Below are 55,822 nucleotides of genomic sequence, written 5' to 3'. Positions count from 1 at the left end.
GCGCCTCCTGCTGCGTCTGCGTCTCTGTACAGTCTGCATCTGTATATACAGTGCGATCCAAGGGCAGGACTGCAAAATGCGCCCGGCCTGTCAACTTGGAAAGACGTACCGCAGCCGGGCTAGACTCGCACGCCGGGGGACGGGGCAGGCGTTCTGCGGCTGCCCAGCCAGGCCGCCCAAGGCGGCAAAACCACTCCAGGAATGGACACCGTGAAACATCTTGCCCGCCCGCTGTACGCCGCCGCCCTCTTTGCCGTAGTGGCACTTAGTGCCTGCTCCGGGCCTGCCTCCGGCAGTGCGCCGTCGGCGTCTGGACCGTCCACGACGGCGGCCGGCAGCGCCGCTCCCACCGCATCCGCCAGCGCGGCGTCCGGTCCCTTTGGCGGCTATGCCTCGGCGGCTGAGGCCTGTGATGCCATCTCCACGCAGGCCACGGGGGCGTCCCTGCTGCCTCTCTCCGCCGCGAAGGGCAAGACGGCGGAACTGGAACAGAAAAAGGCGGAACTGGCCGAGACGGCCCAGCGGGTGCCGGAGGCGCTGAAGGCGGACTTCGCGCGGCTGAACGAGGTGGCCCTGGCCGGGCTCTCCGACCAGAGCGTGTACTCCAACGGCAAGTTCGAAGCAGCCATGGCCCCCGTGACAAGCTGGCTGTCCGCGAACTGCCACTAACCCGCCGGACGCCGCATGGCTCCGCGGGGACGCGGTGCCGCGGGCCCCTGACGTTGTCGTACCTAAGGGATAGGGTTGTGTTCAACAGAAGGGGAGTGCTGATGGAATACCAGAATCCACAATCCGCCGCCGTTCGAGCGGACCCTGCCCTGGTGCCGGCCGCAGCCGGGGGACGGACCGTGATCTCCGAGACGGCCGTGGCCAAAGTCGCCGGGATTGCGGCCCGGGCCGTGCCCGGTGTGTACTCCCTGGGGACCGGCTCCTCCCGTGCGCTCGGAGCCATCAGGGACGCGGTGGGCAGCTCCGATCATGCCGCTGGCGTGCACGCCGAGGTGGGCGAAACCCAGGTGGCAGTCGATATAACCCTGGTGGCGGTCTACGGCGCTCCGCTGCATGCCCTGGCCAACCAGGTGAGGGCCAGCGTTTACTCGGCCGTCGAGAAGCTGGTGGGTCTGCAGGTCATTGAGGTGAACGTCGAGATCAACGATGTCTACATTGCACCCCCGGTGAAGCCGACGGGCGCGCCCGCCGTCGCTGAGCGGGAGGCGGTCCTGTGAGCCCCACTGTCGTCGGAATCGCCGTCGGCGCCTTCGTGGCGTTCATGTCACTACAGTTCGGCCTCTGGGGCTTCCTGATCTCCCTGCTGTTCATGGGAATCGGTGCGCTCCTGGGCCGCGCCGCAGAAGGGAAACTGGACCTGCGCAGCGTCATCGATGCCATCACCGGCCGGCGCTCATCCTCATGAACGGGCAGCCGACATGAGCCAGGCGGCCGAACCAGCGACACCCAGCCGCCAGTACAGTGGCCACAACAGGATCAGCACCCAGGCGCTCACGAGCCTGGCAAAGGCTGCCGCTGCCGACGCCCTGGGCATTCATGCCCATGACGTGCGCGCTGACTGGACGGACGACGGCGGCCTGCTGGCTTTGTCACTCGTGGCCCCTATCCGGATCCCCAGCCTGACCGCCGTACTCCGTGACCCGGGACGCGTCCAGTTATTGGGCGGCTCCATCTGGGACAGGACCGTGCACGCCAAGACCGACATTCTGACCAAGGTCACCGAACTCAGCGGTGCGAGCCTGAGCAGGGTGGATATCCGCATCAGCGGTGCCCACGTCACGGAAGCGGGGAGGGTGCGGTGAGTTCCGTTGTCGAACAGCAGCATGAGGCCGGCGGGGAGCCGGCGCAGGGCGGCCCCGGTGCGGCGCACGCCGCCGGCATCGACATGCGCCGCGTCCTGCACCGCGAGACCCACTCCTCCCGTGCCGTGGCAGCTGTCATCGCCGGTTCCCTCGTCATCGTGCTCTGTCTGTATGCCCTCCTGGAATCCGCGGTGCGCGCCATTGGCCAGCCGCCCTGGCTTATCGATCCGCAGACGGCGGCCGAACGGATGGTGGCACTCCCGTCGGGCGTACCGCCGCTGCTGCTGGGTGCTGCCGGAGCAGTGACCGCCGCAGTAGGTCTCTTCTTTTTCCTGAGCGCGGTCCTGCCCGGGCGCCGGGCCAGGCATCTGCTTGCTGACCGGCGGATCGCCGTGGTGGTCGATGATGAGGTCATCGCCGCGGCACTTGCCCGGAGCGCGCGGCTGGCGGCCAATGTCACGCAGGAACAGGTCATGGTGGTGGTTTCCCGGCGCCAGGTGGTGGTCAATGTCCGCCCCACATCCGGTGTGCCCGTCAGCGAAAACGCCATCCGGCAGGCGGTGGAGGACGAACTGCAGGCCATGGGACCGTCGCCCATGCCCGAGGTGACCATCAATCTGTCGACCTCGGGGGTGGTGGGCGCATGAACGGCACACCCAGGCTTCTCAACCGCATCATTCTCGGCATTCTTGGCTTCAAGCTGCTGGTGATCGGTGTTCTGCTGGTACTGCTGGCGGCTGTCCCTGCCGTCGCGGCGTGGTGGCACTCCTGGTCCAAAAGCGTGTCGGACAACGCCGCAGCAGCCTTTGAGGGCACGCAGTTCCCCGGCCGGCAGGGGAGCTGGCTGTGGATCGTCCTGGTCCTCGCCGTGGTGCTGCTGATCGGCCTCATGGTTGCGTGGATCGCCCAGCAGGGCAAGGGCCGCACCGACCTCCTGCTGGCAGCAGAGGACCCCGGCGGCGTTCCCGGCGACATCCGGATCGGCGGGGGAGTGGCCGAGCAGGCGCTGAAGAACGCCCTGGCCGACCGTCCCGACCTCGCCGGAGCCAGCGTCTCGATCTACGACCTCAAGGGCCAGCCCGCGCTGAAGCTCCGGCTGCACCCGCGGGCGGGTGTGCCGCCGCAGGCCGTCGCCGCCGAAGCGGCCGACCTCGTCGATGCCCTGAGCGCCGTGGTGGGCCAGCGGACGCCTGTCCTGGTGCATATCGCAGCCGGCGCGCGGACCCGGTTCAGCCGCGCTGAGCGGGTCCGCTAGCTCCGCTATTTGGCACTCTGACAGCTGGAACCGGGTCAGTGAGAAGCCGCCACAGAAGCCGCCGGGCTGTTTATCCGGCCACCAGGTAAGCAGCGCTGTTGGGCCCAACCACGGCTTCGTCAGCGCCTGGTTCTTCAGCGCTGGACAGTGCCACCCGGTAGCCGTCGGGGACCGGCGTCGGCTCCGCCCCCGTGTTGGCGACCACGAGGACGTCACGGTTGTGGAAGGCCAGGACGCCCAGTTCGGGATCGTGGTTGTCCGCCCAGCAGAATGTCCCGGATCCCAGCCCGTGGCTCCGGCGTGCGGTGAGCGCGGAGCGGTACAGCTCCAGTGTGGAGCCCTTGACGCCGTCCTGCCGGTCGGCGGCCAAAGCTTCGAAGGATTCGGGCTGGGGCAGCCAGGGCGCGGCCGGGTCCTGCGCAGTGGATGCCGCCGCAAAGCCATACCCCGGCGCTTCGGATTTCCACGGCAGCGGCACCCGGCAGCCGTCGCGCCCGCGCTCGATGCCGTTGGTCCGGAAGAACGTGGGGTCCTGCCGGGCTTCTGCGGGCAGCGTGGTGTGCTCTGGGAGGCCAAGTTCCTCGCCCTGGTAAATGTAGGCGGAACCGGGGAGGGCCAGGGACACCAGCGTGGCGGCCCGGGCACGGGCCAGGCCCAGGGCGGCATCGGGCTGTTCGTCCTCCGCGGCGATGCCCTTCGGGAAGGTGGTGGGGTCCTGCAGGCCGAAGCGGCTCGGGTGGCGCACGGTGTCGTGGTTGCTCAGCACCCACGTGGACGGCGCCCCTACGGATGCGGCCGCTTGGAGGGAGTCCTCGATGGCCACGGCCATCCGCTGGGCATTCCAGCCGGCCAGCAGGAAATCGAAGTTGAAGGCCTGCTGCATCTCGTCCGGGCGGATGTACCGGGCGAGCCGTTCCGCGGGTTCAACCCACGCCTCGGCCACCAGCATGCGGTCGCCGCCGTATCCGGCCAGGACCCGGTTCCAGTCGCGGTAGATGTCATGGACGCCGTCCTGGTCGAAGAACGGCGACGGCGGATACAGCGGCGATACGGGCTCGTGTTCCGTGCCCACGGCGGCACCCAGGCCGGCCCCCTTCTCGGCGGCGCCCGGGCCGGCACCGGCCGGAGAAGCGTGCGCCGTATGGGGCTCAGCGGACTCTCCGTGGGCACCCGGGGGATCCGTCATGTGGGTGGCTTCGGCGGATCCTTCCACCATGGCAGCCACACCTTCCCAGTCCGGAAGTCCGGCCTCCTTCACCATCCCGTGGGCCACATCCACCCGGAAGCCGTCCACGCCCCGGTCCAGCCAGAAGCGGAGCACGGAACGCATCTCCTCCCAGACCTCGGGGTTTTCCCAATTGAGGTCCGGCTGCTTCGTGTCGAACAGGTGCAAGTACCAGTCGCCAGGGGATCCGTCCGCATTCGTGGTCCGCGTCCAGGCCGGTCCGCCGAAGATGGATTTCCAGTTGTTGGGCGCGATGTTGCCGTCGCCGGAGCCGGGAACCTCGTCCTTCCCGGGGCGGAACATGTAGCGCTCCCTGGCGGCCGAGCCGGGTTCCGCAGCAAGGGCCTCCTGGAACCACACATGTTCATCGGACGTGTGGTTGGGCACCAGGTCGACGATCACCTTCAGTCCGCGGCTGTGCGCCTCGTCCAGCATGGCGTCGAAGTCGGCCAGCGTACCGAACGCCGGGTCCACCTGCCGGTAATCGGCGACGTCGTAGCCGCCGTCCGCCTGCGGGGAACGGTAGAACGGCGAGAGCCAGACAGCGTCGACGCCGAGCTGCTGCAGGTAGGGCAGGCGCGCCGTGACGCCGGGCAGGTCACCCATGCCGTCACCGTTCCCATCAGAAAAAGAACGCGGATAAATCTGGTACACGGCCGCGTGGGCCCACCACGCCGCTGTCTCGGATGCCGGCGTGCTGATCGGGCGGTGACTCATAGTTGCCTCTCCGGTAACAATTAGGTGTAAACGCTTGCATATCTTCGGGCAACGTTACTAGTGTGACAGTCACCACATCAACCGCACGATTGATTTCCATGTCACTCAGCGAGGAGTCTCCAGCCAATGAAAACCCCTAAGTTCTTACTCCCGGTTGCCACTGCCGGCGTGCTCGCTCTGACCCTGTCTGCCTGTGGCGGCGGCGGCGGGGGCGGCACCACAGGCGGCGGTGCCGGGGGAGGCGACGCCGCGAACAACCTGGACGGCCGCGGTCCCATCACGTACGTTCAGGGCAAGGACAACAGCAACGTTGTCCGCCCGCTGGTCGCCAAGTGGAACGCCGCCCACCCGAACGAGAAGGTGACGTTCAAGGAGCAGACGGACCAGGCGGACCAGCAGCACGACGACATCGTGCAGCACTTCCAGGCCAAGGATGCCAGCTACGACGTCGTGGACGTTGACGTCGTGTGGACCGCTGAGTTCGCGGCCAAGGGATGGCTCCAGCCGCTGAAGGACAAGATGGCCTTCGACACCAGCGCCATGCTGAAGCCAACCGTGGACAGTGCCACGTACAAGGGAACGCTGTACGCGGCGCCGCAGACCTCCGACGGGGCCCTGCTGTACTACCGCAAGGACCTGGTCCCCACCCCGCCGAAGACGTGGGACGAGATGATGGGCATGTGCTCCATCGCCAAGCAGAACAACATTGGCTGCTACGCCGGGCAGTTCAGCAAGTATGAGGGCCTGACCGTCAACGCTTCGGAGGCCATCAACTCCGCCGGAGGCGCCGTCCTGGATGCCGACGGCAAGCCCAGCCTGAACACCGACCAGGCCAAGGCTGGCCTGGAGAACCTGGCCAAGGCCTACGCGGACGGCAACATCCCGAAGGAAGGCATCACCTTCCAGGAGGAGCAGAGCCGCCAGGCGTTCCAGAGCGGAAAGCTCCTCTTTCTGCGCAACTGGCCTTACGTCTACAACCTGGCGACCACTGAAGGTTCGTCGGCGGTGAAGGACAAGCTGGGCATCGCCCCGATCCCGGGCAAGGACGGCCCTGGTGCCTCCTCGCTGGGCGGCCACAGCATGGCTGTCAGCGTCTACTCAAAGAACAAGGCGACTGCCCTGGACTTCCTGAAGTTCATGACGTCCGAGGAGACCGAGAAGTTCTACGCGACCCAGGGTTCACTGGCTCCGGTGCTGGGCAGCCTCTACACGGACGCCGCCCTAGTGAAGAAGCTCCCGTACCTGCCCGTCCTGAAGACCTCCATCGAGAACGCCAAGCCGCGCCCGGTCACCCCGTTCTACCCGGCGGTTACCAAGGCGATCCAGGAGAACGCGTATTCGGCCATCAAGGGCGAGAAGCCCGTGGACACTGCACTGTCTGACATGCAGAAGTCCATCGAGTCCGCCGGTGCAGGATCGTAGTTCTGCCATGGCAACCGAAGTAGGCCCGACGCCGGTCAAGGCACCGGCGTCGGGCGGCACCCCGATCCACCACGGCCCCAAGGGCGTGGGTGAGGATAACAAGATTCTCAGTCAGGGCAGGTGGGCCTCGTGGCTCCTTGCCCCGACCATCATCGCCCTTGCGATTGTGATCGTGTACCCGATCGTCAGCGCAATCGTGATGTCCTTCCAGAAGGACGCTGGCCTTGACCCTGCCACTGGCCTCTTTACGGCAGGCGGGCCCGCCGGCGTTCAGAACTACGTCAACTGGATAGCCCAGCAGTGCTCGGCCCCGGCCGGCGGAACGGTCGCGTGCCCGCCGGGCACCCTCGGGTCCCAGTTCTGGTCGGCCACGGCAACTACGTTCTTCTTTACCGTGGTCACCGTAGCCTTCGAGACCGTCCTGGGTTTCTGGATGGCAATGATCATGGCCCGCACCTTCAAGGGCCGGAGCATGGTCCGCGCTGCGGTGCTGGTGCCGTGGGCCATCCCCACCGCCGTGACCGCGAAGCTCTGGTTCTTCATCTTCGCCTTCGAAGGCATCGCCAACAAGCTGTTCAACACCTCGATCCTGTGGACCGGCAGCGAATGGCCGGCGAAGTGGGCTGTGGTCATCGCGGATGTCTGGAAGACCACTCCGTTCATGGCCCTGCTGATCCTCGCCGGACTCCAAATGATCCCGGCCGAGGTTTACGAGGCCGCCAAGGTCGACGGCGCCACCGCCTGGCAGCGCTTCCGGCTGATTACGCTGCCGCTGGTGAAGCCGGCCCTGATGGTGGCCATCCTGTTCCGTACCCTGGACGCGCTGCGCATGTTCGACCTCCCGTACATCCTGACCGGCGGCGCGAACAACACCACCACGCTGTCCATCCTGGTGATCAACCAAATCAGACAAGGGTTCAATGCCGCCGCGGCGTTGTCGACCATCACCTTCATCATCATCTTTCTTGTCGCGTTCATCTTTGTCCGGTTCCTCGGCGCAAATGTTGTTGAACAAAGCGGCGCCACTGGTAAGGGGAAGAAATGACCGCCGCGATATCCTCCGCCACAAGCCTGCGCGCGGAGCAGGACCGAGGCCGCCGCAAGGCCCAGAACAGGGAGAAGTGGGCGCAGGGCAGGACCTACATCAGCGCCGCGGTCATCCTGATCTGGTGCCTCGCACCGGCGTACTGGATGGTGGTGACAGCGTTCCGGGAGGTGGGCTTCACCTACGACACCTCGATCCTTCCCACCCATGTCACGCTGGACAACTTCAACACCGCGTTCGACACCTCGTTCGGCAACCGCTTCGGCCAGGCGCTGCTCAACAGCGTCTTCATCGGCGGCGTGGTCACGCTGGTGTCGCTGGTCATCGGTGTTTTCGCGGCGTACGCGCTGGCGCGGCTGAACTTCCGGTTCAAGTACATGGTGCTCGGCTTCATCCTGGGCGCATCCATGTTCCCGGGCGTTGCCCTGATCACCCCGCTGTTCCAGCTGTTCACCAACATCGGCTGGATGGGGAGCTACCAGGCGCTGATCATCCCGAACATTTCGTTCGTCCTGCCGCTGACGGTGTACACCATGACCTCCTTCTTCCGGGAGATGCCATGGGAACTGGAGGAGTCGGCCCGGGTGGACGGATGCACGCAGGGACAGGCCTTCCGCAAGGTCATCATGCCCCTCGCCGCACCGGCCATCTTCACCACGGCGATCCTGGCGTTCATCTCCTCGTGGAATGAATTCCTGATCGCCAGCCAGCTGTCCAGCGATGCAACCCAGCCGGTAACGGTGGCCATCGCCAACTTCGCCGGGGCCCAGCCGAACCAGGTCCCGTACACGGCCATCATGGCTGCCGGCACCATTGTCACCATCCCGCTGGTCATCCTGGTGCTGGTGTTCCAGCGCAAGATTGTGGCCGGCCTGACGGCGGGCGCTGTCAAGTGACGCACGGAGCAGCACCACAGGGCAGGAAACCGGAACCGATCGCGCCCAAGCGCGTCCGCTCCGGCGAGGACTTCGACATCATCATCGGATTCCTTGGCTTCTGGGCCGTGGTGCTGCTCGTCGCCACGGTCTGGATGGAACTGACGGCGCAGCCCGCCGTCTTCTGGGCGCTGGGGCTGCTGGCCACACTGCTGGCACTGTACGGCATGGTGAGGCTGCGCAAGCGACTCCCCGCACGCACGGCCACGCGCCGCAAGTGAGGACAGCGGGACTAAAATGGACACTTGCCGCCGGGAGAACGGCGCGGCGGAAATCTGCATGAGGGCTTAGAGAGGACATCGTGGCGCGCACTACTGAAAGGGCACAGCGCGGTGGCCACTCGGGAGTCAGTATCGAAGACGTGGCCGCGGCCGCGGGTGTTTCCACCGCCACCGTGTCCCGCGCGGTGCGCGGCCTGCCCCGCGTCTCCCCGGCCACCCGGGAAAAAATCCTTGAGGTGGCCGCGGCGCTGGGCTACGTTGCCTCATCCTCGGCGTCCGGCCTTGCCACCGGACGCACCAAGACCATCGGAGTGCTGGCTCCCTTTGTGAGCCGGTGGTTTTTCTCGAAGGCCATTGAGGGCGCGGACCGCGAACTGCACGCCCGGCAGTACAACCTTTCCCTCTTCAACCTCGGTGGCCACGGCAGCCACCGCGAGCGGCTCTTCAGCAAGACCATGGTTTACAAGCAGATCGATGCCCTCCTGGTCCTGTGTATGGCGCTGACCAGGGACGAGCTGGAGCATCTGCAGAAGATCGACATTCCGCTGGTGGTGGTGGGCGGCCACGTGGAGGAATGTGCCTACATCGGCATCGACGACTACGCGGCAGCCTCCACCGCCGTCAAACACCTGATCGAGCTTGGCCACCGGGACATTGCGCTGCTGCACGGCGACGACGAAACGGACCTCAACTTCGATGTTCCCCGCGTCCGCATCCTGGCTTTCCAGGACGTCATGTCAGCCGCGGGCCTGGAAGTCCGTCCCGAGTGGGACGAATGGGGCGACTTTACCGTCCGCAGCGGCCAGGAGGCATTCCGGCGGCTGTGGGCCCAGCCCGGCGCCAAACCCACCGCCATCTTCTGCGCTTCAGATGAAATGGCCATGGGAGTCATCTTCGAAGCGAACCGGGTCGGCGTACGGGTGCCCGAGGAACTGTCCGTCATCGGCATCGACGACCACGATTTTTCCGACGCCATCGGCCTCACCACTGTGGGGCAGCGGCCGGACGAGCAGGCGGAACTTGGCACCAAGATGCTGCTCGACGAACTCCTGGGGATCACCGGTTCGGTGCGGTCCTCCGTCGCACCCCACCGCCTGATTGTCAGACGCACGACGGCGCCGCCCCGGTCCTCCTGACAGCGCACCTGACCTTTGCACAAAGACAGCGTGCAGGGCTGGGGATCAGCCCTGGTTACGAGGCCCGGGCCAGCTGGCGGATCGGGATCCAGCGCGAGGCAAGCCGGCGGTAGGCGGCAGCCGCGCCGGTCATGTCACCCTCGGCGAGGCACTCGATGCCCAGCCGCACGTCCATGGGGGAGTCATCCGGGTAGACCTTGTCCGCCACCGCGCCGTAGTCCAGTTCCACCATGGAGTCCGCGTGGAAGAGCTCCAGCCATTCGGTGAGCTGCGTGAGGTCGTCCAGCATGTCCAGGTCCGGCGCGGCGAGGGCAAGGTTTGCGACGGCGTACCGCACCCGGTCGAGGGCGTCGGAGATCGGCGTCCACACCCGCACGGTGAGGATCCTGCCGCCCGCCTCCACTACATCCTGCGGGTCGGACTCGAGGAACAGCGAGAACCAGCTGAAGGGGATGCCCCAGGTGGAAGCCCGGGTGTGCACCCGGGTGATGCCGTCGCGGGCATTGACCAGGTCGATGCGTTCCTGGTGCCTGTCCCGCTGTTCCTCGGGGATCAGCAGCTCGGCCAGGGGCCCGTGGATGCCTTCGATCAGGGCGTTTGCCGCCAACCCGGCCCGAAGCACCAGCTGGCTGGGGCAGTAAAGCAGCGCGACGCCGTCGGCCGTTTCCTCCTCGGAGCTTTCCTTGCCGGCATCCTCCACGGGGACACCCGGGGCGCGGGTGACGCGCACCAGGTCGGTTCGGCCGGTGGGGAACGGATCGCCGCCGGGCCGGGTGATCCTCCCCAGGGAAGCCAGCAGCTCGGCGTTTTCGACCGCGGCGCGGGACGCCGCCCGTTCGCCGGCTGACTTGATGGCGGGGCGCTGCTCCTCCGGAAACGCCTCCAGCGGCTCATAAACGCGCAGCGTGGAGGAAAACGGGAGCCCGGCCTGGCCCCGGTAGAGGTTGCCCGTCATGAATGCCTGCCTGTCATCAGCCGTCAGCCTCCATCAGTCGGTCAGTTCCACAATCACCGGTGCGTGATCGGACGCGCCCTTGCCTTTGCGTTCCTCACGGTCGATCGACGCGCCGGAGACCCGCGAGGCGAGGGCAGGAGAGGCCAGCACGAAGTCGATCCGCATGCCCTCCTTCTTGGGGAAGCGCAGCTGGGTGTAGTCCCAGTACGTGTAGACGCCCGGGCCCGGGGTGTGGGGGCGCACCACGTCGGAGTAGCCCACGGACTCGAAGGCCCGGAATGCGGCGCGCTCCGGTTCGCTGACGTGGGTGTAGCGCTGGGTGAGGAACAGATCGATGTCCCAGACGTCGTCGTCCGTGGGGGCGATGTTCCAGTCGCCCATCAGCGCGACCTGCGCGGACGGGTCCTCGGAGATCCAGCCTGCCGCGTGGTTCTTCAGGGAATCAAGCCACTTGAGCTTGTAGGGCATGTGCTCGTCATCGAGGGAGCGGCCGTTGGGGACGTAGAGGCTCCAGACCCGGACTCCGCCGCAGGTAGCGGCCATGGCGCGGGCTTCCTGGACCGGGTCCTTGCCCGCCTTGCCGAAGTGCGGCTGGTCCGTGAAGCCGCGTTCGACGTCGTCCAGGCCCACGCGCGAGGCGATGGCAACACCGTTCCACTGGTTGACGCCGAAGTGCGCCACCTCGTAGCCCATGCGTTCGAAGAGCTCCCACGGAAAGTTCTCGTCCTTGCACTTGGTTTCCTGGATGGCCAGGACGTCGCAGTCGGAGCGCTGCAGCCACGCCTCCACACGGTCGGCACGGGCACGCAGCGAGTTCACATTCCAGGTAGCTATCTTCACAGTCCTAACTTACCGAACTTGGACACCGCTGCTGCCGAAACGGGGGTATTCCGCCGTCCAAAACGGGGCACTTTGGCGCGGACGAACCGGGGTTAAGCGCCTGGCACTCCGGTTTGCGCCTCAAAGTGCCCCACGACGGCGGCAGCCCGCCACCGCTGCCAGCCGCGCCTTAGGGACTCTGGAATTTAGTAGGAAGTCCGAGTAGATTCAGCAGCAGAGATGACCGGGGTCATGCAAAGGAGCATCCATGGTTCGCGAACTTTCCCACTACATTGGCGGCCGTCGGGTAGACGGCACGTCCGGCCGATACGGCGATGTCTTTGATCCCTGCACCGGGGAGGTCCAGGCCAAGGTGCCGTTGGCGGGCGCGGAGGAAGTCCGTAACGCCGTCGCGAACGCCGAGAAGGCCCAGCCTGAGTGGGGCGCCATGAACGCGCAGCGGCGCGGCCGCATCCTGCTCAAATTCGTGGACCTCGTGAACCAGAACATGGACGAGCTCGCCGCCCTTCTGTCCTCCGAACACGGGAAGACTCTCGCCGATGCCCGGGGAGACATCCGGCGCGGCATCGAGGTGGTGGAGTTTGCCGCGGGCGCCCCGCACCTGCTTAAGGGCGAGTTCTCCGACGACGCCGGCGCGGGAATCGATGTGCACTCCATGCGCCAGCCGCTGGGCGTGGTTGCTGGCATCACGCCCTTCAACTTCCCGGCCATGATCCCGCTATGGAAGTCCGGCCCCGCACTCGCGGCAGGCAACGCGTTCATCCTCAAGCCATCCGAACGCGATCCTTCCGTAGCGCTGCGGCTGGCCGAGCTTTACTCCGAAGCGGGGGTGCCGGATGGCGTGTTCAACGTGGTCAACGGCGACAAGGAAGCCGTGGACGCGCTGCTCGAGGATGGGCGCGTGCAGGCGATTGGATTCGTGGGTTCCACTCCGATCGCCCAGTACATCTATGCCACGGCGGCGGCCCACGGCAAGCGGGCGCAGTGCTTCGGCGGCGCCAAGAACCACATGGTGATCATGCCGGACGCAGACTTGGACATGGCCGCCGATGCCCTGATCGGGGCCGGCTACGGCTCGGCCGGTGAACGCTGCATGGCAGTTTCCGTGGCCGTCCCTGTGGGGGAGGAGACCGCGAACAGTCTTGTGGCACGGCTGCAGGAACGGATCAAGTCCCTGAAGGTTGGCCACAGCCTGGCCAAGGACTCCGACTTCGGACCGGTGGTAACGCCAGCCGCCAAGGAGCGGATCGAGGGATACATCAGGTCCGGCGAGGAGGAAGGCGCCTCGCTCCTGGTGGACGGCCGCGGCCTGGCCGTGGACGGCTATGACGGCGGGTTCTGGGTTGGCCCCACGCTGTTCGACCACGTCACCAAGGACATGAAGATTTACCGCGAGGAGATCTTCGGCCCTGTGCTCAGCGTCCTCCGCGCGTCCGACTACGACGAGGCGCTCCGGCTCTGCAGCGAGAACGAGTTCGGGAACGGCGTGGCCATCTTCACCCGCGACGGGGACGCGGCCCGGGACTTCGCCAGCCGGGTGCAGGTGGGCATGGTGGGCATCAATGTCCCCATTCCGGTGCCCATTGCCTACTACACTTTCGGCGGCTGGAAGGCGTCCGGATTCGGTGACCTCAACCAGCACGGTGCCGACGCCTTCCGCTTCTACACCAAGACCAAGACCGTGACCTCACGCTGGCCCTCCGGTATCCGGCAGGGCGCCAGCTTCGTCATGCCGGAAGGAAGCTGATGACTGAACCTGCCCCGAACGGGACGCCGGAAAACCCGGCCGAGCTGCCTGTTGAACAAGACGTGCGCCCTGAACAAGAGGTGCTGTTCGAACAACGGGGCAAGCTGGGGGTGGTCACGCTCAACCGGCCCAAGGCGGTCAACGCGCTCACAGCCGGCATGGTCACCGCCGTCCTGGAGCAGCTCACCGTCTGGGCGGACGACGACACCGTGGCCACAGTGCTGGTCCAGGGAGCCGGGGACCGCGGCCTGTGCGCGGGCGGGGACATCGTGGCCATTTACCGGGACATCCTCGCTGGCGGTGATGAAACGGCCGGCTTCTGGGCTGACGAATACCGGCTGAACTCGCTCATCGAGCGGTTCCCCAAGCCGTATGTGGCGTTCATGGACGGCCTGGTGCTGGGCGGCGGCGTGGGCATCTCCGCGCACGGCTCCCTGCGCATCGTCACCGAACGGAGCCGGACAGGGATGCCGGAGACCACCATTGGGTTCGTGCCCGACGTCGGCGGCACCCTCCTGCTGTCACGCTCACCGGGGGAGGCGGGTACTCATGCCGCCCTCACCGGCGCCCACCTCAGCGGGGCGGATGCGCTTTTCCTGGGACTCGCAGATTACTTTGTCCCGTCCGGAAGCCTCGCGGACCTCGCGGCGGCGCTGGAAAACGAAAGCGCGGAAGCCGCCGTCGTACGCTTTGCCGAAAAGGCGCCCCCCTCGGCGCTGGCGGCACAGCGGGACTGGATCGACGACTGCTATTCGGCGGACGACGCCGAGGAGATCGTCCGGCGGCTGCGTGCCGCCGGAGGGGAGGCCGCGGTGGCCGCCGACACCATCGAGGCGAAGTCGCCCACCGCCGTCAAGGTGACCCTCGCCTCGCTCCGCAGGTCGCGCGGGCTGACGCTCGACCAGGCGCTGGCCGAGGAATACCGTGTGGGACTGCGGTGCCTCGCCGGACCGGACTTCCGGGAGGGGATCCGGGCGCAGGTGGTGGACAAGGACCGCAACCCCCGGTGGCAGCCGGCCACGCTGCAGGAGGTGCACGCAGACGACGTCGAGCGGTACTTTGCGCCGTTGGGGGACCGGGAACTGGTGCTGTGGGAAAAGGAGTCGGACCATGCCTGAAGAAGCAACCCAACCTGATGCAGCGAAACCGCGTGTAGCCTTCCTGGGACTGGGCCACATGGGCGGCCCCATGGCGGTCAACCTGGTCAAGGCAGGCTACGAAGTGATCGGCTTCGACGTGGTGCCCGCCGCGCTGGATGCCGCGCGCGGGCACGGCATCCCGGTCGCTGCGAGTGCCGCGGAAACCATCCCCGGAGCGGACGTCGTGCTCACGATGTTCCCGAGCGGGCAGCATGTGCTGGACGCTTACCGCGGCGGGGACGGGCAGCCCGGATTGCTGGAGGCAGCTGCGCCGAACACCATGTTCCTGGACTGCTCCACCATCAACGTGGACGAGGCGCGGGAAGCCGCCCGGCTGGCCCTCGACGCCGGGCACCGCTCCGTGGACGCGCCGGTCTCCGGCGGTGTGGTGGGGGCGGAGGCCGGCACGCTGACGTTCATGGTGGGCGCGCTGCCGGAGGACTTCGAGACCGTGCGGCCCCTGTTCGACGTCATGGGCAAACGCGCGGTGCTGTGCGGAGAGCACGGCGCCGGCCAGGCCGCCAAGGTCTGCAACAACCTCATCCTGGGCGTCTCGATGATCGCCGTCAGCGAGGCATTCGTGCTCGGAGAGAAGCTGGGCCTGACGCACCAGGCCCTGTTCGACGTCGCGTCCGCGGCGTCAGGACAGTGCTGGGCCCTCACCACCAACTGCCCCGTCCCGGGGCCGGTGCCCACCAGCCCGGCCAACCGCGACTATCAGCCCGGGTTCGCCGGAGCACTGATGGCCAAGGACCTCCGGCTGGCACTGAACGCCCTTCAGTCCACCGGCGTCGCCGCCCGGATGGGCCCGCTGGCCTCCGAGATTTACGACGCCTTCGCCGCGGAAGGCGGGGCCGGCCGGGATTTTTCCGGCATCATCACCGACATCCGGGACAAGTCAGGACAGTAGGCTTAGTTTCAGGATGTACCAACCACGTGAGAGGCATGGATGACGCACGACGGGAACATTCTGGTGGAGCGCCGCGGACGCGTCGGCCTCGTCACCCTGAACAGGCCCGAGGCGCTGAACGCCCTGGACAGGACCACCCTGGAAGAACTCGTGGCGGCGGTGTCGGCCATGGACGCGGATCCCGGCGTGGGCGCAGTCGTGATCACCGGCTCGGGCAAGGCCTTCGCCGCGGGCGCCGACATCAAGGAGATGGCGGACAAGGGCTACCTGGAGATGTACGACGCCGACTGGTTCCGCGGGTGGGAGGACCTCACCCGGCTGCGCATTCCGCTGATCGCGGCCGTGTCCGGATTCGCGCTGGGCGGCGGCTGCGAGCTGGCCATGATGTGCGACTTCATCATTGCCGGGGACAACGCCAAATTCGGCCAGCCCGAGATCAACCTTGGCGTTGTGCCGGGCATGGGCGGGTCGCAGCGGCTCACCCGCGCCGTGGGCAAGGCCAAAGCGATGGACATGATCCTCACTGGCCGGTTCATCGACGCGGACGAGGCAGAACGCTCCGGCCTGGTGGCCCGCGTGGTGCCGGCAGCGGACACGGTGGAGGAGGCGCTGAAGGCCGCGGAGGTCATCGCGTCCAAGTCGAAGCCGGTTGCCATGCTGGCCAAAGAAGCCGTTAACGCGGCCTTTGAGACGGGGCTGGCACAGGGCGTGCTGTTTGAACGGCGGCTGTTCCATTCGCTCTTCGCCTCTGAGGACCAGAAGGAAGGCATGGCTGCTTTCGCGGAGAAGCGCCAGCCGGAGTTCAGGCACCGGTGAGCACCGGGCTGACGGGGGAGCGCACGGTGAAGGGGACTTCCCTGCGCGTTGTCCCGGCAGCCATGGTCTCGCTGGCGGGCTTTGTCCTGTTCGGGCTGGACCAGAGCCTGCCGGGCTATGCCCTGCTCGCCGCAGCGCTCGTGGTCGCGGCCCTGGTGGACCGGCTGCTGTTCCGCGACCTCGCGCTGATTGCAGCCGGAGTGGCCATCATCAGTGCCGTACCGATCACCACCGACGTCAGCACCTCCCACATGCTCGTCATGGGCTCGGCCATGATCGCGGCCGTGGCAATCCCCTACGCCGTGTCGCGCTTCGTTACCAAGGAGCACACGGTGGTGTTTCCGGTCCGGACCGGGCAGAAATGGACGCGTGCGGAGAAGTGGTACCTGCCCGCCGTCGTGGTGATCGGCTACGCCCTGCTGCCCGTGTACATGATCCGGACCGGGGTCTACACGAACTGGCCCGCAGTGCACGACCCCGAGGGCATCGCGCGGCTTTTCGTCGGCACCAACGCCCTGGGCATCTGGGATGAGCTGTTCTTCATCTGCACCTGCTTCGCGCTGCTGCGGCGCCACCTGCCTGACTGGCAGGCCAACCTGCTGCAGGCCGTCCTGTTCACCTCCTTCCTGTGGGAACTGGGGTTCAGGTCCTGGGCACCGTTCTTCATCTACCCGTTCGCGCTGCTGCAGGCCCGCATCTTCACCTGGACCAAGTCGCTGTCGTACATCGTGAGCGTGCACCTGCTCTTCGACTTCGTGCTGTTCCTGGTGCTGCTCCACGCGCACAACCGGACGTGGATCGACATCTTCCTGTACTGACCCGTGTTCGTGTACTGACCCGTGCAATTCCTTAGGCGGCCAGTGGAGTTTTTGTACAGATATCGGCCTCAAAAGGCACTTTTACTCGCGATATCTGTACAAAAACTCCACAGCACCCGTCCGCTAATGGCCTCCGGGATTTCACCCGCAGTTAATCGCGATGCCCTAGCCTTGCACTTCAGGCAAACGTGTTTATTTCAGGCAAACGTCCGAAAAGGGGAACGATCGTGGCCGACATCGCTGCTGTACTGGGACGGCTCACCGCGGCCGAGCTTGAAGAAATCCACGCCACAGGCCCGCAGGGGCACCTGAGCCGCAGGATCGTGGACGCGCTGGACCGGGCTGCCGGCGGTCCCGGCGGAGGCCGCGGCTACTATGTTCCAGCCGGTAGTGTCAGCGGAACCGGCAGCCCGCACCTTGTGCTGCGGAGCGACGTCGCAGCCTGGCTTTTCGGGCATTCCGCACCTGCCACCGTCGCCGACCCCGCCTAAAAGCCGGGCCAGCCCAAAAGCCGGCCCCGCCTAGCCTGCGGCCTGTGCTGCCGGCGTGAGGGCGGGGGCTGGCGTCGCGCCGGGGGCCGCGTCAGAACCGTCTTGCTGCCGCAGTCCGCCACCGTCGCGGATGGTGCCCAGCAGGCCACGGGCCGCTTCGAGGACTTCGCGTACCTCGGGAGACGTCAGTTCGTAGAACAGCCGGCCGTCCTTTCGGGACGGAACAATCAGCCGCTGGCGCCGCAGGATGCCGAGGTGCTGGGAGAGATTGGAGGCTTCAAGGCCGGTGCAGTCCCGCAGGTTGCTCACGGTCACCGGACCGCTGACCAGCATCTCCAGGACCAGGATGCGTGCAGGGTGGCCCATGGACTTGAACAGGTCCGCCTTGACCTCGGTGTGAATCACGCCGTCGGGCATGTCTCCCATGATGGAGTCCTTCCACTGTTCCTTGCCAGATGTTGCTAGCCAGGTGTTGCTCGGCCCGCCAAACTGGTGCCCCCAAGGCGTATAGACCCAAGTATAGGGACAGAACGGTCTGTCTCCGACGAACGGGGCGAACTTTTGTTGGGTAGTCCGTCCTGCAGGGGCACGAAGGCCCGGGAGCGGCCGTGGACAGGCCTTGCCAAGATCCCGTAACTGGTTCACAATTTCATAAATTCCTCAATTGCCGCCCCGGCTCACCCGCGGGAGCGGCAAGGAAGAAAATCTCAGCTGCTTCCGGCGACGACGGCGTCCCGGACGCCGTGTTCCCGGATCCAGGAGGGCTAAATGGCTGGCATGTTCGAACTCTTCATTGATGCAGAGGCTTCATTCAGGTTCCAGCTCACCGCCCCGGACGGTACCGTGATGGCCGTGTCCCGCCCTTTTCCGAGCAAGGCCGCCGCGGTTGAAGGCATTGCTGCCGTTCGAGAGTACGCCGGAATGGGGCATGTGAGGGAGCTTGCCACGGCTCCGATGGACCGCTTCCTCGCGTCCCGCCCCCGCACTGTCGTTCGCCCACTTTCCCAGCGCGTCCCCGCCCAGTGCCAGGGGATGGCCGGGTAGGGCGGCAGGGAGCCGCGATGAGCCTTCCGAAAACCGTGCGGGCGTACTCGAGCGCACTCGGGTCGGCAGATTGTGTGGCCGGCACGTTCCACTACGATGCCGTCTCAGGACGGCTCGAATGGTCAGATGAGCTGTATACGCTCCACGGCTACCGCCGCGGCGACATCGTCCCCAGTGTGGAGCTGCTGTATGCGCACAAGCATCCGGACGACAGGGAGCGATGCCATGACATCTTCATGGCGGCCTGCGAAGCGGGCGGCTTCTTCTGCAGCTATCACCGCATCATCGACGCGCGGCTCCGGGAACACCGTGTGCTCACCGCCGGAGAAGCGCTCATGGAGGACGGCAGGCTCCGCGCTGTTGAGGGATTCATCGTTGACCTGACCAGCACGCTGCACTGGGAAACCGAAAGGGCAGCACGCGAGGCAGTTGCAGGGGCCCTGGGCACGCGAAGCACGATCGAACAGGCGAAGGGCATCCTGATGGGGATCCTGCGGATTGGTTCCGAGGACGCTTTCGATCTGCTGTCCACGTACAGCCAGGAGACGAATATCAAGGTGGCGAGCACGGCTGCCGACCTCGTGCAGCTTGCCAACAGCCCGCAGCAGGCGGCATTGCTTGACACGTTCGTCCAGGAGCTACGGCGCCCGTCGGAAAACCAAGTTGAAAGCCAAACGGACAGCTCTGCGGAGAAGGACGGCGTGCCCAGCGGCTAGCTGCCTTGCCTGGCATTAGCCCGTAAAGCCGGTCAGTCCGTGAAGTCCCCGGCGCCGCGGCGGAAGTCGCCCAGGATCCGGATCAGCTGGTTTACGTCCTCTTCGCCGAAACCGGACTGGCCGAAAATTTCGGCGTTGAGCACCGCCGTCGCCTGCTTTGCCAGAGTGCGGCCCTCGGCTGTGAGCTCGATCAGGGTGGTGCGCCCGTCGGTGGGATGCGGCGACCGGACTACCAGCCCCGCGGTCTGGAGGCGGTCGACGGCGTTGGTCACCGAGGTGGGATGGACCTGGAGCAGGGCGCTCGCCTTGTTCATGGGCAGGGCGCCGCTCCTGGCGAAGCTGAGCAGCGCCAGCAGCTCGTAGCGGGCGAAGGTCAGTCCGAAGGGCTTCAGCGCCCCCTCGATGCGTGCCATCAGGATCTGTTGAGTGCGCATGATGGCCGTGATGGCGGCCATCGGGGCGGCGACGTCACCCCAGCCGTGGCTCTCCCAGTTGCGCTGTGCGTCGGCAATGGGGTCACGGGGCAACGGGGGGCTCACGGCTCAGCCCTGGCTTTTCAGGCCCGGGAAATCCGTTTCGGAGTATTCAGTGCCCAGGCCGGGGGGAACGCTCGCCTGTGTGCCGTCCGCGTGGCGGAGCTCCTCGCTGTGCCGCAGCTCGACCCGGCGGATCTTGCCGGAGATGGTCTTGGGCAGCTCGGCGAACTCCAGACGGCGGATGCGCTTGAATGGCGCCAGGTGGTCGCGGCAGTAACGCAGGATCTCCTCGGCGAGCTCCGGCCCCGGTTGGTGGCCGGCCGCCAGCACCACGAATGCCTTGGGGACGGACAGCTTCAGCGGATCGGGGGAGGGGACGACGGCGGCCTCCGCCACCGCCGGGTGTTCTATGAGCACGCTCTCCAGCTCGAACGGGGACAGCCGGTAGTCGGAGGACTTGAAGACGTCGTCGTCCCGGCCCACGTAGGTGATGACGCCGTGCTCGTCCCGGCTGGCCATATCGCCGGTGTGGTAGTAGCCGCCGCGGAAGGCCTCGGCCGTCTTCTCCGGGTCACCGTAGTACGACTTCATTAGCCCGGCGGGGCGGGGATCCAGGCGCAGGCACAGCTCGCCGTCGTCGGCCTCTTCTCCCGAGAACGGATCGACGAGGACCACGTCGTAGCCCGGCAGGGGCTGGCCCATGGCACCAATCTTGACCGGCTGGCCGGGGGTGTTGGCCACCTGCACCGTGGTCTCGGTCTGGCCGAAGCCGTCGCGGATGGTCTGGCCCCAGGCATGCTGGACCTGGCCGATGACCTCTGCGTTCAGAGGCTCACCGGCCGAAACAACCTTGGTGGGCGGATTCTTGAGGAGGCTGAGGTCGGCCTGGATGAGCATCCGCCAGACAGTGGGCGGGGCGCAGAAGCTGGTGACCTTCTCCCGGTCCATCTGCTCCATGAGAGCCTTGGCATCGAAGCGTTCGTAGTTGTAGACGAACACGCAGGCCTCGGCAATCCACGGGGCGAACAGGTTGGACCAGGCGTGTTTCGCCCAGCCCGGGGAGGCAACGTTGAGGTGCACGTCGCCCGGCTCCAGGCCGATCCAGTACATCGTGGACAGGTGTCCTACCGGATACGAGGTGTGCGTGTGTTCCACGAGCTTGGCCTTGGAGGTGGTGCCCGAGGTGAAGTAGAGGAGCAGGGTTTCGTCTGCCAGGGTGGGTGCCTCAGGCGTAAAGCCAGCGGGTGACGCTGCCGAATCCGCGTACTGCAGCGCCTCGCCGGCGCCGCTGATGCTGGCGCCCTTCTCGCCGGCGCCCTTCTCGGCGGCGCCCGCGGCATCGGGGATGTCGATGAGCCGGTAGCGGCCGGGCACCTCGGCAAACTTGCCGATGTTGGAACGGCCGACGGCGGCCCAGCCCGCTTCCCCGCGCTCCACCCTGTCCTTCAGGTCCGCGGGACCCATGAGCGTGGTGGTGGGGATCAGTACGATGCCAAGCTTGATGCCGGCCAGCACGAGTTCCCACAGTTCCACCTGGTTGCCCAGCATGATGATCATGCGGTCGCCGCGCTTCACGCCCTGGCTGCGGAGCCAGTTGGCCACCTGGTTGGACCGGGTCGACAGTTCGGCGAAGCTGCGGCGGGTGGCCGAGCCGTCCTGTTCCACTATCACCAGTGCCGGGTTCCCGCCGCGGTCAGGATCGGCCGCGATGGCGTCAAACCAGTCGAGTGCGAAATTGAACTCCGCGGGCCGCGGCCATTCGAAGCTGGTTCTCGCCTGCCGGTAGTCCCGGCGCAGAGCGAGCAGCTGGTCCCGCGCGGCACGGAAGTCGTCGGTGACTGTCATGGGGCACCTTTCGCCGGGGATTCACGTCCTAGTGATCCACATCACTGTGCAATATACTAGGACATCCAAGGGTTTGGAAGAGCGAAGGGATCTATGCCCGTGCAGCCACAAGGACGTGACAACGGACAGCCCGCAGAGGTTACACCCGGGAATGCCACAGCGGGGGAACCGGGGGTTACGGCACCCCCGTTTGCCGACGCGGATCTCATGTATGTTGCGGACCTGCTTCCGCCAGCGGAGCGGAAACGCTACCTCGAGATCAGGGACTTCCTGCAGTCCAGGGTCCGGGCCCAGTCCATCGAATACTGGAACCGCGAGGAGTTCCCGTTCGGGCTTCTCGCGGAGCTGGGAAAGCACGGGCTTGGTGGGCTGCAGACGGACGGGACATCCACGCTCTTCAAGGGCCTGATGTACGTTGAGGTGGCCCGGGCCGACGTCTCCCTGTCAGCCCTGGTGGGCATCCACAACGAGCTGATCGTCGGCATGATCGACGCCCTGGGCTCGGATGAGCAGAAGCAGCGGTGGCTGCCGGGACTGACCGCTTTCACGCAGCTGGGGGCCTTTGCGCTGACCGAGCCGGAGCACGGCTCGGACATTGCCGGCGGGCTGGCCACCACGGCCCGGCTGGAGGACGGCGAATGGGTCATCGACGGCGCCAAGCGGTGGATAGGCGCCGGAACCATCGCCGATTTCGCCCTCGTGTGGGCCAGGGACACGGCAGACCATCACATCAAGGGCTTCATTGTCGAGACGGACCGTCCCGGCTACACGGCGACCAAGATCAGCAACAAGATCGGGCTGCGGATCATGCAGAACGCCGACATCCGGCTGGACGGCGTCCGTATTCCGGAAGCGAACATGCTCCCCGGCGCCACGGATTTCACCAAAGCCAACGAGCTGCTGAGGGATTCGCGGGCGTGGGTGGGCTGGCAGGCTGCCGGGATTCAGCTGGCGGCCTTTGACGTTGCCCGCTCCTATTCGCTGCAGCGCCGCCAGTTCGGCAAGGAGCTGGCGCGCTTCCAGCTCATCCAGCAGCAGCTTGCCGAGATTCTGGGCAACGCTTCGGCCTCGCTGGCCCTGATGGCGCAGCTGGCCCGGATACAGGAGGACGGCCGGCTGGAAATGGCACAGGCGGCGATGGCCAAGGCCACCACCACCCGGCTGGCCCGCGCCTCCGTGGCCATGGGCAGGTCGCTGCTGGGCGGCAACGGCATCAGCAGCGACTTCGAGATGGGAAAGCTCTTCGGCGACGCCGAGATCCTGTACACGTACGAGGGCAGCTACGAGATCAATTCCCTGATTGTGGCCCGTGCGGTGACAGGAAAATCAGCCTTCGTGTAGGACGTCCCGGCCGGTGGGGGGCGTCACCCGGCCAGAGCTTTTACGTGGCCAGGGTGGCGGCTTTCCGCGCTGCGGCCTCCAGTTGCTCCACGTAGGCGGCCTGCTTCGCGGCGTCCCGGTGAGGAAGGTTGGGGTCGTTGGGGCCCTGTCCGGCGGAGCCGTCAATGAGTTCCCTGATGATGTCGGCATGCCCCAGGTGCTGCGCCGTCTCGGCACACATGTGCACCAGCATCTGGTGCAGGGTCACATGCCTGCGTTCTTCCCGCCACCAGGGCACAAGCCCGGAAGCGTCCAAGGACAGCGCCTCGATGGTGGCATCGGTGTGCGCCGCTGAGAAGTGGTGCAGCTCCACGATCTCGGCACGGGTCTGCTCCGGGGTGGCCCACATGTCCGCGTCCGCCTCGGCCCCGTCGGCGAACCAGGGCAGCTCCCGGTCGCTGGGCCGCCCGAACACCTCGCTGAAATAGCCCAGTTCCACGCTGGCCACATGCTTGACCAGGCCCAGGAGATTGGTGCCGGTGGGCGTCATCGGCCGGCGGACGTCATACTCACCCAGGCCGTCGATCTTGGCCAGGAGCTGGTCTCGCCGTGTCCGCAGGTAATGGTGCAGGGTCGCTTTTTCATCCATGGCGGCACTCTACCGGGCGGGGAGTACCAAAAGCTGCGGGCACCAAAAACTCCCCCGTGCGTGCCAGGCACGGACAGGGGAGTCTTTGGTAAGCCGTTACAGCGGGCGAATGTTCTCTGCCTGCGGACCCTTGGGGCCCTGGGTCACTTCGAATTCGACCTTCTGGTTTTCATCCAGGGAGCGGTAGCCGCTGGAGGCAATTGCCGAGTAGTGGGCGAATACATCTGCCGATCCGTCATCCGGAGCGATGAAGCCGAAGCCCTTTTCGGCGTTGAACCATTTAACTGTGCCTGTTGCCATTGCTACTTCCTTTGTAACCCTTATTCTGGTCCTGCTCCGACAGCAGGCAGAGGCGGAATCTGTTGTCCGCTGTCTCCAACCTATGGGCCATCCGCCGGGCGTGCAATAGCTACCGTCATCAGGAGTCCCACCTGTAACGCGAGATTCTGTCCAAAATCGCTAATTAAAGACGCCGTTTCCTGGGCTAGGCGGTGCTGTCCGGCTCCTGTCCGGTGTCCTCCCAGAGCACATCGAGATTACGGAATACCGGGGGACCGTCACACAGAGCCGCCATCTTCGCGGCAAAGTCGGAGGTCTCCGGCCGGTTGGAGTTCTCCATCGCCGACTCGTAGGAGTCGAACTCTACGATCGTGAAGTATGTCCCGGGACGGTCCCGGTCCGCAGTGGCGATGATGCGGCGAAATGTCGGCGCGGTGGTTCCCTCGGTTCTTGACGGGCGGCCCAGCGCTTCGACCTCCTCGATGCGTGAGGTCTGGAATTCGATGATCTGCACAAACCCGGCCATGACGGCTCCTCAACGGCGGTGGTCTCTGATGCGGATCACGGTAGACCCCGTGCCGGGCCCGCGCAACCGTGCTACGGCGTCAGGAGCACCTTGATGGCCCGGCGCTCGTCCATCGCCTTATAGGCCTCGGGGGCCTCCTCCAAGGGCATCTCGACGTCGAACACCCGCCCGGGATTGATGGCGCCGGAGAGCACGTCCTTGAGCAGCTCGGGAATGTAGGTGCGGGCCGGAGCCATTCCGCCGGACACGGTGATGTTCTTGTCGAACAGATAGCGCAGCGGGATCTCCGCACCGCCCGTGGGGACCCCGACGAAGCCCAGGGCGCCGCCGGGCCGGACGGAATGCAGCGCCTGTTCCATGGACTCCTTGGTTCCCACGCACTCGAGCACAGAGTCGGCCAGCACTCCGCCGAGCAGGTCACGGACCCTGACGACGCCGTCGTCCCCGCGCTCCTCCACAACGTCCGTGGCACCGAACTCGCGGGCGATGGCCTGACGGTCGGCGTGGCGGGACATCGCGATGATCCGTTCGGCGCCGAGCCTCTTTGCCGCAAGGACGCCGCACAGGCCTACGGCGCCGTCGCCCACCACCACGACGGTCCGGCCCGGGCCCACCTGGGCGCTGACGGCGGCGTGGTGCCCGGTGGCCATGACGTCCGAAAGGGTCAGCAGGCTGTTGCGCAGCTTTGCATCCGGCTCGCTGACATCCGGTACCTTGACGAGCGTCGATTCGGCGAGCGGGACGCGCACGGCCTGGCCCTGGCCGCCGTCGACAGCCAATCCGGCGTCGTCCTTTCCTCCCCAACCGGCGAGGTGGTCACAGGCGACGGTGATGCCGTTCAGGCACTGCGGGCACTGCCCGCAGCTGATCACGAAGGGGGCGATCACAAAGTCGCCCGCCTGGAGTGTGGACACGTCGGCACCTGTGCTTTCCACGACGCCGACGAATTCATGGCCGATGGCGGAGGCATGGCGGACCGGCTTCACGCCGCGATACGGCCACAGGTCCGAGCCGCAGACGCAGGCGGCAGTCACGCGGACCACGGCGTCCGTGGGGAGCTGGACGGCCGGGTAGTCGCGGTCCTCAACCCTGATGTCTCCGGGTCCGTGGATGATGGTGGCACGCATGGCTGCTCCTCTCGAAAGGGCGGGGCTGGACGTGACCGAGTCTAGCCCCGCTGCCGGGACGCGCGGGTCCGGCGGCTGCTACCGCATCCCCTCGCGGCGGATGGCGGTGGCGATGGCCGCGGCCCTGGTCTCGACGCCCAGCTTGGCATAGATGTGGGCGAGGTGGGTCTTGACGGTGGCCTCGGAGATGAACAGCCGCTGCCCCAGTTCCTTGTTGCTGAGCCCTTCGGTGAGGAGGCTCAGCAGCTCGGCCTCCCGCGGGGTCAGGACGTCGTCAGGGTTGCGCAGCTGCTGGAACAGGCGGGAGGCTACCGGTGGGCTCATGACGCTTTTGCCCTGCACGGCGCCCCGGACGGCGGCGAAGATCTCCTCGGGCGCGGCGTCTTTGAGGAGGTATCCCATGGCGCCGGCATCCACGGCACGGACAATGTCGGCGTCGGAATCGTAGGTGGTGAAGACCAGCACGGCCTGCCTGCGGTTGCGTTCGCGGAGCTTCCTGATGGCCTCGATCCCGTCCATGCCCGGGCCCATGGCCAGGTCCATCACCACGACGTCGGGGGAGTGCCCTTCGACGGCGGCCATGGCCTCCTCGCCGGAGGACGCCTCCGCCACCACCTCGATGTCCGGCTGTGTGCCCAGCAATGCCTTCAGTCCGCTGCGGACCACGAGGTGGTCGTCCACGAGGAGCACGGTAATGACGCTCATTCTTCCCCCTTTACCGGCAGCTGCGCCGCCACAACAGTTCCCTCGCCCGTGGCGCTTTCCACGGAGAAGGCGCCGCCCAGCTGCTCCACGCGCTGCCGCATGGCCCGCAGTCCGTATCCTCCGGCGTCCGACGGCGGTGCTACCGCCGCCGGATCGAAGCCCGTACCGTCGTCGTAAATGTCCAGGGTGACCGCATCCGGCAGGAAGCCAAGGGTGATGGTTGTGTTGTCCGCGGAGGCGTGCAGCTTGATGTTCGCGGCGGCGCTTTGCACCACCCGGAGGAGTGTGTGCCGGACTTCCGCCGGGACTGCCCGGGGTTCGCCGGTGACCAGCAGCCTGGCGTCCGGCACGTACTGGGCGGCGGCTTGCAGCAGGGCGTCCGGCAGCGGTGAGGAGTCGAGGCCGGGAGAGGCCAGTTCGTGGACCAGGCTGCGGGTGTCGGACAGGTTTCGGCGCAGCAGCTCACTGGCCTGCCGGACATCCCGCCGGGACGCTGGCTCCGGCCAGGCGCGGTTTGCGGCTTCGAGCAGGAGCAGGCTGCTGGCGAGGCCCTGGGTCACGGTGTCGTGGATCTCCCGGGAGACCCGCTCACGCTCCGCGATGGTGCCCGCGCGGCGCTCGCTGGCGGCCAGCTGCCCCTGGGCGAGGGACACTTCGTGATGCAGTCGCCGCTGCTCGGCGGCGTCGTGCTCAATGCGGTCGTAGATCAGCGTCAGCAGGACGCCGACGGCGAGCGGGCCCAGGAGCATGGCAAGATCGCTGCCGTCGCTGAGCCGGAACAGCCCGGCGGCGGTGGCCGCAGCCGTCGCCCCCGCCGCCGCGTAGGCGACCGCCCCGGTGAAGGCGATGCGGCACAGGAAGAACAGCGCAAACGAACACCAGGCGAAGCTGGGCGCGGAGACCACCAGCACGGCCCAGACGGCCACGAGGACGAACATCCACAGGGCCCAGGGGCGCCGGCGCTGGGCGAGCACCGCGATGACCGCGTACAGGGCGCACGCGGCGGCTGCCAGCGCGAGGACCAGCAGGTTGTCCTGCGCACTGTGCCGCATCACGTAGCGCACCACCGAGGCGACCATGAGCACGGCGAAACCCAGGTGGACCGCGGCGTCGATCCGTCCCAGCCGGCTGCCCGGAGCAGGGCCGGTCCGCGCGGGAGGAAGTTCCGGTGCGGCGGTGGGGGCTGGGGAGGGCATGGCGGGTCCGGTTCCGGTGGGTGACGTGCTACGAACCATGCTATTGCCCGCGCCGTTGCTGGTCTCTCAGCCTTTTGGCTGATAACGCCAGCCGAAAGGACCAGCCAGCCCCACCTGATGGCCTGATGCATCCGCTCCGAGGCACGTCCACCATGGAAATGCAGCCGTTTCGCTGCGTCTCACCGAAGGAGAACCACCGTGAAGAAGTCCCAGAAGATTTTTGCCGCCGCAGCAGCCGGAGCGCTCGTCATCACCGCCGGTGCCACCGCCGCCGCCAATGCCGGATCCGGGTCTTCCCCCGCGGCCGCTTCGGTCCAGCCTGCGGCAGCCGTGCCCGCAGCCGTTCCCGCCGCAGATGTCCAGCCGGGTGCAGACAACGTCGTCGCCCAGAACCGGATCACCGTTGGCGCCTCTGCGAAGGCGGTGGGCGCTGCGCTCGCCAAGTGCCAGGCCGACAAGCTGCCGTTCGTGACAGTGGCCCTCGTTGACCGGTTCGGCACCGTGCAGGCACTTCTGCGTGGAGACAACGCCGCCGAACACACCATCGAGTCGGCCAAACAGAAGGCCTACACCGCAGCCGCGTTCGGCAGCCCCACCAGCGAACTCGCCAAGCGCATCAGTGGTAACGGGCCAAGCATCGCCGACCTTCCCGGTACCCTGTTCCTCCCGGGCGGCGTCCCGCTGAAGGTGAACGGCGTCTCCGTGGCGGGCATCGGCGTCGGTGGCGCCCCGGACGGCAGGCTCGATGAAGCCTGCGCCGAGGCCGGCGCCGCCGCAATCGCCGCCAAGTAGGTTGCGGGCTCTGATGGGGGACGAATCCGACGGCCCGCGCTGGCGCAAGCCTGGGGACGGATACGACGGCGGCCGGCCGGCCGTTGTTCTTCCGCTCGCGGGCCGGGCGGTACTGGTAGCGTCCCTGCTGGCCGGGTGCGCTTCCGGCCCGGCCCCAGCCAGTTCGGCCCCAGCCAGTTCAGCGCAGGGCAGTCCCCTAAGCCCGACGGCGGAGGGCGGTTCCGGAGCGAGCGGCACTGCGCGGCCGCCGTCGTCCGGTCCCGCCGCTTCAGCCCCCTCCCTGTCCCCGGGAGAGCAGCAGAAGCTGGACCAGCGCCTGGTCCTGGCCGCGAAGGCCAACGACACGGCGCTCGTGGCGCAGCTGATCCGGGATGGCGGGAACGTGAACGCCAAGGATTCCATCCAGGACTCGGCCTTCCTGTACGCCGGTGCCGAGGGCTTCAACGAGGTTCTGCGGCTGACCCTGGCCCACGGTGCGGACGTCAGGAGCACCAACCGTTTCGGCGGCACCGCCCTGATCCCGGCCAGTGAGCATGGGCATGTGGAGACAGTACGGATCCTCATCGCCGCCGGTGTCCCCGTCAATCACGTGAACAAGCTCGGCTGGACCGCGATGCAGGAAGCCATCCTCCTGAACAACGGAGGCCCGAGGCAGCAGGACGTGGTCCGGCAGTTGCTCGGTGCCGGCGCCGACCCCAACATCCGGGACACGGAGGGCAGGACGGCTTTGGAGAACGCCGAGCGGCTGGGCCTTGCCGAGATCGCCCGGCTGATCCGGGCCCGGGGCTGAGGGCCAGCCGGGCTGCGGGTCAGGGCCGCAGGGTCAATGCCGGGCCGGTTCGGCGAGCTCCGCCGCAACCGTAAACGCCGCCGCCGTCTTCTCCCGGATTTCCTCCATGGTGACGCCGGGTGCGAGGCGGGTGAGCGTGAGCTGCCGGCCGCCGTCGTCCTTCTTGTGGAGGTCGAAGACGGCGAGGTCGCTGATGATCCGGTCCACGACGCTCAGGCCGGTGAGCGGCAGGGTGCACTCTTTGACGATCTTGGCGGTGCCGTCCTTGGCGTTGTGTTCGGTGAGGACCACGACGCGCGGTGTGCCGGCGACGAGGTCCATGGCGCCGCCCATGCCCTTGACCATTTTGCCGGGGATGGTCCAGTTGGCGAGGTCGCCGTTGCCGGAGACCTGCATCGCGCCGAGGATGGCGACCTTGACGTGCCCGCCGCGGATCATGCCGAAGGAGGTGGCGGAGTCGAAGATGGACCCGCCGGGCAGGACGGTGACGGTCTGCTTGCCGGCGTTGATGAGGTCGGCGTCCTCCTCGCCCTCGTAGGGGAAGGGGCCCATGCCGAGCAGCCCGTTTTCGCTCTGCAGGACCACGCGGACGCCGTCGGGCAGGTTGTTGGCCACGAGTGTGGGGATGCCGATGCCGAGGTTGACGTAGTCGCCGTCGTTCAGTTCCTCGGCCGCAATAGCGGCCATTTCATTCCGGGTCCAGGCCACGGGGTTCTCCTTCTTAGTTGTTGACGAGTTCGGTGCGCGGGCGGACGGTGCGCTGTTCGATGTCCTTGATCCTGTTGCCGGCCTGGATGAGGTGCTGGACGTAGACGCCGGGTGTGACGATGTGGTTCGGGTCCAGGGCGCCCGGTTCGACGATGACCTCAGCCTCGGCGACGGTGACGGCCCCCGCGGTGGCGACCACCGGGTTGAAGTTCCGGGCGGTGTAGCGGTAGATCAGGTTGCCGTCCGTGTCGGCGGTGTGGGCGTGGACCAGTGCGACGTCGGCGAGGATGGCGCGCTCCCGGACGTACGTTTCGCCGTCGAACACCTCGTGCGGTTTGCCCTCGGCCACCAGGGTTCCCACCCCGGTTTTGGTGTAGAACGCGGGGATGCCGGCGCCGCCGGCGCGCAGCCGCTCGGCCAGGGTGCCCTGCGGGGTGAACTCCACCTCCAGGTCCCCGGCGAGGTACTGCTCGGCGAACAGCTTGTTCTCACCGACGTAGGACGCGATCACCTTGCGGACCTGGCCCGCCTCGATCAGGATGCCCAGGCCCTTGCCGTCAACGCCCATGTTGTTGGACACCACGGTCAGATCCTTCACGCCGGACTTACGCACGGCCTCGATCAGGTCGGCCGGAATGCCGCTGAGCCCGAACCCGCCCACGGCAAGGGTGATGCCGTCCCGGAGGACATCGTTCAGGGCCTCTGCGGCGCTGGATTTCAGTTTGGACATCGCATCTCCTCGTTGAGCTCTGCTGCAGTCCACTTTGTGGACGCTCGTTCTGACTGTGGAGCGTATGTGTGCCCCTGCGGCAGTGTCAAGGTTCTTCCGCCCCACGCCGGTCGCGCTTTTACACTGTGGACGATAGGCTGATAAGTGTCCACAATATGGAATCTGAGAGGGAAGCCGTGAACCAGACCCCGGTCCAGGGCGCGCAGGTCGTCAGCCGCATTGCAGCGCTGCTGCGCATCGCCGGACGCAAGCCGGAAGGCAGCCCGCTCGTGGAGCTGGTGCGGGACTCGGGGCTGACCCGTCCGACAGTGCACCGCCTGCTCACATCACTCGCGGCCGAGGGCCTCCTCGACCACGACCCCCTGAGCGGGAACTGGGTGCTCGGCCCGGAGGCCCTGCTGATGGGCTCGGTGGCGGCCGCGCGCTTTCCGTTGGAGGACCTGGCCAGGCCCAGCCTGCGACGGCTTGCCGAGGAGACCGGTGAGAGCGCCTTCTTCTCGATCCGGCGGGGTGCCGAGACCGTATGCCTGCTGCGGGAGGAGGGCAGCTTCCCCGTCCGCTCCTTCGTGCTTCACGAGGGTGTCCGTTTTCCGCTGGGCGTGGCATCGGCAGGAACGGCGATCATGGCGTTCCTGCCCGAGGCAGAGCAGGAACAGATCCTGGGGGACTGGGCTACCCACGCCGGAAAATACGCCAATGGGCATCCGGACGACGTGGTCCGGGACAACCTGCGCCAGACCCGCCGGCGCGGCTACTCGGTGAACCCGGGCCTGGTACTGGAAGGCAGTTGGGGGATGGGTGCGGCGGTCTTCGACCAGGCCGGCCGACCGTCATGGGCGCTGTCCCTGACCGGGATCGAACCTCGTTTCCGTGGGGACCGGCGCGAACTGCTGGGGCGGCTCCTGCTGGAGGAGGCCCACCGGCTCACCGTCCGGCTTGGTGCGGGTGGCCAGCACAGGCGACAGAACTAGCGGCAGCACAGCGCCCTGACGCAGCGGTCAGGCCCGCGTAGCGATCAGCCCCGGTTGCCGCGCCCGTCGGCCCGGGAACCGGTGCAAACTGTTGTGGTGCCTGCCGGGCGTGCCTACCCTTGCAGAAGAGTCGTTCCCATCGCAGAAGCCTGGACAGCACCGAAGGAGCCAGAGCCATGAGCACACGGGTCTACTTTGAGGAATACGGCGACCCGCGGGTCCTGAAGGTGGGTACGGAGAAGCTGGCCGAACCGGGTGACGGCCTGGTGCGGGTGGAATTCCGGGCGGTAAGCGTCAACCCGGTTGACTGGAAGCTCGTGGCCGGCTACCTGAAAAAGTGGGTTCCGCTGGACTTTCCGGCGGTGCCCGGCACCGAGGCGGCCGGCGTCGTGACCGCCGTCGGGCCCGCATTCGAGGGGTTTGCCGTGGGTGACGAGGTCATCTGGAACGGACTGCTGGGCGGCTACCGGACGGAAGCCGTGGTGCCGGCGGACCAGCTGACTCCCCTGCCGGCGGGCGTGGACTTCGAGCAGGCTGCGTGCATCCCCGTGGCAGGAGGCACGGCGTATTCTGCCCTGAAGCAGCTCGCTGTGGGAGCGGGGGACACGGTGCTGATCCATGGGGCCGCAGGCGGGGTTGGCTCGGCCGCGGTCCAGATGGCGCTGGCCTTCGGCGCGAGGGTGATCGGCACCGCGTCGGAGGTCAACCAGGAGTACCTCAGCGAACTGGGCGCCGAACCCGTGACGTACGGCCCCGGTCTTGCCGACCGGGTCCGGGCGCTGGCCGATGACGCCGGCACAGTCACGGCAGTCCTGGACACTGTGGGGAGCGAGGACGCGCTGGCAGCAACAGCCGAGCTGGTCCGGGGGGCCGGCCGGGCGGTGACCACCGTCCCGGGCGAGCAGTCATCAGTGGCCGGGCTGGCCGCCGTCCAGCAGCTGGAAGGCCGGGTGGCGGAAGCGGGGACGCTCGCCGCCGATGGACAGATCACCTTCACGATCGCGCACCGGATGCCGCTGATCGAAGCCGCCGACGCACTCGAAATCAGTCGCGGCGGCCACGGCCGCGGGAAGATCCTGCTGCTGCCCTAGGACCGGCCGTCCAGCTAAACGGCTTATAGTCCTGCCCTGGCCTCTTCCGGCCCCTCGTGCTTCCACCAGGTGTCGAAGATGCTGACCGGAACGGTGCGCTTGTGCCGGGTCCGCAGGTACTTCTGTTCGATCAGCTCGGCTGCGCTGTCGCCCACGTCGCGGCCCTCGAGGTAGTCGTCGATCTGGTCGTAGCTCAGGCCCAGTTCGTCCTCGTCAGTGCGGCCGGGCCTGTCGTCCAGGAGGTCGGCCGTAGGCACCTTCTTCCACACCCGCTCCGGGGCGCCCAGGTGCTCCAGCAGGGCCCGGTTCTGCCGCTTGTTCAGGCCGAACAGAGGCAGGATGTCCGCCCCGCCGTCGCCGTACTTGGTGAAGAACCCGGTGACGGATTCAGCGCCGTGGTCGGTGCCGACGACGAGGTAGTTGTGCTCCCCGGCCAGGGCGTACTGGGCGATCATGCGCGTGCGGGCCTTGGTGTTGCCCTTGTGGAAGTCGGAGATCCCGTTGCCGACCGTCTTTTCGAACTCGTCCTCGAAGCCGTCGACGGCGGCGGAAATGTTGAAGGTCCATTCCTTGGAGGCCTTGACGAAATCCAGGGCCGCCTGCGCGTCCTCCTCGTCGTGCTGAACGCCGTAGGGAAGGCGGACCGCCACGAACTGCGCGTCCGTGCCCTCTGACTGCAGCTCTTCGACCGCGAGCTGCGCCAGGCGCCCGGCGAGCGACGAGTCGAGGCCGCCGGAGATGCCCAGGACAAAGCCCTTGGTGCCGGTGGCCCTGAGGTACTCCTTGAGGAAAGTGACGCGTTTGCGCACCTCCTCCGCGGGATCGATCCGGGGCTGAACGCCCATTTCTTCGATGATCTTGGCTTGGAGTGTGCGCATGTGAAACAGCCTAGTCAGCGGAATCCGCAAGGCTCAACTGTTTCCGCCTGAGTCTTGGGGGTTCCGCCTGCGTCCCGCGGGTTACCGCGCAGCCGGTGCCGGGCCGGTGGAGCCCCGGACCGTCAGATGTGTCGGCATGACGGAGCGGCTGCGCGCGACGCCGCCGGCGAGCGGATTCAGCTGGGCCAGCAGCATGGACACCGCCACCCGGCCTGCCTGCTCGATCGGGGATGCCATGGTGGACAACGGCGGATTGCAGAAGTCTGCGCCGAAGATGTCGTCACAGCCCACGATGCTCATGTCGTGCGGCACACTGATGCCGCGCTCGCGCAGGCGCTGGAGCATCCCGATGGCGATGAGGTCGTTGAAGACGATGCACGCTGTAACGCCGCTGTGCACGGCCGCATCGGCGGCAGCGGCACCGGACTGCGTCTTCGGGGCGAACGGACCCAGCCTGCGCACCTCCACACCGCGCTCTTCCGCGGCCTCGGACAGCGTGTCCCACCGCCGGGTGCTGGACTGCGAGGTTGCCGGTCCGGCGATGTAGGCAACGCTGTTGTGGCCGAGCGAGATGAGGTGGTCCAGGGCCTGAGTGGTTGCCGACGGCGTATCGATGAGAACGGCGGGAACACCAGTTACGTCGCGGTTGATGGTGACCATGGGCATTTTTGCGGCGGCGGCCAGCAGCGCATCGTCGGTGAGTCGGGACGCGGCCACCACCACTCCGTCCGAACTCTTGCGCAGCTGCTCCACCGCGCTGGCCTCCACCTCGTCGGATTCCTCCGTGTCCACCAGAAGCTGGGTGTACCCGGCCGCCTTGAGCTGCAGCTGCGTGCCCCTGATGAGGTCGAAGTAGAACGGGTTGGTGATATCCGGCACCAGGACTCCGACGGCGCCGGTCCGGCCGGAGCTCAACGCCTTGGCCTGACTGTTGGGAACGTAGTGGAGCTGGGCGGCCGCCGCTTCGATGCGCTGGCGCGTCCGGATGTTGACGCGGTCCGGCGAGGAGAGTGCCCGCGAAACGGTGGAGGCCGCCACGCCGCAGAGCGCGGCGATGTCGTGGATGGTGGGCGGGCGGTCCACTGCTGCTGGTTGCGTCGTAGCCACGGCGCTCCTCTCTGAACGTGGTGGCCGGGCCGTGGGGCCGGGTCGGATGGGCGGGCTTATGACTGCCGCCACAGATCCCGTCAGCAAAGAATGCCACAGATTGTCAAAGTTTGGCAATCGGTTGTCATTTGAATGCAAAGCTAGCTAAACTGAGCTGGACACCGTTTGTGAACTGCGTCACCGCGCCGGAGCTCGGAAAGCAAGCGCGGCGGCTGCGAAACCCAGGAGATCCGCGTGAGCAAAACAACAACCGCAGTCTGGCCCCTTTCAGGTTTCGGCGATGAAATCGATCCGGACCCGGCGGTGCAGGCCGCGGTATTGCTGGCACTCGGCGCGAGCCACATCGAAGTCCGCAGCGCCTGGGGCACCAACGTTTCCGAGCTGGAACCGGAGCAGGTTTCCCGGCTCAAGGCGATCTTCGATGAAAAAGGCCTCAAGGTCTCGGCGGTGGCCAGCCCCATCGGCAAGGTGGACGTGAGCCTGCCCGTGGAACACGAACTGGAACGCCTCCGCCAGATCATCTCTGTGGCCAAGGGCCTGGACACCAAATACATCCGCATCTTCTCGTTCTTCCGCGCGGAGGACCGCACTGCCCAAGATATCCGCGAGGACGTCCTGGCCCGCATGGGCGCGCTGGCAGCGCTCGCCGCGGAAGCCGGCGTCGTGCTCCTGCATGAAAACGAAAAGGGCATCTACGGCGATACCCCGCAGCGGGTGCTGGACATCATGGAATCCGTGAACTCCCCGGCACTGCGGATGGCGTGGGACAACGCCAACTTCGTCCAGGTGGGCGTCAAGCCCTACACCGAGGGCTACTCGATGCTGCGCCCGTACCTTGAGTACTTCCAGGTCAAGGACGCGCTCGCCACCACCGGCGAAGTGGTGCCCTCCGGCGAGGGCGACGGCGAACTGGACGCCACCATCGCCGCCCTGAAGGCGGACGGCTTCACCGGATTCGCCTCGCTGGAACCCCACTTGGCCAGCGCCCACGAGCTGGGCGGCTTCTCCGGCCCGGTGGCCTTCGGCATCGCGGCACGCGCCTTCGCTGCGCTCGCGGCAAAAAACGGAGTTGAACTCTCTTGAGCACGACGGCGGCAGTCATCGGCTGCGGCGATGTTTCGGCTGTGCACTTCGAGGCAGTTGCCAAGCTCGACGGCGCCACGCTGGTTGCGGTCTGCGATGCGGATCCGCAGCGGCTGGCCGCCGCTGTGGCCGCCTACGGCGTCCCCGGCTTCGCGGACCACCTGAGCCTTATCGAGGCGGTCCGGCTGGACGTGGTGCATATCTGCACCCCGCATGACCAGCATGCCTCGGTGGCCGCGGACTGCCTGGAGCGCGGCGTCAACGTCATCGTGGAGAAGCCGCTGGCCCACACCCTGGCAGAAGGCCGGCGGCTGGTGGAAGCCGCGTTGGCGGGCCGGGCGAAAATCGCGGTGTGCTTCCAGAACCGGTACAACGCCACGGCGCAGGCCATGCACGTCCTGCTGTCCTCGGGCGAGCTGGGGGCCGTGGTGGGGGCCTCGGCAACAGTGATGTGGCAGCGCTCCGCCGAGTACTACGAAAACCGGCCGTGGCGGGGGACCTGGGCCGCCGGCGGCGGCGGGCTGATGATGAACCAGGCCATCCACACCGTGGACCTGCTTCAGTGGCTGGTGGGCGACGTTGTCACGGTCACGGGAAATGCCTCCACACGCTTCCTGGGCAGCACCATCGAGGTGGAGGACACCGCGGAATTCGTGGCCGAACATGCCAACGGTGCCCGAAGCGCGTTCTATGCCACCCTGGCCAATGCCTTCAATGCGCCGGTGACCCTCGACGTGGTCACCGAGAAGGCGGTCCTGTGCCTGCGGGGAGACCTTACCGTCACCCACGATGACGGGCGCGTGGATGTCATTCCGGAGCGCAGGAGCGACTCCGGCGGCCGGTCATACTGGGGTGTCTCGCACGAGCTGCTGATCAGCGACTTCTACAGCCGCCTGGACGAGGCCGAGCCGTTCTGGATCAGCCCCGCCGAGGCCGAGAAGTCCCTGCGCATCGTCAAGGACGTGTACCGCCAGAGTTACCCGGAGTCCACTGCAACGGTCTCCTAGGCACGCCGTTGGCAACCGGCTGCACAAGTCCTTGAGCCCGCTACATCCCGCTGATCCCGGCCTTCAAGGAAATATGGCAATAATGTTTGACAATCGGTTGCCAAATGCCGGCAACACTGCGTACTGTGAGTCCCGAAGGCCAGTGTGGCCCACGCCACAACGGTTCAGTCCGTAAGCCTCATGTTCCATAGACTCCCTCCGATTCCTTTCAAGGAGCCAACAATGAAGTTCGGTCCCAAGGCGGCAACAGCCGCCATTATCCTCAGCGCCGGCCTCGCGGTGACCGGTTGCGGCGGCGCGGCAACCTCCGGTTCTTCCGGCTCGGCTGCCAACGCGCTGACCATCGGCACCCTTCAGGACGTGCGGTCCTGGGATCCGGCGCAGGCGCACGTCGGCCACGTACTGCAGCCCTACCAGGCGGTCTACGACACCCTGATCCTGCGCGAGCCGGACGGAAAGCTCAGCCCCATGCTGGCCACCGACTGGAAGTACAACAGCACCAACACCAAGCTCACCGTCGACCTTCGCACCGATGTCACCTTCAGTGACGGTGCCAAGTTCGACGCCGCGGCGGCCAAAGCCAACATGGACCACTTCAAGACGGCCAACGGCCCGCAGATGGCGCAGCTCGCCTCTGTCAAGGACGTGAGCGTTGTGGACGCCGACACCATCGACATCAACCTCAGCACCCCGGACCCGGCGCTGGAATATTTCCTGAGCCAGGCCGCCGGCCTGATGGGGAGCCCCAAGGCACTCGGCACCGAAGGCATCAAAACCGAACCTGTCGGTTCCGGCCCGTACGTGATGGACAAGACAGCCTCAGTCAAGGACTCGCAGACCGTCTTCACCGCCCGCAAGGACTACTGGAACAAGGACCTGCAAAAGTACCAGAAGCTGACGTTCAAGATCCTGACCGACCTGACCGCCCGCACCAACGCCCTGGTCTCCGGCCAGGTGGACGCCACCATCCTGGACCCCAAGAACGGCAAGCAGGCCGAAGGTGCCAAGATGAAGCTGGCCGCCAACGAGGTTGACTGGCAGGGACTGCTGCTGTTGGACCGCGACGGTGTGAAGAACCCGGCGCTGGCCAACGTCAAGGTCCGCCAAGCCATCAACTACGCGTTCGACCGCAAGACCATCCTCGACCAGGTCATGCTCGGCCAGGGAACGCCGACGTCGCAGCCGTTCGGCCAGGCCAGCGGTGCGTGGACGGAGGATCTGGAGAAGTACTACAGCTATGATCCGGCCAAGGCCAAGCAGCTCCTCAAGGAGGCCGGCTACGAAAACGGCGTAACCCTGGAGATCCCCAGCGTCCCCGGCTTTGAAACGCAGATTTCCGTTGTCCAGCAGCAGCTGGCGGACGTGGGCATCACCCTCAAGATAGGCGCCGCACTGACCAACACGTTCACGTCCGATGTCGCCGCCCAGAAGTTCACCACCATGTACTTCTCCCTCTTCCAAGGCGAGCCGACGGTTGCCGTCAACCAGATCGTTTCCACCAAGGCGCTGTACAACCCGTTCAAGAACACCACGCCCGAGCTGCAAGCCAAGATCGACGCTGTCCAGAAGGGCGGCGCCAATGCCGGCAAGCTGGCCCAGGAAGTCAACAAGTACGTGGTGGAGCAGGCATGGTTCGCGCCACTGTTCCGCGTCAACCAGATGTACTACCACAACGCCAAGGTGAACGTCACGCCACAGATCCAGCAGGCCGTTCCGTCCATCTACAACTACTCACCCGCCAAGTAGGACGCCATGATCAGGTTCATTGCGAAACGGCTGGGCAGCGGGCTGGTGGTGCTGTTTGTTGTCTCGGCACTCACGTTCTTCCTGCTGTACATGTCAAGCGGGAGCATCGCCCGGAACATCCTGGGCGACCAGGCCACCGCCGAACAGGTGGCGCTGAAGGAGCACGAGCTGGGGCTGGACCAGCCCCTCGTGGTCCGATACTTCGCCTGGCTGACCGATGCCCTGAAGGGGAACCTCGGAGCCTCGTGGTTCACCTCCGAGCCGGTAGCCAACTCCCTGGCCACGCGGATTCCGGTCACCATGACCATGGTTTTCGCCGCAATGATCCTGATCGCCATTTGTGCAGCACTGATCGGTGTTGCCGCGGCGGTCAAACGCGGCTGGGTGGACAGGGTGGTCCAGGTTGGCGCCATCCTCGGCGATTCCGTCCCGGGGTTCGTGATCGGCGTCGTCCTGGTCACCATCCTGGCCATCCAGCTGGGTGTCTTCCCGGCCACCAGCACCATTTCCCCGGACTCCGGGGCCGAGGCGTGGGTCTACTCCATGTCGCTTCCGGTGATTGCCCTATTGATCAACGGCGTCACCGGGGGCGCGCAGCAGATCCGCAGCGCCGTCATTAAACAACTCGAGCGGGACTATGTCCGCACCCTGCGCAGCCGCGGGATCGGTGAGCGGGAGATTCTGTTCAAGCACGTCCTGCGCAGTGCCGCACCGGCCGGCCTGACCGTGCTGAGCCTGCAGCTGATCGGCATGCTTGGCGGCGTGGTGATCATCGAGCAGATCTTCGCCCTTCCCGGCATGGGCCCGCTGGCAGTCACCGCTACCGGCCAGTCGGATCTTCCGGTGGTGATGGGCGTCGTGATGTACACGGTGGTCGTCGTCATCGTCGTGAACCTGTTGGTCGACATTCTCAATGGCTGGCTCAACCCGAAGGTACGTGTGTCATGAGCGATTCTGTAGAAACCGCGGCAACCGCTGCCGCTGCACCCCATGCCCCCATTGGGCAAAGTGGAACAGGACAGAGCGGAACAGGGCAAAGCGGGACGGTGGTCCGTTCCACTGTCATTCGGCGCCTGTTCAAGAACCCCCTGGGCATCGTGGCCATCACAATCCTGCTGGCCATCTCGCTCCTGGCCATCCTGGCTCCGGTCCTGGCACCCTTCGACCAGAACTACGCAAACATTGCGAAGACACTCGCCGCCCCGGATTCCATCAACATCCTGGGAACGGACAGCGCCGGGCGCGATGTTTGGAGCCGGCTGCTGTTCGGTGCGCAGCTCACGCTGTTGTCCGCATTGCTGTGCGCCGGTGTTGCCATCGCCATCGGCCTCCCGGCCGGCCTGATCGCCGGCTACTACGCCGGGAAGTTCGAGGCCGTCTCCAACTGGATGGTCAGCATCCTCATGAGCCTGCCGGGCCTGATCGTGCTGCTCACCATCCGCGCAGCGTTCGGACCCTCGGTATGGATTTCGATGATCGCCTTCGGCGTCCTCATCAGCCCGTCCTACTTCCGTTTGACCCGCACCGCTGTCCAGTCGGTGCGCAACGAGCTTTACGTCGATGCAGCCCGGGTGTCCGGGCTCTCCGACTGGAGCATCATTGCCCGTCACATCTTCTCCGTGGTCCGCGCACCCATCATCATCCAGACCGCAGCCATTGCCGGCGTGGCCATCGCGATCCAGTCCGGACTTGAGTTCCTGGGACTCGGCGATCCCACCAAGGCAACCTGGGGCGTGATGCTCTCCGAAGGCTTCAAGAATGTCTACCTGACACCAACGCTGCTCTTCTGGCCGGCGCTGGCTATGGCCCTCACCATCGGCGGCCTGGTCCTGCTCGGCAACGCGATCCGCGACGCGCTGGAGGACGGCGAAGAGATCAAGCACCGCAGGAAGCCCACTGCCGGTTCCGCAGGTGCAACCACGACGGCGGCGCCCGCCGCGGCGCGCCCCTCACGTAAGTCTGTGGCCGCCGTCGACGTCGGAACCGAGCACCACCTGATCAAGGTGACCAATCTCGGCGTCGGCTATCCGCAGGCGGACGGCTCCATCAAGAAGGTGGTGGACGATGTGTCCTTCCACGTGGACTGGGGCGAGATCCTGGGCATCGTGGGTGAATCCGGCTCCGGCAAGTCCCAGACGGCGTTCTCCATCCTGGGCCTCCTGCCGGACAATGCGCGCATCGTGGCCGGGTCCATTCAGTTCGACGGCAACTACACCGTTGCTCCGGGCGAGGAACGCGTCAACCAGGACCGGCTGTCCAAGCTGCGCGGCAGGCGGATCTCCTACATTCCGCAGGAGCCTATGAGCAACCTGGATCCGGCTTTCACTATCGGCTACCAGCTGGTCACGCCCATGGTGCGCATCCTGGGGATCTCCAAGGAGGAAGCCCGCAAGCGGGCTCTGAAGCTGCTGACAGACGTCGGAATCGTCAACCCGGAACGGACGTTCAGCGCCTTCCCGCACGAAGTCTCCGGCGGGATGGCCCAGCGCGTGCTGATTGCCGGCGCCATCAGCTGCGAACCGGACCTGGTCATCGCCGACGAGCCCACCACCGCGCTGGACGTCACGGTGCAGGCCGATGTGCTGGACCTCCTGCGAGAGCTGCAGCAGCGCCTGAATATCGGCGTCATCCTGGTGACGCACAACTTCGGTGTGGTAGCGGACCTTTGCGACCGCGTAGCCGTGATGCAGAACGGCCGGCTCGTGGAGGAAGGATCCGTCCGCGACATTCTCCGCAACCCGAAGGAGCCGTACACCCAGACCCTGCTGGCGTCGATGCTTGAAGGCAAAACTCCCATGTCCATGCTTGTATCCAGCCAGAAGGAGCCGGTCGCATGAGCCCCACGCAGAACGCCCCGCTGCTGACGGACCCACTACTGACAGCTCCACTTCTGACGGTGGACAACCTCGTGGTGGAATACCCCAGCAAGAAGTTCCGGGCCAAGCCATTCCGGGCCCTGACGGACATCAACATCACCATCGGCCAGGGGGAAACGCTCGGTCTGGTGGGGGAGTCCGGTTCCGGCAAGACCACCCTGGGCCGCGCGGTCTTGGGCCTGGCCCCGGTGACAGAGGGCAGGATCATCTTCGAAGGCACTGACATCAGCCACGCCTCGCGCAAGCAGCGGCGGACCCTCAGCCGGGATCTGCAGGTGGTCTTCCAGGATCCGTACACATCGCTCAACCCGGCCCTCGAAATCGGTGACATCCTTGCCGAACCGCTCGGTGTGCAGGGCATGGAACCGGCGGCCGCCAAGAAGCGCGTCACGGAACTCCTCGACCAGGTGGGCCTGCCCTCGGACGCCATCCACCGCCTGCCGCGGGAGTTCAGCGGCGGCCAGCGCCAGCGCGTGGCCATAGCCCGGGCCCTGGCACTCTCGCCGAAGCTGATCGTCTGCGACGAACCCGTCAGCGCACTTGACCTGTCCACCCAGGCCCGCGTGCTTGACCTGTTCCTGCAGATCCAGAAGGACACCGGGGTTTCGTACCTGTTCGTCTCCCACGACCTGGACGTCGTTCGGCACATCAGCCACCGTGTGGCCGTGATGTACCACGGCGAAATCGTCGAACAGGGACCGGCCGGGACCGTGACCCGCGACCCCGAGCACCCGTACACGCAGCGCCTCCTGCTGGCCTCCCCGGTACCCGATCCGGACCGGCAGGAACAGCGCCGGGCGGATCGCCACCGGCTACTGGAAAGCCAGCGGCACCAGATTGAACAGGCCGGCGCCCTCGCCTAGCACCCGGCGGCAGCAAAGTAACAACACCCAAACCGACAGAGAGGGCCTCTGACGGCCCGGAACACCACGGAGGAATACAGTGGCCAAAATTGGCGTACAGGCGATGATGCTGAGAGAAAGCTTCACTGAGATCGGGGCGTTCGAAACGCTCCGCAAGGTGAGCGCGATCGGATACAACGCCGTCGAGATCTCACAGATCCCGATGACCCCGGAAAACGTCGCCGAGCTGGACCGCTCCCGGAGTGAACTGGGCATGGACATCGCGGCGCTGTCCGTCGCGGTGGAGACCCCCAAGGGCCGGCCCGGCGAGTCCCTGGCAGAGCACTTCGACAAGATCGTGGCGGACGCCAAGCGCCTGGACTCCAAGCTGCTGCGGATCGGCATGCTTCCGTTCCCGGCCATGAAGTCGCTCGGGGCTGTGGTTGATTTCGCCAAGCAGGCCAACGAATACGCTGAGCGCCTGCAGGAGCACGGCTTGAGCCTGTACTACCACAACCACCACATCGAGTTTGCGAAGTTCGACGGCAAATACATGCTGGACATCATCGCCGAGAACTCCCCGGCCATGGGCATGGAAATCGACGTGCACTGGGTACAGCGGGGCGGCCTGGACCCGGTCCGCACCCTGGAAAAGTACGCCGGCCGCACCGCCATGGTCCACCTGAAGGACTACCGGATCGGCGTACTGCCGGAGTCCTCGTTCGGGCTCCTGGATTCCGGGGACGTCATGGGCTTCATGGCCGAGTTCAAGAACGTCGTCCAGTTCGCCGAAGTGGGCGAAGGCAACCTCGACTTTGCATCCATCATTCCCGCCGCGCAGGCCGCCGGCGCCGAATACCTTCTGGTTGAGCAGGACGAACTGTACGGCCGGACTGTGTGGGAAGCCCTGCAGACCTCGTACGACAACCTGGTGGCGCTGGGCCACGCCGACCTCTTCTAATCCGCACCGACTATCCGCACCCACTGACTACGGAGATTCATACATGAGCAAGAAAGTACGCCTCGGCATCATCGGCCTGGGCCAGCAGGGCGGCGCCTACGCCAAGTTCATCACGGAGGGCATGGTCCCCAACATGGAGATCGGCGCCATCTGCGACGTCGACCCGGCAAAGAGGGAAGTTGCCTCGGCTACTTACCCTGACGCGCCCTTCTACGACGACTACATCGCCATGCTGGACAGCGGCGACGTGGACGCCGTCGTCACCTGCGTGCCGCACTTCCTGCACCCCGAAATGGGCATCGAGACGCTCAAGCGCAACATCCACGCGCTCGTGGAAAAGCCCGCCGGCGTGTACACCAAGCAGGTCAAGGAGCTCAACGAGTTTGCCGCGAGCAAGCCCGAGCTGTCCTTCGCGATCATGTTCAACCAGCGCAACAACCCGCTGTACCGGAAGCTCAAGGAGATCGTCGAGAACGGCGAGATCGGCAGCATCCGCCGCACCAACTGGATCATCACCAACTGGTGGCGTCCGCAGGGTTACTACAACTCCAGCGAGTGGCGCGCCACGTGGGGCGGCGAAGGCGGCGGCGTCCTGGTCAACCAGGCACCGCACCAGCTGGACCTGTGGCAGTGGATCTGCGGCGTACCCAAGTCCGTCTATTCCAAGGTTGCCTACGGCTTCCGCCGCGACATTGCCGTGGAGGACGAAGTCACCGCAATCGTGGACTACGGCAACGGCGCCACCGGCGTCTTCGTCACCGCCACGCACGACCTGGTGGGAACCGACCGCTTCGAGATCCTGGGCGACCAGGGCAAGATCGTCGTCGAAAACTCCAAGACCGCCACCGTCACCCGCCTGAAGAAGCCCGAGCGCGAACTCAGCGACGGCATGGGCATGGAGGATGTGCGCAAGCTCTTTATGGGTGAGCTGAACCCCGCGGAGTACTACAGCACGGAAGTCATCGAGTTCGAGTCCGTCTGGGGCAGCCAGCACGCCGGTGTCCTGGAGAACTTCGCGGCCAACATCCTGGACGGCACCCCGCTGCTGGCCCCGGGATCGGATGGGATCAACGGCGTCCGCCTGGCCAACGCCCTCCACCTCTCCAGCTGGACCGGCACGGAAGTGGGCCTCGACTTCGACGAGGACGAGTTCCTTGCCGAGCTGAACAAGCGCATCGCGGACGAAGGCAAGTTCCCCGAGCGGTCGTAGCCCGGCGAATCTGGTCGACCCGGCAACCGCTGGCCATCCATGAGGCAACTCCTCCCCAACTGACTCGCATTTGTTGTCGTTTTGAGCCCTCAAAACGACAACAAATGCGAGTCAGTTGGGTGGGTTCGTCGTTAGGATGGGGCGGTGACTGAACCCAAGATGCCGGACGTTGCCGCAACAAGAGCGCCGGCCAAAAAGCACGCCCGGGACGGCAAGCCCAACGCCACCATCTACGACATCGCCAAGGTGGCCGGCGTCAACCCGTCCACGGTTTCCCGCGCGCTCAGCAAACCGGGCCGGGTCAGCGCCAAGACGCAGAAACTCATCGAGGATGCCGCCGCCGAACTGAACTACCAGGTCAACCCGTTCGCGCGTGCCCTCCCCACCGGGCGCACCAACACGTTCGGGCTGATCGTCGCGGACATCACCAACCCCACGTTCTTCGACATCATCCGCGGAGCGGAAACCACCGCCACCCTGCGGGACTACACCCTGGTCCTGGCCGAATCCGCCGAGTCCGCCGTCACCGAGCTGACCGCCGCCCGCCGGATGATGGCCACCGTGGATGGACTGATCCTTGCCAGCCCGCGCATGGACGACGACGACATCCGCACCCTCGCCCGCGACAAGCCCGTGGTGGTCATCAACCGCGAGGTCGACGGCGTGCCGTGCGTGGTGCCCGACGTGAACAAGGGCATCAGCGAGGCTGTCCGCAGCCTGGCCGCCAACGGGCACCACAAGGTTGCCTTTGTTGCCGGGCCGGCGCAGTCCTGGATGTCCGCCCGTCGCTGGGAAGGCGTGCAGGCCGCCTGCGAATGGTCCCGGATCGAGGCCGTGCGGCTGGAATCCACCAAGCCTACGGTCGACGGCGGCCGGCAGGTGGCGCGCGACGTCCGGGCCAGCGGTGCCACAGCGGTGCTGACCTACAACGACCTCCTGGCGATCGGCCTCATGCAGGAACTCCAGGCCGCGGGCATGGTGGTTCCGGACCAGATCAGCATCGTGGGCTTCGACGACATCTTCGGGGCGGATTTCACCACGCCGCCGCTCACCACCGTGCGGTCGCCGCTGGGCGAGTGCGGCTCGGGCGCTGCCGCACTGCTGCTTGACCTCCTGCACGGCACGGGGGAGCCAGCGGGAACGCTGCGCGTCGAAACGGAGCTGGTGCTGCGTGGCTCGAGCGGACGGCTCCTGCCCGCGGGCTAGCTCTACCCGAGACCTGCCGCAACCAAGGTGGCAATTTATGGCAACCGGTTGACAAAAGGCCGTTGCAGACCCGACCATTGATCTATGTCACAGTCGATTGCAGCCAACCCAGACCGGCTCCTGCCCGCGGATCCCGGAACGCGCAGGATTGCGCGCGACCTCTTGCAGCGCGTCCAGGACCTGCCCATCATTTCCCCGCACGGGCACGTTGACGCCGCAGTCATCGAGCACAATACGCCCTTCCCGGACCCGGCAGCGCTGCTGGTCAGCCCAGACCATTACGTCACCCGGCTGATCCACGCCAGCGGTGTCCCCTTGGACCGACTGCGCGGCTCGAATGGCTCGGAACCGGAATCCCGCACCGTCTGGCGCGAGTTCTGCCAGGCCTGGCCGCTGTTCGAGGGCACCGCCTCGGGCTACTGGCTCCGCACCCAGTTCGACGGCGTCTTCGGCCTCCAGCAGGAAATCAGCGCCGAAACCGCGGATGCGAGCTTTGATGCCATTTCCGCCAAGCTGCTGGAGCCCGGTTTCCGTCCCCGCCAGCTCTTCAAGGACTTCAACATCGAGGTGCTGGCCACCACGGACGACCCCCTCGACAGCCTCGCCAGCCACAAGGCGATCGGCGAGGACCCCACTTTCCACGGGCGGGTTCTGCCCACCTTCCGCCCGGACTCCTACCTGAACATCGCGCACCCCACCTGGTCCGCGAACGTTGACCGGCTCATCGCGGCAGCGGGCGACGGCGCCACGGGCTACGCCGGGTACATCACCGCCTTGGAAAACCGGCGTCGTTATTTCGTGGAACACGGCGCTGTTTCGGCCGACCACGGCGTCCGCACTCCCGCAACGCTCAGGCTCGACGACGCCGACGCCGCGCGACTGTTCGACCGCGCCCGCGCCGGTGCGGCCACAGCGCAGGACCGCGACGCGTTCGAAGCGCACATGCTGTACCAGATGGCGCGGATGTCCGTGGCGGACGGCCTGGTGATGACCATCCACCCAGGGTCCTACCGCAACCACCACGACCCCACGTTCGCGAAGTTTGGCGCCGACACGGGCCACGACATCCCGTTCGCCGTCAACTACACCGAGGCAATCCGCCCGCTGCTGCAGGACTTCGGCACCGCCAAGGACTTCCACCTGGTGCTCTTCACTCTCGACGAGACGGTGTTCTCCCGCGAACTCGCCCCGCTGGCCGGCTTCTACCCGTCCGTCTACCTCGGCGCCCCGTGGTGGTTCCTGGACGCTCCGGACGCGATGCTGCGCTTCCGTTCCGCCGTCACCGAAACCGCCGGATTCTCCCGGTCCTCGGGCTTCATCGACGACACCCGCGCCTTCTGCTCCATCCCCGCCCGCCACGATGCCTCCCGCCGCATCGAGGCCTCATTCCTGGCCCGGCTGGTGGCCGAGCACCGTGTCAGCGAGGACCGGGCCCACGAACTCATCGTGGACATTGTGGACGGATCGCCGCAAAGGGTCTTCAAGCTATGAGCACCGAACTGCAACAACCCGTAGCGGCACAACCAGCTGTGGCACAACCCGCAGCGGAACCGCCCCGACTCAGCCGCAGGCTGCGACCGTCCGCCAAGGCACCCGTCCGGATCGTCCACCTGGGGCTGGGCGCCTTCCACCGCTCGCACCAGGCCTGGTACACCCACCGGGCCGGCGACGCCGCGGATTGGGGGATCGCCGCCTTTACGGGACGCCGCCCCGACGCGGCGATGGCCCTGGCCGAACAGGACGGGCTCTTCACGTTGGTGGAACGTGCCGACGGCGGCGACTCCTTCGAAGTGGTCGGCAGCATCGTGGAGGCCGTGGACGGCGCGGACGTGCAGCGGCTGGCGGAGCTGGTTGCCGCTCCCGCCACCGCCGTCGTCACGCTGACCATCACCGAAGCGGCCTACCGGCTCGGCGCCGACGGGCACCTCGACCGGACCGCGTCCGACGTCGTTGCCGACGTTGCGCTGCTGGCATCCGGCAGCGGAAACCCGACGACGCCGCTGGGCCGGCTGGTGCTGGCCCTCGCCGCCCGCCGGGCTGCCGGGGCGGGGCCGCTCGCGGTCGTCTGCTGTGACAACCTCTCCAGCAACGGCACCGTGGCGCACAGCGCAGTGGCTGGCATGGCCGGGGCGTGGGACACCGGCCTGGCCGCATGGATCGACGCCAACGTCAGCTTCGTCAGTACATCGGTGGACCGGATCACGCCCCGGACTACGGATGCTGACCTGGCGGCTGTCGAAGCGTCCTGCGGCTACCATGACACCTCGCCGGTGGTGGCCGAGCCGTTCGCCAACTGGGTGTTGAGTGGGGATTTTCCTGCGGGCCGGCCGCGCTGGGAAGACGCCGGAGCGGTTTTCGTGGCGAACATCGAACAGTACGAGAACCGCAAGCTGTGGCTCCTGAACGGTGCGCACTCGCTGCTGGCCTACGCCGGCCAGCTCCGCGGCCACACCACCGTGGCCCAGGCCTTGGCGGACCCGCTGTGCTTGCAGTCGGTCGAAAAGTTCTGGGACGAGGCGGAAGCCAACCTCTCCGGGCAGGGCGGAAATGCTGCGGACTTGCAGGTCCCGGCCTACCGCGCAGCGCTGCTGGCACGCTTCAGCAACGCCCGGATTGCCCACCATCTCGCACAGATTGCGATGGACGGCAGCACCAAGCTGCGGATGCGCGCCGTTCCCGTGCTGCAGGCCGAGCGTGCCGCGGGCAGGTCTGGTGCGGCCGCAGCGCTCATGATTGCGGCCTGGATGGACTACAGCGCAGCCTCCGCCGCATTCCAGGATCCTCTCGCCGACCAGGTGGCCGCAGCCAACGGGCTCAAGGGAACGGAGCGGGTCCGTGCCCTGCTGGGCCTGGTGGATCCGGTGCTGGCGGGAGACGCCGCCGTCGTCGGGCTGGTGGAAGATCTGTGCGGAACGTTCGGGGAGCCGGCTGTCTCCCCGTAACGTCCTCCGCGCATGCGCTGCTGCCCGGCTCCCCGACCACGGGGGCCGGGCAGCTGTGTTTCATAAAACTTTCAACAAATCTATGGCAACCGCTTGCCAAAGTATTGCCAAGTGATTAGGATTACAGCAAGAGCTACAACCGGCGTCCCGGGATTCGCACCCGCCGGACGCCCCTGACTTTCAGCATCACCACCCCAAGCATTTTTCACAATTTTTTCGCCGGCTCCACGGGGGGCGGCACCGGGTAAAGGAGCCCAATCATGAAAAAGCTGAACAAGCTAAGCATCCTCGGCTACGGCGCCGGGGATGCAGCCAACAACCTCGCCTTCACCACCGCCACCATGTTCCTGCTGGTGTACTACACGGACGTTGCCGGCATCACGGCCGCTGCGGCAGGTACCCTGCTGCTGGTGGTCAGGATCTTTGACGCGTTCGCCGATGTCTTCGCCGGCCGCATGGTGGACCGCACCTTCAGCAAGCGCTTCGGAAAGTTCCGTCCGTTCATCATGTTCGGCTCCATCCCGCTGCTGCTCCTGAGCGTTGCAACCTTCTCCGTCCCACAGCTGGGCGAGTCCGGAACCCTGCTATACGCCTACGTGACGTACGCGGCGCTTGGCCTGGCCTACAGCCTGGTCAACATCCCCTACGGCTCCCTCGCCGGTGCCATGACCCAGGATCCGGGTGAGCGCGCCAAGCTGGGATCGGCCCGCATGGTGGGCGGCCTGCTGGTGGGTTCGGCCCTCGGCATCTTTGTGGCGCCGCTGATCAAGCCCGGCGCCGACCTGCAGGCAACCTTCACCACCATCACCCTGGTGTTCGTGGCGATCGGCGCCGCACTGTACTTCTTCACCGTCCTAACCGCCAAGGAACGCGTCCACCGCGCCGTCCCGAACGTCTCGCTCAAGCAGAGCATGGACACCCTGAAAGGCAACAAACCGCTCCTGATGCTGTGCATCAGCTCCTTCTTCTTCCTCTCCGGCTACCTGGCGCTGACGTCGGTGCAACTGTATTACCTGCGCGACGTCCTGGGCCGCCTTGACCTGTACCCGGTGCTGTCCATCATCCAGCTGGTGTTCACCTTCGTGCTGGCCGGGTTCATGCCCAGGCTGGTCCGGTCCATCGGCAAGAAGCGCGTCTACATCTACTCGTCGCTGCTCACCGTGATCGGCGGCGCCATCATCTTCTTCACCCCGGCCAGCCAGGTCTGGATCGGTTTCTCCGGCCTCGTGATCAGCCTCGTGGGCGTCCTCGCCGTCAACATCGTGGTGTGGGCTTTGGAAGCAGACACCGTGGAATACGGCGAATGGAAGACCGGCATCCGCACCGAGGGAATCACATACGCGCTCTTCTCCTTCACCCGCAAGACCGGCCAGGCTGTGGGCGGAGCGCTTGCCGCGTACGCACTGGCACTGGGCGGCTACAAGTCCGGTGGGGTGCAGACGGCGGACGCCGTATTCGGCATCCAGCTCGCCGCCGGCGCCATCCCGGCCGTTCTCACCATCCTGGCCGTAGTGGTCATGTCCAAGTACAAGCTGACGGACGCCATGCACGCCGAGATCCTCACGGAGATCCGGGCCCGCCGCGAAAGCGGCGATGCCCCCAAAACGGACGGTGCCGCCGTCGAGCACGCCAGCACCGCCTCCACCAACTGACCCGCCCACCGGCTGACCCCCTTAACCTGTTCCCTCCGAAAGGACCTGTTGTGAAAATCATTGCCGCGGAAGTCTTCGTGACAAGCCCGTCCCGTAACTTCGTGACCCTCCGGATCACCACGGAGGACGGCGTGACCGGCATCGGTGACGCCACCCTGAACGGCCGCGAGCTCGCAGTTGCCGCCTACCTCAAGGAACACGTCGCCCAGCTGCTGATCGGCAAGGACCCGCACCGGATCGAGGACACCTGGCAGTTCCTGTACCGCAGCTCCTACTGGCGCCGCGGCCCGGTTACCATGGCAGCGATCGCCGCAGTGGACATGGCGCTCTGGGACATCAAGGGCAAGATGGCAGGCATGCCGGTCTACCAGCTCCTGGGTGGGGCATCCCGCAACGGCCTGCGCGCCTACGGCCACGCCTCCGGCGCGGACATCCCGTCCCTGTTCGACTCGGTCCGCGAGCACCTGGAACTCGGCTACAAGTCGGTCCGGATCCAGACCGCCGTGCCGGGCATCAAGGCCGTCTACGGTGTGGCCGCCCAGGCCCAGGCCTCGGGCGAACGCTACGACTACGAGCCCGCCGGCCGCGGCGCGTTCCCGGTGGAGGAAGATTGGGACACCCGGGCCTACCTGCGCCACCTTCCGTCCGTTTTCGAAGCCGTCCGGAACGAGTTCGGCCCGGAACTGCCGCTGCTGCACGACGGCCACCACCGGATGACCCCCATCCAGGCCGCCAAGCTGGGCAAGGCACTGGAGCCGTATGACCTGTTCTGGCTCGAGGACTGCACCCCGGCCGAAAACCAGGAGGCGCTGCGGCTGGTCCGCCAGCACACCACCACGCCGCTGGCCATTGGTGAAATCTTCAACACCGTGTACGACTACCAGACCATCATCAAGGAACAGCTGATCGACTACGTCCGGGCGGCCTCCACCCACTTCGGCGGCATCTCCCCCCTGAAGAAGGTCATGGACTTCGCCGCGCAGTACCAGATCAAGTCCGGTTTCCACGGCCCCACCGACATCTCCCCGGTGGGGTTCGCCGCGCAGCTGCACGTGGGCCTTGCCATCCACAACTACGGCATCCAGGAATACATGCAGCACTCCGACAAGACCAACGAGGTCTTCGAACAGTCCATGACCTTCGTGGACGGCTACCTGCACCCGGGCGACAAGCCCGGCATCGGGGTCGAGTTCAACGAGGAAGCCGCCGCGGCATATCCGTACCAGCAGGCCTACCTCCCGTACAACCGCCTCGTGGACGGCACCGTCCATGACTGGTGAGGCGCATCCTGTGAACAGAAAACTCCGCGTCATCGTGATGGGCGTCTCCGGCTGCGGCAAGACCACCATCGGAGACCTGGTGGCCCGCGAACTGGGCGTGCCCTTCCTCGACGGCGATTCCCTCCACCCGGTGGAGAATGTCGCCAAAATGGCGGCCGGCACGCCCCTGACGGATGAGGACCGCTGGCCCTGGCTGGCCACCGTCGGTTCAGAACTTGCGAACGCCGGCGACGGCGGCCTGGTGCTTGCCTGCTCTGCGCTCAGGCGCAGCTACCGGGACGCGATCCGGGAACAGGCTCCGGACACCGTGTTCCTGCACCTGCACGGCAGCAAAGAGGTCCTGACCGCCCGCACGGAGGGACGGACCGGCCACTTCATGCCGCCCGCACTCCTCGACTCGCAGCTCGCCACGCTGGAACCGCTCGCGGCCGACGAAGCCGGCATCGTAGTGGACATCGCCAGCCCGGTGGAGCACGTGGTGCGCGACGCACTGGCCGGTATTGCCGCCGTCGGGCGTTCAACCGGCGGGGCCGCCGGCGTTGGAAACCCGGGCACCCAGCAGCGGCAGTTCGACGTCGACCTCCAGGCCGCGCCGTTCAACCTCGACGACGACGCCGTGGCGTGGGTGGAGTCCACCCTCGCCGGCATGAGCCTCGAGGAAAAAATCGGGCAGCTGTTCATCAACCACAACAACGACTACTCCCCGGAGTACCTCGACGGCGTGCTGGAGAACTACCACGTGGGCGGCATGCGTTACCGGCCGGGCCCCTCGGCCGCGGTGCAGGAGCACATCCGCTACGCGCAGTCCAGGACCCGCATCCCGCTGCTGGTGGCCTCCAACCCGGAAATGGGGGGAGCCGGAAGCTGTGACGACGGAACATTCGTGTCCACGCACCTGCAGGCCGGCTCGCACCCGGACAAGGCCATCGCCCGGCAGATGGGCCAGGTGGCCGGCGCGGAAACCGCGGCGCTGGGCTGCAACTGGGCGTTCGCGCCGATCGTGGACATCCATTACAACTGGCGGAACACGGTCATCTCCACCCGGGCCTTCGGCAACACCCCGGAGATCGTGGTGGAGCGTGCCAAGGAGTACTTCGACGGCATCAGCGAGTCACCCACCGTCTGCGCCATGAAGCATTTCCCCGGCGACGGCATGGATGAACGGGACCAGCACGTGGTCACGTCCTACAACACGCTCGGCTACGAGGACTGGAACCGCTCCTACGGGCACGTGTACCGCGAAATGATCGGGCACGGCGTGCAGTCCATCATGATCGGGCACATCGGGGCGCCCGAGCTCACGCGTCATTTCCGCCCGGGCACGGCGGACAAGGATATCAAGCCCGCCACCCTGGCCCCGGAACTGCTCCAGGACCTGCTCCGCGGCGAGCTCGGCTTCAACGGGCTGATCCTCACCGATGCCTCGCAGATGATTGGCCTCACCCAGGCCATGAAGCGCAAGGACCTGGTGCCGGCCACCATCGCCGCCGGCTGCGACATGTTCCTGTTCTTCCGCAACCCGGCCGAGGACTTCGGGTACATGATGGACGGCTACAAGTCCGGCGTCATCACCGAGCAGCGGCTGCATGACGCGCTGCGCCGGATCCTGGCCCTGAAGGCTTCGCTGGGGCTGCACCGGAAGTCACGTGACGAGCTGGTCCCGCCGGCCGCGGCGCTTGCCGTGATCGGCAGCGGGGCGCACCGCGCCATCGCGGCCCAGATCGCGGACAAGACCGTCACCCTGGTCAAGGACACGGCGAACAACCTGCCCATCACGCCGGAGACACACAAGCGGATCCGCCTGTACGGCATCTCCGGCGGCTCGGACTTCACCAGGGCTGATCCGCTGGCCTACCTGGACACCGTCAAGGCCGAACTGGAAAACGCCGGCTTCGAGGTGCACCTCTTCAAGACGGCGGACCAGCGGTCAGCGGCAGGGGAGACGGGCGTGAATTTCATGTCGGTCATCTCCGAGGAAGCCACCGGCGACTATGCGGACAAGTACGATGCCGCCTTCGTGTTCGCCAATGTAAAGGGCTTCGCCCAGGAGGCCGCCATCCGGATCAAGTGGTCCACCCCGATGGCCGCGGAGATCCCGTGGTACGTCACCGAGGTCCCCACAGTGTTTGTCTCGCTCAACCAGCCCAACCACCTGATTGACGTGCCGATGGTCAAGACCGCCATCCACGCCCACGCAGGGTCGCCCGAGGCCATTCGGGCGACCATCGAAAAGATCATGGGCAAGTCAGAATTCCAGGGAACGTTCAACGACAACGTCTTCTGCGATTCCTTCGACACCCGGCTGTGAGCCGGCTCTAGCTGCGCAACAGCGCGAACGGACACTAGCCATGCGGGGCCCAAGTGTCCGTTCGCGCTCTGTTTTCCCGTGGGCCGGGAGGCGTACCGTATGGCTCATGGAGAGTACAGGGTGCGTGGTGGTGGGCGGCGGGCCGGCCGGTATGATGCTGGGCCTCTTACTGGCGCGGGCCGGCGTCGAGGTCACCGTCCTGGAAAAACACGGCGACTTCCTCCGGGACTTCCGCGGCGACACTGTCCATGCCTCCACCATCCGGCTCATCGACGAACTCGGCCTTGGCGCCGAGTTCCGCGGGCTGCCGCAAAGCCGGCTGCGCAACGTGGCCTTCCCGACGCCCGGGGGCGGCCTGGTCACGCTGGGAAATTTCGCCGCGCTGCGGCCGCCGTACAACTACATCGCCATGATGCCCCAGTGGGACTTCCTGAACTTCCTCGCCCGCGCCGCCGAGCAGGAACCAACGTTCACGCTTCTGATGGAACACAAAGCGACGTCACTGATGTTCGATGGCGGAAGGGTCACCGGTATCCGGTACCTCATCAAGGACGGCACTGAAGGCGCGCTCCGCGCTGATCTCGTGGTGGCCACGGACGGCCGGCATTCGGTGCTGCGCCAGGCGGCGGGCCTGAAATCCAAGGAATACCCAGTCCCGTTCGACACATGGTGGTTCAAGTTGCCGCGGCTGGAGTCGGAGCAAGGCGACGTCGCAGGAATCGTTCCGGCCTTCGGTGACCGCGCGGGCGTTATCGCCCTGTTCCGGGAAACCTATCACCAGATGGGCTACTTCGCCCCGAAAGGCTCCGGTGACCGCATCAAGAGCGAGGGGGTGGAGCGGTTCCGGGAACGGATCGCCGCGCTGCGCCCTGACCTCGCCGACAGGGTCGATGCCATCGGATCCCTGGACGACCTTCACTGGCTGGATGTCCGGCTGGACCGATTGCGGCGCTGGTACATCGACGGGCTGCTGTGCATCGGCGACGCCGCGCATGCGATGTCCCCGGCCGGCGGCGTGGGTATCAACCTTGCGATTCAGGACGCCGTGGCCGCGGCCGCCCGGCTCGCGCCCGCATTGCTGCGCCAGAAAGTCACGGTGAAGGATCTTGCGGCGGTGCAGCGGAGGCGGCAACTGCCCACGGTCATCATCCAGTCTGTCCAGCGCCTCATGCACCGCGGCGTCTTCATCCCGCTCTTTACCGGCAAGAGGTCCGGCCCGCCGGCTGCGGTGCTGTACATGGCCCAGCATGTTCCCGTGCTGATGGGCCTGCTGCCGCGGATGATTGCGCACGGACCCTTGCCTGAGCACGCACCCGCCTTCGCCCGGCGTGTGGACGCGGGGCCCGGGAAGGCGCTCGGCACCGACTAAACTGGAGCCCATGACTGCCACCCCGGACTCGCTTTCCAACACCGCTGCCCGTGCCCGACTTCTGGAACTGATCAAGGAGCTCGCGGTTGTCCGCGGCAAGGTCATCCTGTCCAGCGGTGCCGAGGCCGACTACTACATCGACCTGCGCCGCATCACCCTGCACCACGAGGCCTCCAAGCTCGTGGGCCAGGTCATGCTGTCGCTGATTGACGACGCCGGCATCGACTTTGAGTGCGCGGGCGGCCTCACGATGGGGGCCGACCCGGTGGGCACCGCCGTCATGCACGCCGCCACCGACGCCGGCCGGGCCATCGACGCTTTCGTTGTCCGCAAGGCGCAGAAGTCCTATGGCATGGGCCGCCAGGTGGAAGGACCCTCCGTCGAGGGCCGCAAGGTCCTGGTGCTCGAGGACACCTCCACCACCGGCGGCTCGGCCCTGACCGCCGTCGAGGGCGTGCGCAACGCCGGCGGCAACGTCGTGGCTGTCGCCGTCATCGTCGACCGCGACACGGGCGCCAAGGAAAAGATAGAAGCCGAAGCCGGGGTGCCGTACCTGTACGCCTTCAGCAAGGACGAGCTCGGGCTGAGCTGAGGCACCTGCCCTTGTGGACGGTACACCCCAGGTGGCCTAGTATTTCCGTACCCCGGATAAGTCCTTTCCCTTGGAGCACCCCGTCATGCACCCGTCGAAGCAAGCCCTGAGCAGTGTTGAGCAAGTCCAGAACCTCATTCTGGAGAGCGCCGACTTTGAGGAATTCCTCAATGAGCTGGCGCGGTACTCGGCGCACCAGGTGGCGGGCGACGGGGACGACGCCCTCTGCGGAATCACGCTGCTGAGGGACCGCAAGGCGGCGACGATCGGCTGGAGCAGCGACTCCGCCCGGGAAGTGGACGAAATCCAGTATTC

General features: G+C 66.4%; 57 protein-coding genes (1 of these 57 running past the window's edge). 41 read left to right on the top strand and 16 right to left on the bottom strand.

Annotated elements, in window-relative coordinates; all coding sequences use genetic code 11:
* The first annotated feature begins 201 nt into the window (after positions 1-201).
* The 6 genes from AC57BR_RS04350 (at position 202) to AC57BR_RS04325 (ending at position 3,066) form a co-directional block, all read left to right on the top strand.
* Positions 202-669, top strand: coding sequence for a hypothetical protein (locus AC57BR_RS04350; RefSeq protein ID WP_496358524.1), 468 nt, complete (start codon positions 202-204; stop codon positions 667-669).
* A 101-nt stretch (positions 670-770) separates the two neighbouring features.
* Positions 771-1,226 (top strand): Asp23/Gls24 family envelope stress response protein, encoded by a 456-nt coding sequence (locus tag AC57BR_RS04345; protein WP_496358523.1) that lies wholly within the window; start codon positions 771-773, stop codon positions 1,224-1,226.
* Positions 1,223-1,414: a DUF2273 domain-containing protein gene (locus tag AC57BR_RS04340; RefSeq protein WP_306920600.1), complete on the top strand. Its 192-nt coding sequence runs from the start codon at positions 1,223-1,225 to the stop codon at positions 1,412-1,414. Before AC57BR_RS04345 ends, AC57BR_RS04340 begins: the two co-directional genes overlap by 4 nt.
* Positions 1,415-1,427: 13 nt before the next feature.
* The gene (locus AC57BR_RS04335; protein WP_496358522.1) at positions 1,428-1,811 is read left to right on the top strand and encodes a hypothetical protein; all 384 of its coding nucleotides are present in this window, start codon (positions 1,428-1,430) and stop codon (positions 1,809-1,811) included.
* Positions 1,808-2,458 (top strand): hypothetical protein, encoded by a 651-nt coding sequence (locus AC57BR_RS04330; protein WP_496358521.1) that lies wholly within the window; start codon positions 1,808-1,810, stop codon positions 2,456-2,458. Before AC57BR_RS04335 ends, AC57BR_RS04330 begins: the two co-directional genes overlap by 4 nt.
* The gene (locus AC57BR_RS04325) at positions 2,455-3,066 is read left to right on the top strand and encodes a hypothetical protein (protein WP_496358520.1); all 612 of its coding nucleotides are present in this window, start codon (positions 2,455-2,457) and stop codon (positions 3,064-3,066) included. The genes AC57BR_RS04330 and AC57BR_RS04325 overlap by 4 nt, the downstream gene beginning before the upstream one ends.
* Positions 3,067-3,136: 70 nt before the next feature.
* Here AC57BR_RS04325 and AC57BR_RS04320 read toward each other — a convergent pair whose 3' ends face one another.
* Positions 3,137-5,008, bottom strand: coding sequence for a glycoside hydrolase family 13 protein (locus AC57BR_RS04320; RefSeq protein WP_496358519.1), 1,872 nt, complete (start codon positions 5,006-5,008; stop codon positions 3,137-3,139).
* Between the two features lie 126 nt (positions 5,009-5,134).
* Between AC57BR_RS04320 and AC57BR_RS04315 the strand changes: the two genes are divergently transcribed.
* The 5 genes from AC57BR_RS04315 to AC57BR_RS04295 all read left to right on the top strand — a co-directional run bounded on the left by AC57BR_RS04315 (position 5,135) and on the right by AC57BR_RS04295 (position 9,767).
* The gene (locus AC57BR_RS04315) at positions 5,135-6,430 is read left to right on the top strand and encodes an ABC transporter substrate-binding protein (RefSeq protein WP_496358518.1); all 1,296 of its coding nucleotides are present in this window, start codon (positions 5,135-5,137) and stop codon (positions 6,428-6,430) included.
* 7 nt (positions 6,431-6,437) lie between these two features.
* The gene (locus AC57BR_RS04310; protein WP_496358516.1) at positions 6,438-7,475 is read left to right on the top strand and encodes a carbohydrate ABC transporter permease; all 1,038 of its coding nucleotides are present in this window, start codon (positions 6,438-6,440) and stop codon (positions 7,473-7,475) included.
* Entirely contained in the window at positions 7,472-8,371 is a 900-nt protein-coding gene (locus AC57BR_RS04305; protein WP_496358515.1) for a carbohydrate ABC transporter permease, read from the top strand. Before AC57BR_RS04310 ends, AC57BR_RS04305 begins: the two co-directional genes overlap by 4 nt.
* Positions 8,368-8,631, top strand: coding sequence for a hypothetical protein (locus AC57BR_RS04300; protein WP_003799109.1), 264 nt, complete (start codon positions 8,368-8,370; stop codon positions 8,629-8,631). Before AC57BR_RS04305 ends, AC57BR_RS04300 begins: the two co-directional genes overlap by 4 nt.
* An 80-nt stretch (positions 8,632-8,711) precedes the next feature.
* A complete protein-coding gene (locus tag AC57BR_RS04295; RefSeq protein WP_307099436.1) occupies positions 8,712-9,767 on the top strand; it encodes a LacI family DNA-binding transcriptional regulator in 1,056 nt (351 codons plus the stop codon).
* Positions 9,768-9,822: 55 nt separating this feature from the next.
* Here the strand turns inward: AC57BR_RS04295 and AC57BR_RS04290 are convergent, their stop codons facing one another.
* Both AC57BR_RS04290 and AC57BR_RS04285 read right to left on the bottom strand, forming a co-directional pair.
* Positions 9,823-10,722, bottom strand: a complete 900-nt coding sequence (locus AC57BR_RS04290) for a DUF8083 family protein (protein ID WP_496358514.1) — start codon at positions 10,720-10,722, stop codon at positions 9,823-9,825.
* Between the two features lie 33 nt (positions 10,723-10,755).
* On the bottom strand, positions 10,756-11,562 hold the full coding sequence (locus AC57BR_RS04285) for an exodeoxyribonuclease III (RefSeq protein ID WP_496358513.1): 807 nt from the start codon (positions 11,560-11,562) through the stop codon (positions 10,756-10,758).
* Positions 11,563-11,809: 247 nt separating this feature from the next.
* On the opposite strand from AC57BR_RS04285, the gene AC57BR_RS04280 reads away from it, so the two are divergent.
* The 6 genes from AC57BR_RS04280 (at position 11,810) to AC57BR_RS04255 (ending at position 17,483) form a co-directional block, all read left to right on the top strand.
* A complete protein-coding gene (locus AC57BR_RS04280; protein ID WP_496358512.1) occupies positions 11,810-13,309 on the top strand; it encodes a CoA-acylating methylmalonate-semialdehyde dehydrogenase in 1,500 nt (499 codons plus the stop codon).
* Positions 13,309-14,427, top strand: a complete 1,119-nt coding sequence (locus AC57BR_RS04275) for an enoyl-CoA hydratase/isomerase family protein (protein WP_496358511.1) — start codon at positions 13,309-13,311, stop codon at positions 14,425-14,427. Before AC57BR_RS04280 ends, AC57BR_RS04275 begins: the two co-directional genes overlap by 1 nt.
* Positions 14,420-15,358, top strand: a complete 939-nt coding sequence (mmsB, locus tag AC57BR_RS04270; RefSeq protein WP_496358510.1) for a 3-hydroxyisobutyrate dehydrogenase — start codon at positions 14,420-14,422, stop codon at positions 15,356-15,358. The genes AC57BR_RS04275 and mmsB overlap by 8 nt, the downstream gene beginning before the upstream one ends.
* Before the next feature lie 39 nt (positions 15,359-15,397).
* Complete coding sequence (locus AC57BR_RS04265; protein WP_496358509.1) at positions 15,398-16,174, top strand: enoyl-CoA hydratase; 777 nt, start codon at positions 15,398-15,400, stop codon at positions 16,172-16,174.
* A 62-nt stretch (positions 16,175-16,236) separates the two neighbouring features.
* Positions 16,237-16,992: a CPBP family glutamic-type intramembrane protease gene (locus AC57BR_RS04260; RefSeq protein ID WP_496358552.1), complete on the top strand. Its 756-nt coding sequence runs from the start codon at positions 16,237-16,239 to the stop codon at positions 16,990-16,992.
* Positions 16,993-17,219: 227 nt separating this feature from the next.
* Positions 17,220-17,483 carry a hypothetical protein gene (locus tag AC57BR_RS04255; RefSeq protein ID WP_496358508.1) on the top strand — a complete coding sequence of 88 codons (264 nt, stop codon included), beginning with the start codon at positions 17,220-17,222 and terminating at the stop codon, positions 17,481-17,483.
* 30 nt (positions 17,484-17,513) lie between these two features.
* On the opposite strand, the gene AC57BR_RS04250 is transcribed toward AC57BR_RS04255, so the two are convergent.
* Positions 17,514-17,909 carry an ArsR/SmtB family transcription factor gene (locus tag AC57BR_RS04250; RefSeq protein ID WP_496358507.1) on the bottom strand — a complete coding sequence of 132 codons (396 nt, stop codon included), beginning with the start codon at positions 17,907-17,909 and terminating at the stop codon, positions 17,514-17,516.
* 342 nt (positions 17,910-18,251) lie between these two features.
* On the opposite strand from AC57BR_RS04250, the gene AC57BR_RS04245 reads away from it, so the two are divergent.
* Together AC57BR_RS04245 and AC57BR_RS04240 are read left to right on the top strand one after the other, a co-directional pair.
* Positions 18,252-18,527, top strand: a complete 276-nt coding sequence (locus AC57BR_RS04245) for a YegP family protein (protein WP_496358506.1) — start codon at positions 18,252-18,254, stop codon at positions 18,525-18,527.
* 17 nt (positions 18,528-18,544) lie between these two features.
* The gene (locus tag AC57BR_RS04240) at positions 18,545-19,243 is read left to right on the top strand and encodes a PAS and ANTAR domain-containing protein (protein ID WP_496358505.1); all 699 of its coding nucleotides are present in this window, start codon (positions 18,545-18,547) and stop codon (positions 19,241-19,243) included.
* 32 nt (positions 19,244-19,275) lie between these two features.
* Here the strand turns inward: AC57BR_RS04240 and AC57BR_RS04235 are convergent, their stop codons facing one another.
* Positions 19,276-19,782: a MarR family winged helix-turn-helix transcriptional regulator gene (locus tag AC57BR_RS04235; protein ID WP_496358504.1), complete on the bottom strand. Its 507-nt coding sequence runs from the start codon at positions 19,780-19,782 to the stop codon at positions 19,276-19,278.
* A 3-nt stretch (positions 19,783-19,785) separates the two neighbouring features.
* A complete protein-coding gene (locus AC57BR_RS04230; RefSeq protein WP_496358503.1) occupies positions 19,786-21,564 on the bottom strand; it encodes an AMP-binding protein in 1,779 nt (592 codons plus the stop codon).
* Between the two features lie 207 nt (positions 21,565-21,771).
* On the opposite strand from AC57BR_RS04230, the gene AC57BR_RS04225 reads away from it, so the two are divergent.
* Positions 21,772-22,905, top strand: coding sequence for an acyl-CoA dehydrogenase family protein (locus tag AC57BR_RS04225; RefSeq protein WP_496358502.1), 1,134 nt, complete (start codon positions 21,772-21,774; stop codon positions 22,903-22,905).
* Positions 22,906-22,945: 40 nt separating this feature from the next.
* Here AC57BR_RS04225 and AC57BR_RS04220 read toward each other — a convergent pair whose 3' ends face one another.
* The 6 genes from AC57BR_RS04220 to AC57BR_RS04195 form a co-directional block, all read right to left on the bottom strand.
* On the bottom strand, positions 22,946-23,533 hold the full coding sequence (locus AC57BR_RS04220) for a DinB family protein (RefSeq protein ID WP_496358501.1): 588 nt from the start codon (positions 23,531-23,533) through the stop codon (positions 22,946-22,948).
* Between the two features lie 96 nt (positions 23,534-23,629).
* The gene (locus AC57BR_RS04215; protein WP_003799085.1) at positions 23,630-23,833 is read right to left on the bottom strand and encodes a cold-shock protein; all 204 of its coding nucleotides are present in this window, start codon (positions 23,831-23,833) and stop codon (positions 23,630-23,632) included.
* Between the two features lie 184 nt (positions 23,834-24,017).
* Positions 24,018-24,338, bottom strand: a complete 321-nt coding sequence (locus AC57BR_RS04210) for an NIPSNAP family protein (RefSeq protein ID WP_314193512.1) — start codon at positions 24,336-24,338, stop codon at positions 24,018-24,020.
* 71 nt (positions 24,339-24,409) lie between these two features.
* Positions 24,410-25,465 (bottom strand): zinc-dependent alcohol dehydrogenase family protein, encoded by a 1,056-nt coding sequence (locus AC57BR_RS04205; protein ID WP_496358500.1) that lies wholly within the window; start codon positions 25,463-25,465, stop codon positions 24,410-24,412.
* 78 nt (positions 25,466-25,543) lie between these two features.
* A complete protein-coding gene (locus tag AC57BR_RS04200; RefSeq protein ID WP_496358499.1) occupies positions 25,544-26,170 on the bottom strand; it encodes a response regulator in 627 nt (208 codons plus the stop codon).
* The gene (locus tag AC57BR_RS04195) at positions 26,167-27,366 is read right to left on the bottom strand and encodes a sensor histidine kinase (RefSeq protein WP_496358498.1); all 1,200 of its coding nucleotides are present in this window, start codon (positions 27,364-27,366) and stop codon (positions 26,167-26,169) included. The genes AC57BR_RS04200 and AC57BR_RS04195 overlap by 4 nt, the downstream gene beginning before the upstream one ends.
* Before the next feature lie 198 nt (positions 27,367-27,564).
* Here AC57BR_RS04195 and AC57BR_RS04190 point away from each other — a divergent pair, with 198 nt between their 5' ends.
* A complete protein-coding gene (locus tag AC57BR_RS04190; protein WP_496358497.1) occupies positions 27,565-28,158 on the top strand; it encodes a GlcG/HbpS family heme-binding protein in 594 nt (197 codons plus the stop codon).
* Positions 28,159-28,171: 13 nt separating this feature from the next.
* Positions 28,172-28,948 carry an ankyrin repeat domain-containing protein gene (locus AC57BR_RS04185; protein ID WP_496358496.1) on the top strand — a complete coding sequence of 259 codons (777 nt, stop codon included), beginning with the start codon at positions 28,172-28,174 and terminating at the stop codon, positions 28,946-28,948.
* Positions 28,949-28,981: 33 nt separating this feature from the next.
* On the opposite strand, the gene AC57BR_RS04180 is transcribed toward AC57BR_RS04185, so the two are convergent.
* Together AC57BR_RS04180 and AC57BR_RS04175 are read right to left on the bottom strand one after the other, a co-directional pair.
* Entirely contained in the window at positions 28,982-29,656 is a 675-nt protein-coding gene (locus AC57BR_RS04180) for a CoA transferase subunit B (protein WP_496358495.1), read from the bottom strand.
* A gap of 13 nt (positions 29,657-29,669) precedes the next feature.
* Entirely contained in the window at positions 29,670-30,386 is a 717-nt protein-coding gene (locus AC57BR_RS04175; RefSeq protein WP_496358494.1) for a CoA transferase subunit A, read from the bottom strand.
* A gap of 155 nt (positions 30,387-30,541) precedes the next feature.
* On the opposite strand from AC57BR_RS04175, the gene AC57BR_RS04170 reads away from it, so the two are divergent.
* Together AC57BR_RS04170 and AC57BR_RS04165 are read left to right on the top strand one after the other, a co-directional pair.
* On the top strand, positions 30,542-31,357 hold the full coding sequence (locus AC57BR_RS04170) for an IclR family transcriptional regulator (protein ID WP_496358493.1): 816 nt from the start codon (positions 30,542-30,544) through the stop codon (positions 31,355-31,357).
* Between the two features lie 176 nt (positions 31,358-31,533).
* The gene (locus AC57BR_RS04165) at positions 31,534-32,448 is read left to right on the top strand and encodes an NADP-dependent oxidoreductase (RefSeq protein WP_496358492.1); all 915 of its coding nucleotides are present in this window, start codon (positions 31,534-31,536) and stop codon (positions 32,446-32,448) included.
* 23 nt (positions 32,449-32,471) lie between these two features.
* On the opposite strand, the gene nadE is transcribed toward AC57BR_RS04165, so the two are convergent.
* Positions 32,472-33,326 (bottom strand): NAD(+) synthase, encoded by an 855-nt coding sequence (gene nadE, locus AC57BR_RS04160; RefSeq protein WP_496358491.1) that lies wholly within the window; start codon positions 33,324-33,326, stop codon positions 32,472-32,474.
* A gap of 81 nt (positions 33,327-33,407) precedes the next feature.
* Positions 33,408-34,433: a LacI family DNA-binding transcriptional regulator gene (locus tag AC57BR_RS04155; protein ID WP_496358490.1), complete on the bottom strand. Its 1,026-nt coding sequence runs from the start codon at positions 34,431-34,433 to the stop codon at positions 33,408-33,410.
* Positions 34,434-34,667: 234 nt separating this feature from the next.
* Here AC57BR_RS04155 and AC57BR_RS04150 point away from each other — a divergent pair, with 234 nt between their 5' ends.
* From AC57BR_RS04150 to AC57BR_RS04070, 17 genes are all read left to right on the top strand, one after another.
* Positions 34,668-35,516 (top strand): sugar phosphate isomerase/epimerase family protein, encoded by an 849-nt coding sequence (locus AC57BR_RS04150; RefSeq protein WP_496358489.1) that lies wholly within the window; start codon positions 34,668-34,670, stop codon positions 35,514-35,516.
* The gene (locus tag AC57BR_RS04145) at positions 35,513-36,523 is read left to right on the top strand and encodes a Gfo/Idh/MocA family protein (RefSeq protein ID WP_496358488.1); all 1,011 of its coding nucleotides are present in this window, start codon (positions 35,513-35,515) and stop codon (positions 36,521-36,523) included. The genes AC57BR_RS04150 and AC57BR_RS04145 overlap by 4 nt, the downstream gene beginning before the upstream one ends.
* A gap of 222 nt (positions 36,524-36,745) precedes the next feature.
* A complete protein-coding gene (locus AC57BR_RS04140) occupies positions 36,746-38,269 on the top strand; it encodes an ABC transporter substrate-binding protein (RefSeq protein WP_496358487.1) in 1,524 nt (507 codons plus the stop codon).
* A gap of 6 nt (positions 38,270-38,275) precedes the next feature.
* Complete coding sequence (locus AC57BR_RS04135) at positions 38,276-39,217, top strand: ABC transporter permease (protein ID WP_496358486.1); 942 nt, start codon at positions 38,276-38,278, stop codon at positions 39,215-39,217.
* Entirely contained in the window at positions 39,214-41,106 is a 1,893-nt protein-coding gene (locus tag AC57BR_RS04130; RefSeq protein WP_496358485.1) for a dipeptide/oligopeptide/nickel ABC transporter permease/ATP-binding protein, read from the top strand. Before AC57BR_RS04135 ends, AC57BR_RS04130 begins: the two co-directional genes overlap by 4 nt.
* Positions 41,103-42,008, top strand: coding sequence for an ATP-binding cassette domain-containing protein (locus AC57BR_RS04125; RefSeq protein ID WP_496358484.1), 906 nt, complete (start codon positions 41,103-41,105; stop codon positions 42,006-42,008). The genes AC57BR_RS04130 and AC57BR_RS04125 overlap by 4 nt, the downstream gene beginning before the upstream one ends.
* A gap of 79 nt (positions 42,009-42,087) precedes the next feature.
* Positions 42,088-42,948: a sugar phosphate isomerase/epimerase family protein gene (locus AC57BR_RS04120; protein WP_496358483.1), complete on the top strand. Its 861-nt coding sequence runs from the start codon at positions 42,088-42,090 to the stop codon at positions 42,946-42,948.
* Between the two features lie 43 nt (positions 42,949-42,991).
* Entirely contained in the window at positions 42,992-44,158 is a 1,167-nt protein-coding gene (locus AC57BR_RS04115) for a Gfo/Idh/MocA family protein (protein ID WP_496358482.1), read from the top strand.
* Between the two features lie 144 nt (positions 44,159-44,302).
* Positions 44,303-45,364, top strand: coding sequence for a LacI family DNA-binding transcriptional regulator (locus tag AC57BR_RS04110; protein WP_496358481.1), 1,062 nt, complete (start codon positions 44,303-44,305; stop codon positions 45,362-45,364).
* Positions 45,365-45,448: 84 nt separating this feature from the next.
* Positions 45,449-46,855 (top strand): glucuronate isomerase, encoded by a 1,407-nt coding sequence (gene uxaC, locus AC57BR_RS04105; RefSeq protein WP_496358480.1) that lies wholly within the window; start codon positions 45,449-45,451, stop codon positions 46,853-46,855.
* Positions 46,852-48,306 (top strand): mannitol dehydrogenase family protein, encoded by a 1,455-nt coding sequence (locus AC57BR_RS04100; RefSeq protein ID WP_496358479.1) that lies wholly within the window; start codon positions 46,852-46,854, stop codon positions 48,304-48,306. Before uxaC ends, AC57BR_RS04100 begins: the two co-directional genes overlap by 4 nt.
* Positions 48,307-48,566: 260 nt before the next feature.
* Positions 48,567-49,958, top strand: coding sequence for a glucuronide transporter (gene uidB / locus AC57BR_RS04095; protein WP_496358478.1), 1,392 nt, complete (start codon positions 48,567-48,569; stop codon positions 49,956-49,958).
* A 50-nt stretch (positions 49,959-50,008) separates the two neighbouring features.
* Positions 50,009-51,238 carry a D-mannonate dehydratase ManD gene (gene manD / locus AC57BR_RS04090; RefSeq protein WP_496358477.1) on the top strand — a complete coding sequence of 410 codons (1,230 nt, stop codon included), beginning with the start codon at positions 50,009-50,011 and terminating at the stop codon, positions 51,236-51,238.
* Positions 51,228-53,546 (top strand): gluconokinase, GntK/IdnK-type, encoded by a 2,319-nt coding sequence (locus AC57BR_RS04085; protein WP_496358476.1) that lies wholly within the window; start codon positions 51,228-51,230, stop codon positions 53,544-53,546. Before manD ends, AC57BR_RS04085 begins: the two co-directional genes overlap by 11 nt.
* A gap of 106 nt (positions 53,547-53,652) precedes the next feature.
* Positions 53,653-54,915: an FAD-dependent oxidoreductase gene (locus AC57BR_RS04080; RefSeq protein WP_496358475.1), complete on the top strand. Its 1,263-nt coding sequence runs from the start codon at positions 53,653-53,655 to the stop codon at positions 54,913-54,915.
* Between the two features lie 10 nt (positions 54,916-54,925).
* Complete coding sequence (gene pyrE / locus AC57BR_RS04075) at positions 54,926-55,507, top strand: orotate phosphoribosyltransferase (RefSeq protein WP_314193536.1); 582 nt, start codon at positions 54,926-54,928, stop codon at positions 55,505-55,507.
* Between the two features lie 85 nt (positions 55,508-55,592).
* A protein-coding gene (locus AC57BR_RS04070) for a GAF and ANTAR domain-containing protein (RefSeq protein WP_496358474.1) crosses the window boundary here: on the top strand, positions 55,593-55,822 show its 5' end (the start). Its footprint extends 529 nt past the window's final position; 230 of the gene's 759 nt are visible here — the first part of the coding sequence; it begins with the start codon at positions 55,593-55,595; its stop codon lies beyond the right edge, outside the window.

The organism is Arthrobacter sp. BGA-UO-ETr-C19 (assembly GCF_059568005.1).
The sequence above is the reverse complement of the archived record's forward strand: the minus strand, read 5'-3'. Positions and strand labels throughout refer to the sequence as shown.

What these genes read in the sequence shown, in the direction of transcription:
- AC57BR_RS04125 (WP_496358484.1), top strand. Translation starts at nt 41,103, where the DNA reads ATGAGCCCCACGCAGAACGCCCCGCTGCTGACGGACCCACTACTGACA.
- AC57BR_RS04205 (WP_496358500.1), bottom strand. Translation starts at nt 25,465, where the DNA reads ATGCGTGCCACCATCATCCACGGACCCGGAGACATCAGGGTTGAGGAC.
- AC57BR_RS04315 (WP_496358518.1), top strand. Translation starts at nt 5,135, where the DNA reads ATGAAAACCCCTAAGTTCTTACTCCCGGTTGCCACTGCCGGCGTGCTC.
- AC57BR_RS04140 (WP_496358487.1), top strand. Translation starts at nt 36,746, where the DNA reads ATGAAGTTCGGTCCCAAGGCGGCAACAGCCGCCATTATCCTCAGCGCC.
- uxaC (WP_496358480.1), top strand. Translation starts at nt 45,449, where the DNA reads ATGTCACAGTCGATTGCAGCCAACCCAGACCGGCTCCTGCCCGCGGAT.
- AC57BR_RS04325 (WP_496358520.1), top strand. Translation starts at nt 2,455, where the DNA reads ATGAACGGCACACCCAGGCTTCTCAACCGCATCATTCTCGGCATTCTT.
- AC57BR_RS04200 (WP_496358499.1), bottom strand. Translation starts at nt 26,170, where the DNA reads ATGAGCGTCATTACCGTGCTCCTCGTGGACGACCACCTCGTGGTCCGC.
- AC57BR_RS04195 (WP_496358498.1), bottom strand. Translation starts at nt 27,366, where the DNA reads ATGCCCTCCCCAGCCCCCACCGCCGCACCGGAACTTCCTCCCGCGCGG.
- pyrE (WP_314193536.1), top strand. Translation starts at nt 54,926, where the DNA reads ATGACTGCCACCCCGGACTCGCTTTCCAACACCGCTGCCCGTGCCCGA.
- AC57BR_RS04345 (WP_496358523.1), top strand. Translation starts at nt 771, where the DNA reads ATGGAATACCAGAATCCACAATCCGCCGCCGTTCGAGCGGACCCTGCC.
- AC57BR_RS04225 (WP_496358502.1), top strand. Translation starts at nt 21,772, where the DNA reads ATGTATGTTGCGGACCTGCTTCCGCCAGCGGAGCGGAAACGCTACCTC.
- AC57BR_RS04310 (WP_496358516.1), top strand. Translation starts at nt 6,438, where the DNA reads ATGGCAACCGAAGTAGGCCCGACGCCGGTCAAGGCACCGGCGTCGGGC.
- AC57BR_RS04290 (WP_496358514.1), bottom strand. Translation starts at nt 10,722, where the DNA reads ATGACGGGCAACCTCTACCGGGGCCAGGCCGGGCTCCCGTTTTCCTCC.
- AC57BR_RS04165 (WP_496358492.1), top strand. Translation starts at nt 31,534, where the DNA reads ATGAGCACACGGGTCTACTTTGAGGAATACGGCGACCCGCGGGTCCTG.
- AC57BR_RS04100 (WP_496358479.1), top strand. Translation starts at nt 46,852, where the DNA reads ATGAGCACCGAACTGCAACAACCCGTAGCGGCACAACCAGCTGTGGCA.
- nadE (WP_496358491.1), bottom strand. Translation starts at nt 33,326, where the DNA reads ATGCGCACACTCCAAGCCAAGATCATCGAAGAAATGGGCGTTCAGCCC.
- AC57BR_RS04280 (WP_496358512.1), top strand. Translation starts at nt 11,810, where the DNA reads ATGGTTCGCGAACTTTCCCACTACATTGGCGGCCGTCGGGTAGACGGC.
- AC57BR_RS04175 (WP_496358494.1), bottom strand. Translation starts at nt 30,386, where the DNA reads ATGTCCAAACTGAAATCCAGCGCCGCAGAGGCCCTGAACGATGTCCTC.
- AC57BR_RS04170 (WP_496358493.1), top strand. Translation starts at nt 30,542, where the DNA reads ATGGAATCTGAGAGGGAAGCCGTGAACCAGACCCCGGTCCAGGGCGCG.
- AC57BR_RS04335 (WP_496358522.1), top strand. Translation starts at nt 1,428, where the DNA reads ATGAGCCAGGCGGCCGAACCAGCGACACCCAGCCGCCAGTACAGTGGC.
- AC57BR_RS04210 (WP_314193512.1), bottom strand. Translation starts at nt 24,338, where the DNA reads ATGGCCGGGTTTGTGCAGATCATCGAATTCCAGACCTCACGCATCGAG.
- AC57BR_RS04265 (WP_496358509.1), top strand. Translation starts at nt 15,398, where the DNA reads ATGACGCACGACGGGAACATTCTGGTGGAGCGCCGCGGACGCGTCGGC.
- AC57BR_RS04245 (WP_496358506.1), top strand. Translation starts at nt 18,252, where the DNA reads ATGGCTGGCATGTTCGAACTCTTCATTGATGCAGAGGCTTCATTCAGG.
- AC57BR_RS04080 (WP_496358475.1), top strand. Translation starts at nt 53,653, where the DNA reads ATGGAGAGTACAGGGTGCGTGGTGGTGGGCGGCGGGCCGGCCGGTATG.
- AC57BR_RS04260 (WP_496358552.1), top strand. Translation starts at nt 16,237, where the DNA reads ATGGTCTCGCTGGCGGGCTTTGTCCTGTTCGGGCTGGACCAGAGCCTG.
- AC57BR_RS04230 (WP_496358503.1), bottom strand. Translation starts at nt 21,564, where the DNA reads ATGACAGTCACCGACGACTTCCGTGCCGCGCGGGACCAGCTGCTCGCT.
- uidB (WP_496358478.1), top strand. Translation starts at nt 48,567, where the DNA reads ATGAAAAAGCTGAACAAGCTAAGCATCCTCGGCTACGGCGCCGGGGAT.
- mmsB (WP_496358510.1), top strand. Translation starts at nt 14,420, where the DNA reads ATGCCTGAAGAAGCAACCCAACCTGATGCAGCGAAACCGCGTGTAGCC.
- AC57BR_RS04220 (WP_496358501.1), bottom strand. Translation starts at nt 23,533, where the DNA reads ATGGATGAAAAAGCGACCCTGCACCATTACCTGCGGACACGGCGAGAC.
- AC57BR_RS04250 (WP_496358507.1), bottom strand. Translation starts at nt 17,909, where the DNA reads ATGGGAGACATGCCCGACGGCGTGATTCACACCGAGGTCAAGGCGGAC.
- AC57BR_RS04135 (WP_496358486.1), top strand. Translation starts at nt 38,276, where the DNA reads ATGATCAGGTTCATTGCGAAACGGCTGGGCAGCGGGCTGGTGGTGCTG.
- AC57BR_RS04185 (WP_496358496.1), top strand. Translation starts at nt 28,172, where the DNA reads ATGGGGGACGAATCCGACGGCCCGCGCTGGCGCAAGCCTGGGGACGGA.
- AC57BR_RS04215 (WP_003799085.1), bottom strand. Translation starts at nt 23,833, where the DNA reads ATGGCAACAGGCACAGTTAAATGGTTCAACGCCGAAAAGGGCTTCGGC.
- AC57BR_RS04350 (WP_496358524.1), top strand. Translation starts at nt 202, where the DNA reads ATGGACACCGTGAAACATCTTGCCCGCCCGCTGTACGCCGCCGCCCTC.
- AC57BR_RS04085 (WP_496358476.1), top strand. Translation starts at nt 51,228, where the DNA reads ATGACTGGTGAGGCGCATCCTGTGAACAGAAAACTCCGCGTCATCGTG.
- AC57BR_RS04130 (WP_496358485.1), top strand. Translation starts at nt 39,214, where the DNA reads ATGAGCGATTCTGTAGAAACCGCGGCAACCGCTGCCGCTGCACCCCAT.
- AC57BR_RS04240 (WP_496358505.1), top strand. Translation starts at nt 18,545, where the DNA reads ATGAGCCTTCCGAAAACCGTGCGGGCGTACTCGAGCGCACTCGGGTCG.
- AC57BR_RS04275 (WP_496358511.1), top strand. Translation starts at nt 13,309, where the DNA reads ATGACTGAACCTGCCCCGAACGGGACGCCGGAAAACCCGGCCGAGCTG.
- AC57BR_RS04320 (WP_496358519.1), bottom strand. Translation starts at nt 5,008, where the DNA reads ATGAGTCACCGCCCGATCAGCACGCCGGCATCCGAGACAGCGGCGTGG.
- AC57BR_RS04305 (WP_496358515.1), top strand. Translation starts at nt 7,472, where the DNA reads ATGACCGCCGCGATATCCTCCGCCACAAGCCTGCGCGCGGAGCAGGAC.
- AC57BR_RS04115 (WP_496358482.1), top strand. Translation starts at nt 42,992, where the DNA reads ATGAGCAAGAAAGTACGCCTCGGCATCATCGGCCTGGGCCAGCAGGGC.